The following is a 42792-nucleotide window of genomic DNA, read 5'->3' on the forward strand; positions in this document are numbered from 1 at the left end:
ACCCCCACCAACCGGCCCCCAACGAGCCCGCCGGGCCCTCCGGAGGCCGCGTTCCGCGCCCAGGAGGAGGCGAAGGCGACCGACGGGCACGCCCGGATGGCGGGCACGGTTTGCGGCATGTTGCGGTGTCCGACGTAAGGGACACCGCAACATGCCGAGCCTCGCGGTCGGACCATGGGGGACACGGCCGGACATGCCTCTGCACAGCGGGCGTCCGGACCGGGTAGGCTGTCGGCGCGTCCCCCGAAGGACGCACGCGGGCGTAGCTCAATGGCAGAGCTTCAGTCTTCCAAACTGACGGTGCGGGTTCGATTCCCGTCGCCCGCTCCACACCTTCCGGCCCAGGTCAGAGGCTATATCCCCCGATCCTGGGCCAGCCGGCCACTCCCCCGCTTTGATCTTGCGGGCCATCCGTGGGCCACTAGCTGCTCTGGCCGCCCTTGCGTCCGGACTTCCGGGCGATTCGCTGGTCCATTGCCGAGGCAATCTCGCGGTCCCGTTCGTTGGTCGCGTGCTGGTAGATCAATGCGGGGCGCATGCTCGCGTGCCCATCCGGTGCATCAGCTCCCGAGTGCTGGCACCGGAAGCGGCGGCGAGGGTGTTGCCCGTGTGGCGCAGGTCATGGAAGTGGAAGCCCGATAGGCCAAGCGCTGCAACCGTCTGCGTCCACTTAACCGCCCGCCCAAAGTTGCCGGAACGCAACAGCGCGCCCTTGTCCCCGGTGAAGACCAGGGCGTCAGCGTCGGCGGCGGTGAATTCGTCCAGGTGCACCCGGAGGACATCCACGGCGGCGGCCGGCAAGGCCGCGACCCGCACTCCGGCAGCCGACTTGGAAGGACCAAACTCCAAGTGACTGCGCAGGGCAGCAAGCTTGCGGGCAACACGGACGGTGGCGGCGTCGAGGTCGATGTCCTGACGGCGCAGCGCGGCCAGCTCGCCCCATCGCAGGCCAGAGAACGCCGCCAGCAGGATCAGCGCCGAGTACCGAGCCGGCACTGCGGCGGCCAGGGCGTACACCTGGGCGACGGTCGGGGTAGGCCGCTCCGGCGTGTGGTATTGGTCGTTGCCCTTGATCCGACACGGGTTCTGCCGAATGATCTCGTCCTCACGAACCGCCGTGTTGAGGATGGCCCGCAGCAGCGCGTACGCAAGGCGGCCCGCAAAGCGGGCCGCGCCGGCCCGGCCCCGGCCTGCTGGCGACCTCCGGCCGGCCAGGCTGACGGACGACAAGACCGTTTGAAGACCTCGGGGCTCCGCCCCGAACCCCGGCTCTCCTCAGAGATCAGCCGGGAGCGGATCACCTCGCCGGGCACTACAAGGGCTAGCAGCCTCCCCCGACGGTCGACGACTGCCCGACGAGGAGATCCGCCAGCCCGTTACCAGGGAACAGGCCAACGGCAAGGGTGGTAACAGACACCGCCACCGAAAAGATTCGCCGAAGTCAGCGAATCGACTGCCGCATGACCCAGGTAGGCAGGGGCTCCGTAAAGGCGTGCACCATCTCCCAGCCAGCGCGACGATACACCTCGACGTTGTCGGGGTTGCTGGTCTCCAGGATCGCCGGCAGGCCGTCTGCGGCGGCGCGGTCCAGTCCCACCTTCATGACAGCGTGGCCCCACCGACGGCCGGCGTTGTCAGGGTGCGTACCCAATACCCCGAGGTACCAGAAGGGGGCAGCCGGCAGTGCGGCGTGCACCGCCTCGTCGTAGGCGCGGACGCGGGCCAATGCATCGGCGGGAAGTTGGGCGGCGAGATTGTCGTCTGGCCACTCGTCCTCGGCTGCGGGCGGTTCCCAGATTGCGACCGACGCGCCGTGCTCGATCGTCCAGATCGTTCCTTTATGCACCCGCTTGTCAAAGAGGTGCCCGAAGAAGGCGGCTGAGTACTGCGGATAGGTTGCCTCCTCCGGGAACAAGTACCGCAGGACGGGGTCCTTGGTGAATGCGGCGACCAGCGAGGTGATGACGTGCTCACGGTCTTTCGGCGTGGCGACGGTGATCTCAGGTGCTGTCACAGCGTGAACCTATCTCAGGCCGTCATACAGCCAAGACCACCCGCAGTGCCGCCGCTGCCCGACAACACCGCACAGGTTGACAAATGCTCAGCCCACCCGGCCCGCCATCCGCGATCTTCTTTCAATCGCAAGGCCGTCATGGGCCATCCTTGGGCCAGTAACGGTGGTGCGCAGCGGTCACGAGCGGGCACGAGGGGCAACCAGCTCCACCGCTGGCGGCAGGCGTTTCGGGCATCACGGCCCGTTGAGCGCGCTCTTCCAAACTGATGCGGGTTCGATTCCCGTCGCCCGCTCCCCTGCCTGCCGGCCAGTGGTGTTCAGCGGCCGGTATCCGGGCAGCGTTTCCGGCCGTTCCGGCAGGGGTAGGGCTGTCGGCATGGAGACGAACACGATGGCGTACCTGGTCGGTGGCCCCTGCGACGGCAGCAGCCGGGAGGCAGACCACGCCCTCCTCGAGGTCGAACTGAACGGCATGATCCACCGTTACGTGCGCACCACGAAGCAGCACGGTGACGACGGCACGGTCTACAACTACGACGGCATGGTCGCCCCGGGCGGCGGTGAGCCCGGCGTCGAGAATCCGGCGGCCCGGGTGGCGTCGCCGAAGGCCGACGCGGAGGGGCAGAGCGGCCGGGCCTGACCGGAGGGCCGCGTCCAGCGGCGACGGTGCGGATGCCGGTGCCGACGGGCCGACCGCCGCTCCGGTCAGCTGCCGGTGAGGAAGTTCCAGGCGGAGACGACCCAGCTGGTCTGCTGGAGATAGGCGACCCCGACGCCGACCAGGTAGACCGCCGTCACCAGATGTGCCCCCCGCGCGCTGCGCCGGATGCGGCCCAACTGCCGCTCCCAGATCAGGTGACCGAGCAGCCGGGCGAGCAGGAAGAGGCCGACCGCGACCAGCAGGCTCAGCACGAAGGTGAGCAGCGGGGCGCCCAGGTCGCCGTGGCTGGAGATGGCCCAGATCCCCCAGCAGACGAACGCGAAGAGTGCGCCGGCGGCACTCCACTCCCGGCCCAGCCGCCACTGCGCCAGGTGCCAGCTCATCGGTCGGCGGGGGGTGTCGGGCCCGGCCCAGCCCTGCTCCTCGGAGCCCACCGTCGGGAACTGCTCTGTGCGGGGCGTACGCGGCTGCCCGACCGAGGCGACGCCCCGGCGGAACGCGTCCCGCTGCGGCGGCACCCCGACACCGGGCTGCGGCGGCACCTCGACGGTCCGCTCGGCCCACGGCCGTGTCTGGTCTGCCATCTTCGTCGTCCTCCCCCTGACCGGTTGCCGGCCTCCCACCTACGAGGGTAGCCAGCGGACAAAGCAGTCGCCGTCCCCGTGCCGGTGCCGCCCGCCCCCGCGCGGCGGTACGGTCGACTGATGGCGGAAGTGGAACGGCGGCGGCGCCGGCGGCGGCACCAGCCCGACGGTCAGGCCGGGGAGTCCGGCACCACGACGGCGGCCACGGACGAGGTCCACGACGGCCCGCCACCACCACGGACGCGACGCGGCGGGACGGGCGGGGACGAGGGCGAACGCGGGCTGCGGGGCCTGGTCGGCTCCGGCTCGTCGCAGGTGGGGATCCTCGCGGCGATGCGGGCCCGGGACGCCGCCCGGCCCACCGAGGAGGACCTGGCCGCCGCCGATGCAGGGCTGGTCGTCGTCCGGCGCAACTGGATGCCCCGCGAGGAGCTGCCCCGCTCCGGTCGGTGACCCGACCGGCCCCGTCCGGGGCCGGTCGGGATCGGGGAGTCAGGGCAGGTCGGGAAGCTTGCGGGAGCGCTCGTACTCGGCCACCTGGACGATCCGGCGGGCGTGCCGCTCGTTGCCGGAGAACGCCGTGGTGAGAAACGCCTCGACGAGCGCGGTGGCCTCGTCCAGGGTGTGCTGGCGGGCGCCGACGGCCACCACGTTGGCGTCGTTGTGCTCCCGGCCGAGCTGGGCGGTCTCGATGTTCCAGGCCAGCGCCGCGCGGACACCGGCGACCTTGTTCGCGGCGATCTGCTCGCCGTTGCCGGAGCCTCCGATGACCACCCCGAGGCTGCCTGGGTCGTCGACCACCCGCTGGCCGGTGTGTAGACAGAAGGCCGGGTAGTCGTCGTCCGGGTCGAAGACGTGCGGGCCGACGTCGACCACCTCGTAGCCCTGCTTGGCCAGATGGTTGGCCAGGTGCACCTTCAACTCGAAACCGGCGTGGTCGGATCCCAGGTAGACGCGCATACGCGCAGTCTGTCAGGGCCGTCCCCCGGCGCGCCGCGGGGGCGGCGTGCCGGGGCGGACACGTCACACGATCAGCGGGGCAGCTCGGCGACGACCAGGCCGCCGCGGGCCTTGGGGGTGAACCAGGTGCTCTTGCGGGGCATCTTCTCCCGGGCCAGGTTGACCGCGACGAAATCGTCCACGGTGACCGGGGCGATGAGGATGGCCAGCTCGGCGCGGCCGGCGTCGACCTCACCGGTTAGCCAGCTCGCCGGGTAGTCGCCGCCGACGTAGGTGATCCGTTTGTCGCCCGGGTCGAGGCCGAGCGCCTGCCGTAGCAGCAGCCGCTCGACCAGGGCGTGGTCGAGGTTCTCCAGCCGGCCGGCGTCCTGCTCGTGGGGGAACCGGACCGCGTACCCCCGGCCGGGGAGCCGGAGGTGGACGGTGCCGCCGGTGGCCGGGACCTCGACCGGATTGTCGATCGGGGTGATCTCCGCGCCGGCGGCGCGGAGCCGGTCGAGCAGCTCGTCGGGCGTGGCGGTCAGCTCGCTGACCAGCCGGTTGTAGGGCTGGATGGCGACCGAGGCCGGCGTGGTCACCACGGCGAGGAAGCGGGGCAGGCCACCGGTCTGGGCGGCCAGGCTGCGGTGGTTGCCGTCGGCGACCACCAGCTCCCCGCCGCCGGCCAACGCGGTCAGCTCGCCCTGCTCCGGGCCGGGGCCGAGCAGCCAGATGGCGTGGGTGCGCCCGGCCTGGTCGGTGTCGGTCGCGGCGGGCGCGCCGGCGGCCTCGGTCGCGGCGGCGAGGGCGGCGTGCAGCTCGTCGCCCCGCCCGGTCTGGAGCAGGAGTACGGGCGAGAGCAGGTGCCCGAGCGCCTCGGCGAGCGCCACCCGCTCCCGGACCTTGGCGATGAAGACGTCCTCGTTGCGGATGACCAGACCGGGCTCGTCGGCGCTGGTGGAAATCTGGTCGGTGTCGACCATTGCGAACAGCCCGTACGCGGGTTCGTCCCCCGGCGCGCTGATTCGGTAGAGGACGACGACCTGCTCGGCCGGGGTGTAGCTGCCGTCGGCCTTGGCCTCGGTGAGGCGGGCCACCGCGTCGGGGAGCGCGTCGAGGAAGGACTTCCCGAGGCTCTCCGGCGCCCGGTGGGGCATCTCGATGCCGAGGGCACTGTGCGGGTTCGTCCCGATGATCGCGGTGATCTCCGCGTCGTCGGCGAACTCGTCGTAGTTCTGCGCGCCGGTGCCGCCAGTGGTGATCCAGGCCCGGGCGATCGGATGCACGACCGTCATGGCACCTGACGCTACCGGCGTCAGCCGCCCGCGCGACGCGGACCCCGCGGCGGGTCCACCAGATGAACGGCGGTACCGCCCGCACCATGAGGTCTGCGGGGCGCTACAGCACTTGAGTACGGATGTGGTTGGCCTTCCCGGCCGGCGTGGGAGGCCGTAGCCGGCAGAGTCGCCGCGAGCCGGCACGCCGGCGACTCGCTTCTGTACTCAAGTGCTGCAGGCTCCGACCGCCCACCCCGGGTCCGTGGCGGATCCGGGCGGACCCAGGCCGCCCGGATCAGTCGAAGATCGGGCCCAGGTCGCGGGAGCGCTTCAGCTCGTAGAAGCCGGGCGTGCCGGCGACCAGCAGCGTGCCGTCCCACAGCCGGCCGGCGGCCTCGCCCTTCGGGGCCGGCGTGACCACCGGGCCGAAGAAGGCGACGGTGCCGCCGTCCGGGCCCGGGGCGTGGATCACCGGCGTACCGACGTCGGTGCCCACCGGCCGCATCCCGGCCTCGTGACTGGCCCGCAGCGCCTCGTCGTTGGCGGTGCTGTCGGCGACCTCGGCCAGCGCCGGGTCGAGGCCGGCGTCGGCGAGCGCGGCTCGGTACAGCTCCGGACCGAACTCCTCCTTGCCCAGGTGGATACGGGCGCCCATGGCGTTGTACAGCCGGGCCACCGCCTCCTGGCCGTGCTGCTGCTCGACGGCGACGCAGACCCGTACCGGCCCCCAGCCCCGCCGCATCAGGTCCTGGTACTCCTCGGGCAACTCGCGTCCCTCGTTGAGCACCGACAGGCTCATCACGTGGAAGCGGATCTCCACGTCGCGCACCTTCTCCACCTCCAGCAGCCAGCGAGAGGTGATCCACGCCCACGGACACATGGGGTCGAACCACATGTCTACGGCGACACGTTCACTCACGGTGAGGTCCTTTCGCGACGGGTACGCCGGCCCGTGCCGGCACACCCGATCCTCACCCCGAACGGCGTCGACCGCTCAGGAAATGAGAGCGTGACCTCTGCCACCGAAGGGTGTGGTGCATGGAAGACTCGGCTCGGGCCGACCGCCACGAGCGGCCGGCGGGCTGGCGCAGCCGCCAGGCGGCGAGAGTGGGATGGAGACGAAAGTGCCGGGAGTGCGCAACCTGACCCAGGTGGAGGCCACCGAGCGGGCCCGCCTGCTCGATGTGACCGGGTACGACATCAGCCTGGACCTGTCGACCGCGGTACAGGCCGAGGGCCGCACCTTCCGGTCCGTGACGGAGGTGCGGTTCCGCTGCGCCGAACCCGGCGCCGGCACCTTCGTCGAGGTCGCTGCCGACTCGGTACGCTCGGCCACGCTGAACGGCACGCCGGTGGACCTATCCGACTGGTCCGCCGAGAAGGGGTTGACCCTGACCGGGCTGGCCGCCGAGAACACCCTTGTCGTGGACGCCGAGTTCGCGTTCTCGAACAGCGGGCAGGGCCTGCACCGCACGGTGGACCCGGTCGACGGGGAGACCTACCTCTACAGCCAGTTCGAGACCGCGGACGCGCAGCGCGTCTTCGCCTGCTTCGACCAGCCCGACCTGAAGAGCGTCTACACCTGGCGCGCCACCGTCCCGGAGCACTGGCGGGTGGTGTCCAACATGCCGGTGGCGCGCGAGGAGCCCGCCGGGGAGGCGCTCAAGACCGTCCACTTCACCGAGTCCGCGCGGATGAGCACCTACATCACCGCGCTCTGCGCCGGGCCGTACCACGAGGTGCGCGACAGCCACGACGGCATCGACCTGGGGGTCTTCTGCCGGGCCTCGATGGCTCGGTACCTGGACGCCGGCGACCTGTTCCTCGTCACCAAGCAGGGCTTCGACTTCTTCCACCAGCAGTTCGGGGTGCGCTACCCGCTGCCCAAGTACGACCAGCTCTGGGTGCCGGACTTCAACGCCGGCGCGATGGAGAACTTCGGGTGCGTCACCCACGCCGAGTCGCACTACATCTTCCGCTCGCAGGTCACCGACTTCGAGTACGAGCAGCGGGCCAACACGATCCTGCACGAGCTGGCCCACATGTGGTTCGGTGACCTGGTCACCATGCGCTGGTGGAACGATCTGTGGCTGAACGAGTCGTTCGCCGAGTGGGCGAGCCACTGGTGCAACACCCACGCCACCCGCTTCGCCGAGGCCTGGACGACATTCCTGTCCATCCGGAAGAACTGGGGCTACCGGCAGGACCAGCTCTCCTCCACCCACCCGGTGTACTGCGAGATGCCGGACCTGGAGGCGGTCGAGGTCAACTTCGACGGCATCACGTACGCCAAGGGCGCCAGCGTGCTCAAGCAACTCGTCGCGTACGTGGGCGAGGAGCCGTTCCTCGCCGGGCTGCGGGCGTACTTCGGCAAGCACGCCTGGGGCAACGCCACCTTCGACGACCTGCTCGGCGAGCTGGAGGCGGCCTCCGGCCGGGAGTTGCGCAAGTTCGCCACGCAGTGGCTGGAGACCGCGCAGGTCAACACGCTGCGTCCGGAGGTGACGATCGGCGCCGACGGGACGTACGAGCAGGTGCTGGTACGTCAGGAGGCGCCGGCCGGGCACCCGACGCTGCGGACCCACCGCATCGGCGTGGGCCTCTACGACCTCGCCGACGGGCGGCTGATCCGCCGGGAGCGGGTCGAGGTCGACGTCACCGGCGAACTGACCGAACTGGACGTGCTGACCGGCCGGCCCGCCGCCGACGTGCTGCTGCTCAACGACGACGACCTGACGTACGCGAAGCTGCGGCTGGACGAGCGTTCGATGGCCACGGTGGTGCAGCACATCGCCGGTTTCGAGTCGTCGCTGGCCCGGGCGCTGTGCTGGACGGCCGCCTGGGACATGGTCCGCGACGCGGAGCTGTCGGCCCGCGACTACGTGGCGCTGGTGCTGGCGGGGTTGCCCGCCGAGACCGACATCAACCTGGTCACCGCCACCCTTCGGCAGGCGAGCAGCACGCTCACCTTCTACGCCGACCCGGCTTGGGCGCCGACGGGCTGGGCGGAGCTGGCCCGCACCGCCAGGGCGGCGCTGACCGCCGCCGAACCGGGCAGCGGGTTCCAACTCGCCTGGGCCCGCGCGTACGCCTCGGCGGCCCGCTCCGGCGAAGACCTGGCGACGCTGCGCGGCTGGCTGGCCGACGTCGACGTGCCGACCGGCCTGACCGTCGACACCGAGCTGCGCTGGACGGTGCTGCAGTCGCTGGTGGCCAACGGGGCGGCGGGCACCGTCGAGATCGAGGCGGAACTCGCCGGCGACCGGACCGCCAGCGGTGAACGGGAGGCCGCGTACGCGCACGCGCTGGTGCCCACCGCCGAGAACAAGGCGGCGGTGTGGGCGCAGCTCACCGGCGCGCAGCCGTTGCCGAACTGGCGCAACCGGGCGCTGTTGCAGGGCTTCACCCACCCGGCTCAGGTGGAGCTGACCGCGCCGTACCGCGAGAGGTTCTTCTCGGCCGTGGCGCAGGTCTGGGCGCAGCGGGACAGCGAGCCGGCGCAGGAGTTCGCGCAACTCGCGTACCCGGCGTACCTCGTTGAGGAGGAGACGGTGGCAGCCACCGACGCCTGGTTGGCGCAGGAGGGCCACCCGGCACCGCTACGCCGACTGGTCGCCGAGGGGCGCGACGGTGTGCTGCGCGCCCTGAAGGCCCGCGAGCGGGACGCCCGGACCGCCTGATCGATGGAGTACGCGGCCCGAGCCGGCGTGGGTGCGTGCGGATCGAGGAGCCGTGGACGGTGCGGATCGAGGAGCCGTGGTCGGTGCGGATCGAGGAGCCGTGGTCGGTGCGGATCGACCCGAGCGTCTGGCCCCGCTGACCCTGACGCACGCGAAAGCCCGGCCCGCGTCTCGCGGGCCGGGCTTTGCCGTGTCGGGGGCGGGCTCAGCCCCGGCCGGCGTGGCTGGCGAGCTGGTCGAGGCCCTGGATGATGCCGCCGGCCAGGTCGCCGCCGCCGAACGCCGCCGCCATGGACAGGGCGGCCAGCTTGGCGTACGTGTCGGGGATGCGCTTACGGGCGTGCCGCCCGGTGACGATCTCCAGCTGGCGCTGGTTGGGCGACACGGCGATCAGCACGGACCGGTCGGGATCGGCGAGCTGGTGGTGCAGCCGCTCGGCGTGTTCCCGGACCGGCTCGTCGAGGCCGCCCACGTAGACCGAGAAGACCAGGCCGGTGCCCTGGTCGGCCAGGCGCAGGGCCTCGTCGATGCGCAGCAGCTGGCGGGTCGAGAACGGCCCGTCGAGCACGTCGGGCGGGGCGGCCGCGCCGGCCTCGGCCCGCTTCTCACCAACGGTCACTTGCGCCTCCGGTTCCACCGGCCGGCGCCTCGACGCCGGCCTGCTCCTGCTTGCGGCTGGTCAGCGCCGGCGCCTGCGCCCCGGCGGCCAGGGCGAGGCCGGCGGAGTCGGCCAGCTGCTCCGGCCGGCTCAGGAACCAGACCGGAGTGAAGTCGAAGCGGCGGCCCGGCCGGTAACGCTTGGCGCCGCCGCCGCTGTCACGGTTGCCGGCGAACACCAGCCCGACGATCACCAGCATCACCGCCGCGGGGATGCCGACGAAGATCAGCGCAGTCTCAGTGACAGACAATCCCAACGCCCCCAGGCGGAAAAGAGAGACCAGAGCATCCGGTTCGGAAAGACGATCATGGCGTCGACCCCCCGACTCCGCTGCCATTCACGTTAGCGGAGGTCACGCCCCGCCAGACTGCGGGGTGCCGATCCCACTCGTCACTCGAGTGTTCCAGTTGCGCGGCCGTGGCGATCAGTCGGGCGTCGTCGCCGTACCGACCGGTCAGCAGCACCCCGACGGGCAGGTCCGTCGCGGTCCGCCCGATCGGCAGCGAGACGGACGGCTCGCCCGTGACGTTGAAGACGGCGCAGAACGGAGAGAACCGGCGCTGCCGGTCGAAGTCGGCGACCGGGTCGCCGTCGGCGGTGAACCAGCCGACGGGGGCCTGCGGCGCGGCGAGGGTCGGGCACAGCAGGAGGTCGTAGCCGGCGGTGCGTCGGGCGGCGAGACGCACCCGGGCCTGGAGCTCGCCGAGGGTGGCAATCAGCACGCCCGCGCCGACGGCCGCGCCCCGGGACCGGAGCAGCCGGGTCAGCGGCAGCAGCTGGGCCTCCCGCTCGGCGGGCACCGGGGCCAGCGCCAGCACATACCAGAGGGTCTCGAACAGCGGCCACACCGCCGGGCCGAACGGCGGGTCCACCGCGACCACCTGGTGGCCGGCGGCGGTGAGCAGCCCGGCGGCCCGGTCCACGGCGGCCAGGCAGTCCGGGTGGACCGGCTCCTCGGCGAGCATCGGCGCGGTGAACCGGCCGATCCGAAGCCGCCCGGGGTCGGCCCGGCGGGCGACGGCGAGGTAGCCGCCGTCGGGGCGGGGCGGCGGCAGGTACGGCTCGCCGGACACCGGCTCGGCCATCACGTCGAGCAGTGCGGCGACATCGGCGACGCTACGCCCGATCGGGCCGTTGGTGGGCAGGCCGAACGCGCCGAAGCCGACCGGGCCGCCGGAGACCAGGCCCCGGCTGGGCTTGTAGCCGACCAGCCCACAGAGTGCGGCGGGGATGCGCAGCGACCCGCCGCCGTCGGAGCCCTGCGCAACGGGGACCAGCCCGGCGGCGACGGCCGCCGCCGCGCCGCCGCTGGAACCGCCGGCCGTGCAGGCGAGGTCCCACGGGTTGCGGGCAGGCGGCGCGACCAGCCCTTCGGAGTAGAGCGAGCAGCCCAACTCCGAGGTGGTGGTCTTGCCGAGGCTGACCATCCCGGCGGCGGCCATCAGCCGGACCACGTCGGCGTCCAGCGGCGGGACGAAGTCGACGAAGGCAGCCGAGCCGAAGGTGGTCCGCACCCCGGCGGTGAGGGTGAGGTCCTTGATCGCGGTGGGCACGCCGTGGAGCGGCCCCCGCCGGCCGGCCGGCACGGCGTCGGCGGCCCGGGCGGCGGCGAACGCCCGCTCGGGGGTGACGGTGACGAACGCGCCGACGGCGTCACCGAGCGCGGCGACCCGGGTCAGGTGGTGGGTGACCAGCTCGACGCTGGAGAGTTCGCCACGGGCGACAGCGGCGGCCTGTTGCAGCGCGGTCAGGTCGTGCGGCTCGGCCATGCCGCCATCCTGCCGGTTCGAGGCCGGATCGGCGGGGCGACACGGCCGGCGGGCTCACCCCCCGGCGGCACCTCATATCGCACTGACATGACCCGGCCGGGATTGCCGGCGGCCGGGCGCCGGCGCGGACGATGGTGATCGATCAATGGCGATCGATGTCGATCGCGGACCACCCGCCGCCCGCCCCGTAGGGAGCAACGCCGTGCAACCCGTGCCCGCTCCGCACCCCCACGAGATCCGCTCCCGACCGGACCGCCCCCGGTTGCGGGCCGTTCTCGCTCCACCCCGTCAGTCGCGCCCTCCCCGGGCGAGCAGTGCGCCGACCCCGCCGGCCAGCAGCGCCGCCGCACCGGCCGCCGCCGCACCGACCGCGGCGTACTGGCGGCGGACCCGGCGGCGCACCTCCGCGTACGGGGTGGTGGAGAAGGACACCAGTTCGTACTGGGAGACGTACCGGGCGGGCAGGGCCCGTTCGAGAGCGTGTTCGATCCGCCTGCGGGCCCGAAACACCGGGGAAGCGACCCGGTCGCGCATCTCCACGAAGTTGGCCAGCGCCATCCGCGCGATCGCCTCGGCGTTCTCCTGCCGCCGCCGCTGGTAGCGCGGCAGCGCGGCGGTCCACTCGTCGCCCGTGGCGTCCAGGAAACGGTCCAGTTCCACCACGTCCTCGAAGGCGCAGTTCGCGCCCTGGCCGTAGAACGGGACGATGGCGTGCGCGGCGTCGCCGAGCAGGGCCACCCGGCCGCCCACCTGCCACGGGTGGCAACGAACCGTACCGAGCACCCCGACCGGGTTGTGCCGGTAGTCCTCCACCAGGTTCGGGGCGAGCGGCAGCAGGTCTGGGTAGTGGGTGGCGAAGTGCCGTTCGATGGCCGCCGGGCTGCCCAACGAGGCGAAGGCGGCGGTGCCGTGGGTGGGCCAGAACAGCGTGCAGGTGAAGGAGCGGTCCGGGTTCGGTAGAGCGATCATCATCGAGGTGCCGCGCGGCCAGATGTGCAGAGCCGCCGGGTCGAGGGCGAACTCGCCGCCGACCGGCGGGATGGACAGCTCCTTGTAGCCGTAGTCGAGGAAGTCGAGGCTCTCGTTCAGCACGCCGTACCCGAGCAGTTGCCCGCGCACGGCAGAGCCGGCGCCGTCGGCGCCGAGCACGACCGACGCGGTGGCCGTGACCTTGCCACGCGGGGTCTCGAAGGTCATCGCGCCGGTGGCCGGGTCGAGCCCGACCAACCGGTGGTCGAAGGCGATCCGCACCCCGGGCCACGCGGCGGCGGCGGTGAGCAGGGCGTTGTTAAGCGCGCCCCGGCTGATCGAGTTGATCGCCCGGTCGCCGTTGACGCTGTACGGCTGGAACCGCGGAGCGCCGGCCACCGGGTGGATCATCCGGCCGCGCATCGGCAGCGCGTCCGCCATCACCTGCTCGGCCAGGCCGATGCGGCGCAGCGCGTCGAGGCCGCGCGCGGAGAGCGCCAGGTTGATCGAGCGGCCCCGCTCCACCGTCGCGGTACGCGGGTCGGGTCGCCGCTCGTAAAGCGCGACCGGGTACCCGCGCCGGGCCAGGAAGCAGGCCAGCAGGCAGCCAGCCAGCCCGGCCCCGACGACGGCGATCTCTTCGCGTCCGGTGGTCATGAAAGTGCCTCCACGGTCGCGGCCAGCGCCTCGGCGGCCCGCCAGCAGTCGTGGTAGGTCGAGTAGAGCGGCACCGGGGCGAGCCGGACGATGTCCGGTTCCCGGGCGTCGGCGACCACGCCGTGCTCGTGGCGCAGCCGCTTGGTCAGCTCGGCGACGCTGCCCGCGCCGGCGCGCACCGAGAGTTGGCAGCCACGCCGGTCGGGGTCGCGCGGGGTGATGACGCTCAGCGGCCGGCCGGCGGTCACCTCGTCGAGCAGCCGCTGCAGATAGCCGGTGAGCCGGACGCTGCGCGCCCGTAGCGCGGGCATGCCGACGGAGTCGAACAGCTCCAGCGAGGTGCGCACCGGGCCCATCGCGAAGATGGGCGGGTTGGAGATCTGCCACGCCTCCGCAGTCGCCGGCGGCCGGGACACCGGGGTCATCTCGAACCGGGTGGCCGCCTCGGTACTCCACCAGCCCTCGAACCGGGGCAGGTTGGGGTCGCCGAGGTGGCGTTGGTGGACGAAGACGCCGGCGAGGGCTCCCGGCCCCGAGTTGAGGTACTTGTAGGAGCACCAGGCGGCGAAGTCGACCTCCCAGTCGTGCAACGCCAGCGGCACGTTGCCGACGGCGTGTGCCAGGTCCCAGCCGACGACCGCGCCGGCGGCCCGGCCGGCGGCGGTGACCGCCGGAATGTCCATGAGCTCGCCGGTGAGGTAGTTGACGCCGCCGAGCAGCACCAGCGCGACCGTGTCGCCCTCGGCGGCGAGGAAGTCGGTGACGTCCCGCGTCCGCAGGGTCTCCTCACCCGGGCGGGGCGTCAGCCGGACCACGGCGGTGTCCGGGTCGAGGCCGTGGAAGCGGGCCTGGCTGCGCACCGCGTAGCTGTCGGAGGGGAACGCGGCGTCCTCGACCACGATCCGGGTCCGCTGCCCGGCCGGGCGGTAGAAGCTGACCATCAGCAGGTGCAGGTTCACCGTGAGGGAGTTCATCACCACGGTCTCCGCGGGCGACGCGCCGACCAGTCGCGCGGCCGGTGCGGTCAACACCTCGTGGTACTGCAGCCACGGCCGCTCGGCCTCCAGGTGCCCCTCGACGCCCAGCCGGCGCCACGCGTCGAGGTCGGCGAGGAGTTCGCGGCGAGTGGCCCGGGGTTGCAGGCCGAGCGAGTTGCCGGCCAGGTAGGCGGCCTTTGGGTAGCGGCCACCGTCGGCCGGCGGCACGTGGAAGAGGTGGCGGTGGCCGGGGTCGGCCTTGTCGAGGCGGTGGGCCTCCTGCTCGTCGCCGCGCATGTCCTCGCTCCCGCTCACATCGCCGTCCGGGCCGACCAGAGCTCCGGGAAGACCACCCGGGCCATGCTGCGCTGCAGCCAGGCCAGGCCGGCGGAACCGCCGCTGCCGACCTTGGCGCCCATGGTGCGCTGGACGGCCTTGACGTGGTTCCATCGCCAGTCGCCGAACTGCTCGGCCACCTCGGTCAGCGCCTCCCCGAGCAGGCGGAGGTGGTTGTCGGGGCCACCGTCGTCGTAGACCGCGAGCCAGGCCGCCTCCACCGTGGGGTGTGGGCGGTGCTCGACGGAGACGTCCCGGTCGAGCAGGTCGGCCGGGAGATGGTGGCCGTGCCGGGCGAGCAGGGCGACCACGTCGTCCCAGATGCTCGGCGCGGCGAGGGTGGCGCGCAGTTCGTCGTACACCTGCTGCTGGCGGCGGAACGGGCGGATCAGGGCCGGGTCGCGCAGACCGAGCAGGAACTCCAGGCGCCGGTACATCGCCGACTGGAAGCCGGAGCCCTCGCCGAGGAGGTTGCGGAACCGGTTGAAGTCGGCCGGGGTCATCCAGCGCAGCCCACGCCAGGCGGCGTTGAGCCCCTCCAGGTGCAGCGCGGCCCGGCGCAGCGGGGCCAGGGCGTCCCAGACCCGGTCGGCGCGCAGGTCCCGCTGGGCCTGGCGCAGCTCGTGACAGGTCAGTCCGAAGTAGAGTTCCATGATCTGGCTGACCATCAGGAAGGACATCTCGCCCGGGTCGTCACTGAGCGGCTGCTGCAACCGGTGCAGCGTGCTGGCGTGCACGTACGCGTCGTACGGCACCCGGTCGGTGAACTCCAGGGTCGGCTCGCCGCCGTTGCGGGTTGCGCGTGCGGTCCGCTGCTGTGGGGTGGCCGGGCGCACCGCCGCGGTGAGAGTGGTCGCCCGCCGATCCGTCTGCTTCACCGTCTCGTCACCTCCGTGGTCGGTTAGAACATGTTCCCGCGGCACGGACGGTGCACGGAATGCCAATTCGACGGCGCTCCGGGCAGATCGCCTTCAGCTCCGAAGGCGTTGCTGCCTTCTTGCCTACGGAAGGTAAAGTCCGAGCGTGGACGATATGGACTGGGCGCTGCTCCGGGAGTTGCAGGCCGACGCGCGGCTGTCGTACAGCGAACTGTCCCGGCGGGTGCACCTGTCCCCGCCGGCGGTCGCCGAGCGGGTGCGCCGGTTGGAGGAGACCGGGGTGATCCTCGGGTATCACGCCCACGTCGACCTGACCCGGGCCGGCCGCAGCGTGCTCGCCCTGATCCGGATGTCCTGCTATGGGCCGCGCTGCATCCTGCACGACCCGGAGGTGGTCGGCTGGCCGGAGATCCGCGAGATCCATCGGATCACCGGCGACGCGTGCAGCGTGCTGAAGGTCGCCGCCGGCTCGATGGAGAACTTCGAGGCCGTCATCGACCGGCTCGCCCCGTACGGGCAACCGTCCAGCACCATGGTGCTGTCCACCCCGCTGGACTGGCACCCGGTCGCCCCGCTGCCGTCCAGCACCGCCACGGCCGCGCCGCGACGTCGCTGAGCACCCCGGGTGGGCTTCGCCCTCGGGCCGGCTGGTATCACCCTCAGTGAACGGCTCCGCGAAGTCCGGCATCCCCACCACGGCCCTTTGCTCTGCTGCCATGGACGCGTCGGTCACCCACCACTACTCGTGATGTCTGACCCGACGAGCCGATCCACGCGCGACATGCCTGCTCAGCCCGCTGGTGCGGATAAGGCAGCAGAGCAAAGGGCGCGAAGGGCAGCGCTGGACCCCAGACCGCTCCCCAACTCACGGTCACCCTCGCGCCCGCACCTACGGGCGGCGAATCCGCCGCGCGGCGTGACGGGTGATCGCGGTTTGCCACCCCGGCAACGGGAATGCAGCCCCGGACACCCGTCGCAGGATTCCGGCGCGCGTGCCGGGAGGGGAGAATCATGCGGGGGCTCATCGGGCACCATCGTGCCTTTTCCGCCGTACTGGCGATGGTCGTGGCGTTCGTGCTGATCGGGGCGACACCTGCCCGCGCGGGCGAGAACACGTTCGTCGAGGTCACGCCGAACACCGCGCAGGCCGGCACCCGGGTGAACATCCGGGCCAGCTGCGACAAGACCAACAACCAGCAGGCCACCGTGCAGTCCGACGCGTTCGGCCGGGTGGTGCTGCGGCCGGAGAACGGCTTCCTGGCCGGGGCGGTCACCATCCCGAACGGCAAGGAGGCGGGCGAATATCCGGTCGATCTGCGCTGCGCCAACGGCAACACCGCGTCGACCGTGCTCACCGTGCTGAACATGACCCAGCCGACCAAGGGTCCGGCGACCGGGGGCGGCGGCACCGCGGACGACCGCGGGGCCGGCTCACTGCTGCTGGTCGGCGGCCTGGTCGCGGTCGCCGTGGTGGCCGGACTCGGGATGTTCGGCGGGGGCCGTCGTCGGGCCGGGAACGGCTCCTGACACCACGCCGCCATGGCTCGTCCACGTTCGCGTCCGCCACGGCCGCACCGGGTCCGGGCCGCCGCCCGGCTGGTGGCGCGCGCCGCCGGCCGCCTGCGCCGGGTGGCCGGCCACGCCGTCACCGCCAGCGTGACCACCACTGATTCGGTCGCCAACGCGGCTGCGGTACGGCCGGCGACCCGCCGCCCGGCCCGGCCCCGGGGCACCGCCCCGGGGCCGGGGCTGCCGGTCATGGTGGTCGCTGGACTGATGGTGCTGATCGTCGCGTTGCTCGGCGCCGAACGGGTGACCGGCCTCAGCCTGCTGCCGGACCGGTTCATCGCCGGGCTGCGCCCTCCGCCGAGGGGGTTCCCGGTGCTGCCGGCGAGCCCACCGACGAGCATCGCGATCGACCGGATCGACGTACGGGCTCCGGTTCACCATGTCGGCATCGCCCCGGACGGCAGCATCGGGGTGCCGGATGCCGCCCGCGCCCAGGAGGCGGGCTGGTACGACCAGGGCCCGGCGCCCGGCCAGTACGGCCCGGCGGTGATCGTCGGGCACGTCGACACCAGTAGCGGGCCGGCCGTCTTCCACGGGCTGCGGAACCTGCGCGACGGCGACGAGGTCGAGGTGACCCGCGAGGACGGGAAGGTGGCCGTCTTCGAGGTCGACCAGGTGCAGCGGCACGGCAAGGAGAATCTGCCGGTGGACGAGGTCTACGGCGACTTCAGCCGCCCCAACCTCCGGTTGATCACCTGTGGCGGACGTTGGGTGGGCGGTGACACCGGGTACGCCGACAACGTGGTGGTGTACGCCTCCCTGGTCCGCGCCCACGACGGATGAGCGACCGGCTCAGGCGGCCTCGGTCTCGCGCAGCGACTCCCGCAGGTCGAGCCAGTCGGCCCAGCGGGGGTCGGGGGCGCGGTGGCCGAGCACTCGCCAGGCCGTCCCCTTGGGCGCGGCGGGCAAACTGTGCAACCGCCAGCCCAGTTCGGCGGGGGTCTTGTCGCCCTTCGTGTGGTTGCACCGGGCACAGGCGGCGACCACGTTCTCCCACGCGTGCCGGCCGCCCCGGCTGCGCGGGAAGACGTGGTCGATGGTTTCCGCCGGGCCCCGGCAGTACGCGCACCGCCCGCCGTCGCGGGCGAATATGGCCCGCCGGGAGAGCCCGACGTGGGTACGGTACGGCACCCGGACGAAGCGGGTGAGCCGGACCACCGAGGGGACCGGCAGGGCACTTCGGGCGCTGTGCAGGATGCCCTCGCCGTCGGCGACGCAGACCGCCTTGGCGGTGAGCACGAGGATCGCGGCGCGACGCACCGACACGACACACAGCGGCTCGTAGGTGGCGTTGAGTACCAACGCGCCGGAGCCCACCATGGGTCGTATGTCAGGCATCGTGCTCACCCTCCCGGTCCAGCCGCTCCCACCGCTGGCCACGCCGGCCGTGGCCCGGGCACAGGGGTGACCACGACCGACGCCGGCGGGATCACCGACGTCCGTTGCGCCAATCGTCCCTGATAAGACCCCGGATTGCACGCACTAATCCGGGGTCCCCCGTAGGCTTTCTCCCGGTCGTGCGAGGATGGCCGGTTCGACACCGATGATCATCAACTGCGGCGACCCGGGCGGCCGGCGGGTCGCCGGCGGGCCCTGCTCCGCCGTGGGGTACGAAAGCAGGGTGCACACCGCCGATCTGACGATCCTCGCCGAGCCGATCATCGACCCTTCCCCGTCACGGACCTGCCTCGACGACCCCCTGTGCGAGTTTGTGCTGAAGACGAGCGGGTCGACCTGGTTCGCCGAGGGCAGCTACTGGATCGTGCTCAAGCCGCTGCGGATCGTCCTGATCCTGCTGCTGGCGCTGGCCGCCCGGTGGGCGCTGCACCGGACCATCAACCGGCTGGTCCGCTCCACCAGTGAGAGCACCATGCCCACCCTGCTGCGGCCGTTGCGGGAGCGGATCCCGTCGGCGGCGGTGGACCCGGAGCAGTTCGTCCCGGAGCGACGCCGGCAACGGGCCGAGGCGATCGGCTCGGTGCTGCGCAGCATGGTCACCGCCTTCGTCTTCGGCATCGCGCTGCTGATGGTGCTCAAGGAGTTCAGCTTCGACCTCGCCCCGCTACTGGCCAGCGCCGGAATCGCCGGGGTGGCGCTGGGCTTCGGCGCACAGAGCCTGGTGAAGGATTTGATCGCCGGCCTGTTCATGCTCATCGAGGACCAGTACGGCGTGGGCGACACGGTCGACCTGGGTGAGGCCACCGGCGTGGTCGAGGCGGTGGGGCTGCGCGTGACCACGGTCCGTGACGGGCGCGGGGTGCTCTGGTACATCCGCAACGGCGAGATCGTCCGGGTCGGGAACAAGAGCCAGGGCTGGGCGCTGGTGGTGGTGGACCTGCCGATCGGGTTCGCCGGCACCGAGGAGGCCAGCGCCGTGCTGCGGACCGCCGCGGCTTCGGTGGCCATGGACCCGGAGCTGGCGCCGGAGATCGTCGAAGCGCCGGAGGTGCTGGGCGTGGAACAGATGACGGTCGACGGCGCGGTGATCCGGACGGTGGTCAAGACGACGGCCGACGGCCAGTTCGCCGTCGGCCGGGAGCTGCGCCGCCGGCTCGCCGAGGCGCTGGAGAACTCGGGCATCACCGCGAAGATCGCCGCCGCCCGGCTCTACCCGGGCCTGCCGATGCCCGCGCCGGGGGGCGGGGCCGCCCCGCACACCGGCCAGGGTGGTGCCACCTGACCTGGGAAGAACCCGGCAATGAGGCGGCGGTGGCGACTACCACGCGGCCGCTGCCGCACGCCGCTGGAGCCGTTGATCCGAATTCCGGGGGTTCCCGACCACAAGACCCTTCGGGTATCGTCCGTTCGTTCAGTCGGAGATGCGACGATCAATCCGTTCACCCTAGCCAGGGCTCAGACGATCGGGCAGAATCCGGAGCACGCGCTCCCGCCGGAGCGTACCCATTTCCTCGCTGATCCGTAGATCTGACGACGAGGTCCCGCCAGGCCGTCACGAGTGGCCGTCGGCGGGCCCGATGGAGGCGACGGTGTCCGACGAGCGAGCCTCTCCGGACCGCCCGGCAACATTCCGTGAAGTGTTCGGCCAGCCCGAGTACCGAGCGATCTTCGCCGCCAGCCTGCTGTCCTGGATCGGCGACTACCTCGCGAAGGCCGCGGTCACCGTCCTGGTCTATCAGGAGAGCAAGTCGATCGCCCTCTCCGCCGCCGCGTTCGCCGTCAGCTATCTCCCCTGGCTCGCCGGCGGGCCGCTGCTCGCGGCGCTGGCCGAGCGGTACCCGTACCGCCGGGTGATGGTGGTCTGCGACCTGGTCCGGATGACGCTGATGGCGCTGATCGCGGTGCCGCACACACCGGTCTGGGTGATCCTCGCCCTGCTCTTCGCCACCACCCTCGCCAATCCACCCAGCCAGGCCGCCAGGTCGGCTCTGCTGCCGACCATCCTCAACGGCGACCGGCTGGTCGTCGCGCTGTCACTGAACGCCAGCACCGGCCAGGCCGCGCAGGTCGTCGGTTACCTGCTCGGGGCCGCCGTGGCCGCGGTGAACCCGACCGTCGCGCTGCTGGTCAACGCGGCGACCTTCGCCGTCTCGGCCGTGCTGGTCCGGTGGGGCGTCCGTGACCGGGCCCCGGCGATGAGCGCCGCGCACCGCAGTCATCTGCTCCGGGAGACCGGCGAGGGATTCCGCATCGTCTTCGGCAACCCCGTCCTGCGGTCGATCGCCGTGCTGGTCTTCAGCGCCATGCTCTTCTCCATCGTCCCCGAGGGACTCGCCGCCGCCTGGGCCGGCGAGCGGGCCGACGCCCGGCTGGGCAGCGGCCCGGCGCAGGCCCTGATCATGGCGGCCGGCCCGGTCGGCTTCATCCTGGGTGGACTGCTGGTCGGGCGGGCGGTCGCGCCGGCCCGTCGGATCGCCCTGATGCGCCCCCTGGCGGTGGCCGCACCACTGGTGCTGGTGCCCGCGCTGCTCGACCCGCCGCCACTGGTGGTGGCCCTGCTCGCCGGCGCATGCGGATTCGCCGTGGCGGGGGTGCTGCCGACCGCCAACGGGCTCTTCGTCCGCGCCCTGCCCAACGGGTTCCGGGCCCGCGCCTTCGGCGTGATGGCCACCGGCATGCAGGTGATCCAGGGGGGTGCCGTACTGGTCACCGGTATGTTCGCCGACCGGTTCTCCATCCCCCTGGTGGTCGGCGTGTGGAGCGCCGCCGGCGTCCTGCTGATGCTCGTCGCGGCACTACGTTGGCCCGACGGGTCGACCGTCGAGGCGGCGGTGGCGGCGGCCAACCGGGCCAACGCCGGCGAGGTCACCGACCGGGACGGGCCGCCCGCTCCCGTGGGGGCCCATCCCGTGGCCGATCGGCCGGTCACGGACGGCCGGACCGACGAACGGACCGCCGCAGCCCCGCGGTGACGTGACCGTCGCCGCCCCGGGCCGTGGCCGGCGACCGCCGGACGGGGACGCCTGGCAGGATGGAACGGTGAACCCCGCAGGTGAGTCCGAGCGTACCGAGCCGTCGACGACCCTCTTCGAAGCGGTCGGCGGCGAGCCCACCTTCCGCAAGCTGGTCGACGAGTTCTACGCCGGCGTCGCCGCCGACCCGTTGCTGCGCCCGATGTACCCCGAGGAGGACCTCGGCCCGGCCGCCGACCGCCTGACCCTCTTCCTCATGCAGTACTGGGGCGGCCCGAACACCTACTCGTCACAGCGTGGGCACCCACGGTTGCGGATGCGGCACGCGCCGTACCGGATCGGCGCCGCGGAGCGGGACGCGTGGCTACGCCACATGCGACGCGCGGTCGACCGGCTGGACCTACCGCCGGAGATCGCCGGGGTGCTCTGGGACTACCTGGAGCGGGCGGCCTACTTCATGGTGAACGTCATGGAGGACCCGGCCGGCTAGCCCGGCCCCTTCCGCACCCGCCGCGTCCGCCGCCCGACGGTCTACAGCAGCGCGCCCTCGTCGTGCAGCCAGTCGACGAAGGTGGTCGCGACGGCCGCGCCACAGTCGAGCATCTCCACCAGGAGCGCGTCGTGGATGCCGGCGCCGAGCGGCACCTGGAGCTCGGCGTAGATGGGCAACTGCCCGCGCTCGGTCGGGTCGCCGATGTATGCCTTGCAGAACCGGCGGGTGTGGTTCCACTCGTTGACCACCCGGTAGGCCCGGTCCGCCCAGTCCGGGGGGACGGTGGCGTGTGGACGGGCCCGCATCACCAGGATCTCGTCTTCCGGGCCCTCCAGAGTGACCAGCACCGCGTGCCGTTCCCACATGGCCAGCAGGTTGCCGTCACCGTCGGCCAGGTAGCGCACGTCGAGCAGGTCGAGCGCGTCGCAGACCCGACGCAGGGTGACCGGCGCGACCGCGGGCGGCCTGTCGCCGATCCCCGGCCGGTCGGCGGCCGTGCAGTCGTCACCCGGCTGCCGGGGGGACGGCGGCCCGACCCGGACGGTGCTGTCCACTGTGATCCCGCTTCGAGTTTCCTGGTCGCCACCTGCGGCGGAACCAGGGCGCCATGACCACCACGGCATCGCCCGCGCACCTCACTCCCCAGCGGATCCGGACGCCTACGGTGCGTTGGATCCGAGCATGGACGGTACCCGGATAGCCGGCTTGAGGCACCCCCCCAACGACAGCACCAGCCCAGAAGGATGACCAATGGTCATACTTTCGGGTGATCCTTGCGGGGTTGGATGGCGAGTTCGGAAACCTTCCGCGACCATGCCGCTCCGTACGGTCCGATCAGTCCGACCCAGCGGCCGGCCACCCGGACCTGGACCGCCCCTGCCGCGTCAGCCGGCCCGAGGAAGCCCATCCGGACCACCCCCTGCACCAACCGCTGGCTCACCTCGACCGGCTCACCCGACGCCTCGTCGGGGGTCACCACCATCGCGACGTGGTCCAGCAGCGCGTCGCGCAGCATCCGCTGCCCCACCGCACGCCCACCGACCCCGTGCGCCGCCGCGCTGCGCAGGGCACCCGCCGCCGCCTCGGCGATCCGGCGCAACTCACCGACCGGCACCTCCTCCACCGGCCGGCTCGCCACCGGCGGCAGCGGCCAGCGCCACCGGTCGTCCCGCCGGGCCGGTAACGCGGCGTCGGCCGACTCCAGCCGGGCCAGCAGGTCGGCGGCGGTGACGGTCACATCGCCCGGGGCGTGGCCGGCGACCGTACGGACCACCAGCACCTCCCACGGCAGCCGGGCCCACAGCGCCGTCCGTCCGGCCCCGTCGACCGGCCGGAGCCGGACCACGGTGGACGGGTCGAAGCGGACCAGCCGGGCCAGGAAGGCGCCCGCGTCGGCGACCCCGGCCAGCCCGTGCCCCGGCGCCCCGCTCACACCGACCCGCCGGCCGGCGCGTACGACAGCAGAAAGGTCCGCTCGTCGGCGCTGATCCGCCGGGGTCGCTTCGCCACCAGGTCGAACGGCACCAGCACCGAACGGGCGGTGCTGGCCAGCACGTCGCCGTCGTGCAACTCGTAGGCGACGGTGAACGAGCCCGCCCGAACCTGCTCCACCCACAGCTCGATGCGGACAGTCGGGGCCGCCTCCGCGGTGGCCCGGCCGAGCGCGTAGTCGATCGGGCGCAGGTAGTCGACCTCGTGCCGGCGGATGACCACTCCGTCGGCGAACGAGTCGACGCCCCACGCCCGGCCGCCGGCGAACATCATCGCCACCCGGGCCTCCTCGTAGAGAGTGAGGACGCGGGCGTTGTTGACGTGGCCGTACGCGTCCAGGTCGGACCAGCGCAGCGCACAGTGGTAGACGAAGCGGTCCGCCATGCTCAGTCGCGGGTGAGCTTGCGGTAGGTCACCCGGTGCGGACGGGCCGCCTCCGCGCCGAGCCGGTCGACCTTGTTCTTCTCGTACGCCTCGAAGTTGCCCTCGAACCAGAACCACCTGGCCGGGTTCTCCTCGTCGCCCTCCCAGGCCAGGATGTGCGTGGCGACCCGGTCCAGGAACATCCGGTCGTGGGAGATGACCACGGCGCAGCCGGGGAACTCCAGCAGCGCGTTCTCCAGGCTGGAGAGGGTCTCCACGTCCAGGTCGTTCGTCGGCTCGTCGAGCAGGATGACGTTGCCGCCGATCTTCAGGGTCAGCGCCAGGTTGAGCCGGTTACGCTCGCCACCGGAGAGCACCTTGGTCGGCTTCTGCTGGTCCGGCCCCTTGAAGCCGAACGCGGCGATGTACGCCCGCGACGGCATCTCGACCTTGCCGACCATGAGGTGGTCCAGCCCGTCGGAGACGACCTCCCAGACCGTCTTGTCGCCGGCCAGGCCCTGCCGGTTCTGGTCGACGTACGACAGCGAGACGGTGGGACCGACCTTGACCTCGCCACCGGTCGGCTGCTCCAGCCCGACGATGGTCTTGAACAGCGTGGTCTTGCCGACACCGTTCGGACCGATGATGCCGACGATGCCGTTGCGCGGCAGCGAGAACGACAGGTTGTCGATCAACACCCGGTCGCCGAAGCCCTTGGTCAGGTCGTGCGCCTCGATCACCGTGCTACCCAGACGCGGGCCCGGCGGGATCTGGATCTCCTCGAAGTCCAGCTTCCGGGTCTTCTCCGCCTCCGTGGCCATCTCCTCGTAGCGGTCGAGGCGGGCCTTGGACTTGGTCTGGCGCGCCTTGGCGTTGGAGCGGACCCACTCCAACTCCTCGGTGAGGCGCTTCTTCATCTTGGCGTCGCGACGGCCCTCGACGGCCAGCCGGGCGGCCTTCTTCTCCAGGTAGGTGGAGTAGTTGCCCTCGTAGCCGACGGCCCGGCCACGGTCGAGCTCGAGGATCCAGCCGGCCACGTTGTCGAGGAAGTACCGGTCGTGGGTGATCGCCATGACGGTGCCGGCGTACTTGGCCAGGTGCTGCTCCAGCCAGGAGACGCTCTCCGCGTCCAGGTGGTTGGTGGGCTCGTCGAGCAGCAGCAGGTCGGGCGCCTCCAGCAGCAGCTTGCAGAGCGCCACCCGGCGGCGCTCACCACCGGAGAGCTGGGTGACGTCGGCGTCCGGCGGCGGGCAGCGCAGCGCGTCCATCGCCAGTTCGAGCTTGGAGTCGATGTCCCACGCGTCGGCGTGGTCCAGCTCCTCCTGGAGCTTGCCCATCTCCTCCATCAGCTGGTCGGAGTAGTCGGTGGCCATCTGCTCGGCGATCTTGTTGAACCGCTCCAGCTTGGCCTTGGTCTCGGCGACCGCCTCCTCGACGTTGCCGAGCACGGTCTTGGCGTCGTTGAGCGGCGGCTCCTGGGCGAGCAGGCCGACGGTGTAGCCGGGCATGAGCCGGGCCTCGCCGTTGCTGGGCCGGTCCAGTCCTGCCATGATCTTGAGGAGGCTGGACTTACCGGCGCCGTTCGGACCGACCACACCGATCTTGGCCCCCGGCAGGAAGCTCAGCGTCACGTTGTCGAGCACGACCTTGTCGCCGTGCGCCTTGCGCGCCTTTTCCAGGACGTAGATGTACTGGGCCACGGTGCGGGCTACCTCCGTCGGTTGCGGTCGCGAGCTTGCGGGCGCGGGCACGGGCGGCCACTTCCGCCCGCCGCCGGCCGGGCCGGCCGCGCACACGCCGTCGTCAATCCTGACAGGTACGCGCGGTCGCGCCCACATCACCCCGCCTGGGTAGGTACGCGCGCGCCGTGCCGCTGCCCTGGCGGCGGCGTGCGGCACCCCGGGCAGGAGTGTCAACAAGATCACGTTGGGGGTTCGGTGGTTCTGGGACGGGTAGGTGACTGCGGCACGGGGGCCCAGACGCCGCAGCTACGCTCAGTACGCTCATCGCGGTGGACCCGTCAGCACCCGGAGGTGGCCGATCGTGACCGTCCGTAGCTCCTTTGTCGTAGTGGCGAACCGACTGCCGGTCGACGAGGTGAGCACACCCGAAGGGCGGCAGTGGCGACGCAGCCCTGGTGGGTTGGTCACCGCCCTGCATCCCGTCCTCGCCGAGCACCAGGGCACCTGGGTCGGCTGGGCCGGTGGCACCGGCGCCGCACCAGAGCCGTTCGACCTGGAGGGCATCCGGCTGCACCCGGTGCCGCTGAGCGCCGAGGAACTGGAGCGTTACTACGAGGGCCAGTCCAATGCCACCATCTGGCCGCTCTACCACGACGCGGTCGAGACGCCGGCCTACAAGCGCCGCTGGCGCGAGGCGTACCGGCTGGTCAACGCCCGCTTCGCGGAGGCCGCGGCGGACGTGGCGGCCGAGGGCGCGACGGTCTGGGTGCAGGACTACCAACTCCAGCTGGTCCCGGCGATGCTGCGCGAGCTGCGGCCCGACCTGAAGATCGGTTTCTTCCTGCACATCCCGTTCCCGCCGATCGAGCTGTTCATGCAGATGCCCTTCCGCACCGAGATCCTGCGTGGTCTGCTCGGTGCCGACCTGGTCGGATTCCAGCAGCGGCTGGCCGCGCAGAACTTCGTCCGGCTGGCCCGGCACCTGCTCGGCCTGCGTTACGAGGGCCAGATGATTCAGGTGGACGGCCGCCAGGTGAAGGCGGGCGCCTTCCCCATCTCGATCGACACGAGGGAGATGGAGCGGCTGGCCGAGGACCCGGCGATCCAGGCCCGGGCCAAGCAGATCCGCGAGGAGCTCGGCAACCCGAAGACGATCATCCTGGGCGTCGACCGGCTGGACTACACCAAGGGCATCGAGCTTCGACTCAAGGCCTTCCGCGAACTTCTCGCTGACGGAAAGTTGACAGTCCCCGACGCGGTTATGGTGCAGGTTGCCACGCCCAGCCGAGAACGTGTGGAGCACTACCAGGCACTTCGCGTCAAGGTGGAGCGCGAGGTTGGTCGGATTAACGGCGAATTCGGTCGAGTCGGCGTGCCTGCGGTGCATTATCTGCATCAGTCGTACAGTCGCTCCGAACTGGCCGCGCTGTACGTCGCGGCCGACGTGATGATGGTGACCCCGCTGCGAGACGGAATGAATCTGGTGGCCAAGGAGTACGTGGCATCGCGCGCCGACCAGGGCGGCGCGCTCGTGCTCAGTGAGTTCGCCGGCGCCGCCACCGAGCTGCGCCAGGCGTTCCTGTGCAACCCCCACGACCCCGACGCCGTCAAGGACGCTCTCCTGCGGGCCGTACACGTGGAGAAGACGGAGGCCCGCCGACGCATGCGGATCATGCAACGTCACCTGCGCGCCCACGACGTGGGGCACTGGGCGAAATCGTTCCTGACCGAACTCGGCACGTCCGGGGTGGAGGCCGAGTGAGCGTGAGGAGCGAGCCGATCCTGCGAGCCCCGCAGTCGCGAACCGAGGTGACCCTGTGAGCGTGAGGAGCGAGCCGATCCTGCGAGCCCCGCAGTCGCGAACCGAGGTGACCCTGTGAACGCCCCAACCGATATCGTGACCCCGCCCGCGGGGACGATGGATCCCGAGCTGCGGGCGGCCATCGGGCGGATCGCCCGGGTGCCGCAGCTCCTGGTCGCCTGCGACTACGACGGCACGCTCGCGCCGATCGTCGCAGACCCGAGCAAGGCCGTGCCGCTGCCGGAGTCGGTGGCCGCGGTCCGCGCTCTGGCCGCGCTGCCGCAGACCACCGTCGCGGTGGTCTCCGGTCGCGCGCTGCGGGACCTGGCCGCGCTGTCCCGGCTGCCCAGCGAGGTGCACCTGGTCGGCAGCCACGGCTCCGAGTTCGACATCGGCTTCGTCGAGCGGCTCTCCCCCGAGCTGGTCGCCGTCCGCACCCGGCTGCGCGACGCGCTGCGCGAGATCGCCATCGCCCACCCCGGCGTACGACTGGAGCGCAAACCGGCCAGCGTCGCCGTGCACACCCGCGGGGTGGACCCGCAGGTCGCCGCGGCTGCCGTCGAGGCGGTCCGCAACGGCCCCGCCAAATGGCCGGACGTCACCGTCACCCAGGGCAAGGAGGTCGTCGAACTGTCGGTGGTCGCCACCCACAAGGGCACCGCGGTCGACCAACTCCGTACCCAACTGTCGGCCAGCGCGGTGCTGTTCATCGGCGACGACGTCACCGATGAGAACGCCTTCGGCAACCTGCACGGCCCCGACATCGGCATCAAGATCGGCCCCGGCGACACCCAGGCGCACTTCCGGGTCGCCGAGCCGCTCGACGCCGCCCGGGCGCTCGGCCTGCTCCTGGAGACCCGCCGGCACTGGCTCTTCGGCGAGCGGGCCGTGCCGATCGAACGGCACTCGATGCTGGCCAACGGCCGCACCGTCGCCCTGCTCACCCCCGAGGCCAAGGTCACCTGGCTCTGCCACCCCAAGCCCGACTCGGCGGCGATCTTCGCCGACCTGGTCGGCGGTGCTCCGGCCGGCCACTTCACGGTCGGGCCGGAGAAGGGCGGCATCCCGCTCGGGCAGCGCTACCGCAACGGCACCATGACCGTGGAGACCCGCTGGTCCGGCCTCACCGTCACCGACTGGCTGGACCTGCCGGCCGCCGAGACCACCCCGGACGGCGCCGCCGTGGTCAGCGGCGACTCCACCCTGGTCCGGGTGCTCACCGGCACCGGACGGGCCCGGATCGAGTTCGCTCCGCGCCCCGAGTTCGGGCAGGTCCAGGTCCAGCTCCAGCCGATGGACGACGGCCTGCTGGTGCTCGGCTCCAACGAGCCGGTGTCGTTGTACGCCCCCGGCGTGGAGTGGGAGGTCGGCAACGACGGCGGCTACGAGAGCGCCCGTGCCGTGGTCGACCTGCGGGCCGCCGGTGGGCAGGTCGTGCTGGAGCTCCGCTTCGGCACGCACAGCCTGGAGCACCACCTGGTGCCGATCCACGAGCGGCAGGCCGCCGCCGAGCGGCCGTGGAAGGATTGGGTGGCCTCGCTGCGGCTGCCGCACACCGAACGCGAACTGGTCGCCCGCAGCGCGCTCACCCTGCGCGGGCTCTGCCACCAGCCCACCGGTTCGATCCTCGCCGCCGCCACCACCTCACTGCCGGAGGAGTTGGGCGGCGTCCGGAACTGGGACTACCGGTACTGCTGGCTGCGCGACGCGGCGATGACCGCCCGCGCGCTGGTCGACCTCGGCTCCACCGAGGAGGCCGAGGGGCTGCTGCGGTGGATCGACGGTGTCGTCGAACGCACCGGCGGGCACCCGGAGCGGCTGCACCCGCTCTACACCGTCGACGGCTTCGAGCTGGGCGCCGAGGCGGTCATCGACACCCTGCCCGGGTACGCCGGCTCCCGGCCGGTCCGGGTCGGCAACCTGGCCAACCACCAGCTCCAGCTCGACGTGTTCGGCCCGGTCGCCGACCTGATCGCCGCCGTGGCCGACGCCCGCGGCTCGGTCCGCGAGGACGAGTGGCGGGTGCTGGAGAACATGGTCGAGGCGGTCCGCCGCCGCTGGCACGAGCCCGACCACGGCATCTGGGAGGCCCGCCTCCCGCCCCGGCACCACGTCTTCTCCAAGGTGATGCTGTGGATGACCGTGGACCGGGCGCTGCACGTGGTGCGCCAGCACGGCGGCGAGGACCGGCCCGAGTGGGTGGAGCTGCGGGACCGGATCGGCGCCAACGTGCTGGAGAACGGCTGGCACGAGGAGGTCGAGGCGTACAGCGTCGCGTACGGCGACGAGGACATGGACGCCTCCTCGCTCTGGATCGGCCTGTCCGGGCTGCTCCCCGGTGACGACCCACGCTTCCTCTCCACCGTGCTGCGGATCGAGGCGGACCTGCGCAGCGGCCCGGTCGTCTACCGGTACCACTGGGACGACGGCCTGCCCGGCCGGGAGGGCGGCTTCCACATCTGCACGGCGTGGCTGGTCGAGGCGTACCTGCGCACCGGTCGCCGCACCGACGCGGAGGAGTTGTTCACGCAGATGGTCGACACCGCCGGCCCCACGGGCCTGCTGCCCGAGCAGTACGACCCGCTCGCCGAGCGCGGCCTGGGCAACCATCCGCAGGCGTACAGCCACCTCGGCCTGATCCGTTGCGCGCTGCTGCTCGACAACATGCTCAAGCAGTGACCTGACCCGCCGCGGCGGCCGGGGACCAGGTCCCCGGCCGCCGTCGCACGTCCGGAACCTACTCAGGCCGGAGCGTCCAGCGCCCCCACCACGGCCCCGATGACCACGATGGCCGGCGGGCGCAGGCCCGCCTCGCTGACGTCCGCCGCCACCGCGCCGAGGGTCGACCGCAGGCTGCGCTGGGCGCCGGTGGTGCCCTCCTGGACCACCGCGACGGGAGTGGCCGGGTCCTTGCCGTGGCCGGTGAGGGTGGCGGTGATCGCCGCCAGGTTCTTCAACCCCATCAGCACCACCAGGGTGCCGCGAAGACCGGCCAGGGCCTCCCAACGCACCAGCGAATCCGGCGAGTCCGGGGCGACGTGCCCGGAGACGACGGTGAACTCGTGGGCCACCGCCCGGTGAGTGACCGGGACACCGGCCGCCGCCGGCACGGCGATCGCGCTGGTCACCCCGGGGACCACGGTCACCGGTACGCCGGCGGCGGCGCAGGCCAGCAACTCCTCGCCGCCGCGGCCGAAGACGTACGGGTCGCCGCCCTTGAGCCGGACCACGACCTTCCCGGCCAGGGCCCGGTCCACCAGGATCCGGTTGATCTCCTCCTGGGCACGGGACGGCCCGTACGGGATCTTCGAGGCGTCGACCAGTTCGACGTCGGGGCGCAACTCGTCCAGCAGCAGCCCGGGCACCAGCCGGTCGGCCACCACCACGTCCGCCTCGGTGAGTAGCCGCCAACCCTTGACGGTGATCAGCTCGGGGTCACCGGGGCCGGCCCCGACCAGCGCCACCCGCCCGGGTTCGGCCCCGGTGGGCGCCGGCGTGGCCAGGCCGGTGCGGACGGTCAGCAGGTCGCGTACCGCGTCGCGGACGGTCATCGCCCGGCGCGGGTCCCCGCCGCCGAACACGGCCACGGTGACCGGGCCGTGCCGGGTCACCGCCGGGGTCCAGGCGGTGGCCGCGGCGCGGTCGTCGGCGCGTACGCAGAAGACCCGCCGCTCGGCGGCGGCGGCGCTGGCCGCCGCGGCGGCGAGCCGGTCGTCGACGGCGACCTGGACCAGCCAGGCCCCGTCGAGGTCGTCCGGGGCGAAGCGGCGGGGAGCCCAGTGCAGCCGGCCGGCGTCGACGTGCGCCTGCAGGGCCGGGGTCAACTCCGGCGCGACGAGGAACACGTCGGCGCCCGCGTCGAGCAACGCCGGCACCCGCCGGGTGGCGACGGCTCCCCCGCCCACCACGACCACCCGCCGGCCGGTGAGGCGTAACCCCAGGGGATAGGGACTGGCGCTCACTTCTCCGAGACCCCCGCCGCGTCGAAGGTGGCGACCTCGTGCAGCACCCGCACCGCGCCGGTGACCACCGGCAGCGCCAACAGCGCCCCGGTGCCCTCACCCAGCCGCAGACCCAGGTCGATCAGCGGGTCCAGCCCGAGGTGGCGCAACGCGACGCTCGCGCCCGGCTCCGCCGACCGGTGCCCGGCCACCATCGCGCCGACCGCGTGCGGGGCCAGGGCCGCCGCGGCGAGCGCGGCGCTGGCCGCGATCACCCCGTCCAGCAGCACCGGGACGCGGCGCGCGGCGCCGCCCAGGATCAGGCCGACCAGCGCGGCGTGCTCCAGGCCGCCGACGGCCGCCAGTACGCCCAGTGGGTCGCCCGGGTCGGGACGGTGCCGGCGCAGCGCGGCCCGCACCACGTCGACCTTGCGCTGGTACGTCTCGTCGTCGACCCCGGTGCCGCGCCCGGTGACCCCCGCCGGGTCGGCGCCGGTGAAGGCGGCGACCAGCGCGGCGGACGGGGTGGTGTTGGCGATGCCCATGTCGCCGGTGAGCAGAATGCCGGCACCGGAGTCGACCATCTCGTCGGCGACCCGCACGCCGGTCTCCACCGCCGCTCGGACCTCGTCACGGGTGAGGGCGGCGGTGACGGTCATGTCCCGGGTTCCCCGACGGACGTTCGCGGCCACCAGCCGGGGCCCGGCCGGCGACCCGGCGGGGTCGACCGGCAGGGCGGTGGCGACGCCGACATCGACCACGGTGACCGAGGCGCCGGCCTGCCGGGCGAAGGCGTTGACCACCGCCCCGCCGGCCAGGAAGTTGCCGATCATCTGGGCGGTGACCTCCTGCGGCCAGGGGGTCACTCGCTGGGCGTGCACGCCGTGGTCGCCGGCGAAGATCGCGACCGCGGCCGGCTCGGGCAGCGGTGGCGGGCAGACCCCGGCCAGCCCGGCGAGGCGTACGGACAGGTCTTCCAGGGCGCCGAGGGACCCGGCCGGCTTGGTCAGCCGCCCCTGGAGGTCCCGGGCGGCGGCCATCGCCGGCTCGTCGAGCGGCCGGATCGCCGCGATGGTGGTCTCCAACTTCATGCCTCCAGGATCTCGCCCAGTACCTGGGTGAACGCGTCCGAGGTGGCCGGGTCGCGGACGGCCACCCGCAGCCAGTCGGGGCCCAGCCCGGGAAAGGTGTCGCCGCGCCGGACCGCCCAGCCGCGCTCGCGCAGCGTCTCGCGTACCCGGTCCGCGCCGGGCAGGTGGATCAGGACGAAGGCGCTGGCCGGGCGGCCCGCGACGCGTACCGCGGGCAGGGCCGCCAGGCGGGCGACCAGGTGGTCGCGGTCGGCGGCGAGTCGGGCGGCGATGGCGCGCTCGGCCGCGACGGCGGTCGGCGCGGCGATCGCGGTGGCGGCGGCGAGCGCCGGGGTGGAGACGGCCCAGAGCGGCTGCCCGGCCACGAAGCGCGCCAGCAGCGTGGCCTCGCCGAGCAGGTAGCCGATCCGCAGGCCGGCCAGTCCCCAGGTCTTGGTGAGGCTGCGGACCACGACCAGGCCGGGCAGGTCACGCCGGGCGGCGAGGGACTCCGGCTCGCCGTCGACGCCCGGGGCGAGGGTCGTGTCGGCGAACGCCTCGTCGACCACCAGGACCCGACCGGGCCGGGCCAGCGCGGCCAGGTCGGCGGCGGGGTGCAGCACCGAGGTGGGGTTGGTCGGGTTGCCGATCATCACCAGGTCGGCGTCGGCGGGCACCCGCGCCGGGTCGAGGCGGAAGTCCTCGGCCGGGTCGAGCAACACCCGCTCGACGGTGTGCCCGGCGGCCCGCAGCGCCGCCTCCGGCTCGGTGAACTGCGGGTGCACCACCACCGGTCGGCGTACCCCGGTCAGGGCGCGGGCGACCAGCACGAAGCCCTCGGCGGCGCCGGCGGTGAGCAGGACCTCCTCCGGGGGACGGCCGTGCCGGGCGGCGACGGCCGCGCGCGCCGGCCGGGGATCGGGGTACGCGGCCAGGTCGGCCAGGGCCGCCGTGAGCGGGTCGGCCAGCCAGTCCGGCATCTCGTCCCGCCGGACGTTGACCGCCAGGTCCACCAGACCGGGGGTGGCCTCGACGTCGCCGTGGTGTGCGAGGTCGGGTTCGACCGTGGCCGGGCCGGGGTCGGCGGCCGGCCCGTCCCGGGTGGTCGGCTCCGCGCCGATCAGTTGCCCACGCATGTCCGGAATCCTGCCGGGAAGCCGCCCGACTGCACAGCCGATCCCACCGTGGGCCGCGTCACCCGTCCAGCCGCGTTCATGAGTTCTTCTCATACGCGAATCGGAAATGTCATAACTTGACCCCGTGAGCAACCGACCCCTCGCCGCCGCTGGTCGTTCCCTTCCGCTCCTGCGCGCCGGTCTGATCACCGGCCTCGTCGTCGCCGCGCTGGCCTATCCACTGGCCGCCGCCACCGGCCTGGGCGCCAAGGCCACCGCGCACGCCATGGAGCACAAGACCAACATCCTGCGCACCGCCATGCCGGCCGAGACGTCGTACCTCTACGCCCCCGACGGCAAGACGGTCCTGACCATGTTCTACGAGGAGTACCGGCAGTACACGAAGCTGTCGGACATGTCGCCGAACATCCAGCAGGCGATCATCGCCGCCGAGGACAACCGCTTCCACCAGCACCGCGGCGTCGACCCGAAGGGCGTCGCCCGCGCCTTCGTGGCCAACGCCCGCTCCAACGGCGTCTCCCAGGGCGCCTCCACCATCACCATGCAGTACGTCCGGATGGCGCTGCGGGACAGCGCCACCACCCCCAAGGAGGTCCAGGAGGCCACCCAGCAGACCAGCCTGCGCAAGATCAAGGAAATGCGCATGGCGCTGGACATCGAGAAGGAACTGACCAAGGACGAGATCCTTGAGCGCTACCTCAACTCGGCGTACTTCGGGCACCGGGCGTACGGCATCTACGCCGCCGCGCAGATCTTCTTCTCCAAGACCCCGGCCACCCTCACCCCCGTCGAGGCGGCCACTCTCGCCGGGCTGGTGAAGTCCCCGTCCGAGTACGACCCGATCACCTCCGACAAGAAGGCGGCGACCGAACGGCGCAACTACGTGCTCGACCGGATGGCGCAGCTCGGCTACCTCTCCCCCGACGCCGCCGCGGCGGCCAGGGCCGAACCCATCCGGACCAGGGTCACCGTTCCGGCCAACGACTGCGCCGCCATCGCCCCCAAGTACACCACCTGGGGCTTCTACTGCGACTACGTGAAGAACTGGTGGAGCGCCCAGCCCGCCTTCGGCGCGAACCGGCTGGAACGAATGGACAAGCTGCGCCGTGGCGGCTACCGGATCGTCCTGGCCCTCGACCCGAAGGTCCAGGCGGCGGCCGAGGAGAACGTCGGCGCCGAGGAGAACGTCGGCAGCCCGTTCGCCAACGGCATCGTTGTCGCCGAACCGGGCACCGGCCGGATCAAGGCGATGGCGGTCAACCGGACCTACTCTCTCGACCTGAGCGAGAACGGGCCCAGCTCCAATCCCGAGGCCGGCCCGAACGTCAAGGCCAACTACCCGAACACCGTCGCGCCCCTGCTCGGCGGCGGCAGCCTCCCCGGCTACCAGGCCGGCTCCACGTTCAAGATGTTCCCGATGCTCGCCGCCCTGGACGCCGGGCTGCCACTGTCCACCGCGTTCGACTCGCCGCACCGCTACCACTCCCAGGTGTACGACGGCTGGTCGCCCTCCAACGCCAGCGGCGCGATGACCGGACGGCAGACCATGTGGTCCGGCTTCGGCAAGTCGGTGAACACGTACTTCGTCTGGCTGGAGGAGCAGGTCGGCGCGGACCGGGCGGTACGCATGGCCGAACAACTCGGGCTGCGCTGGCGCACCGACGTGGACCGCGAGCACGCCTCACCGGCCAGGGCCAAGAAGTGGGGCGCGTTCACCCTGGGCGTCTCCGACGCCACCCCCCTGGAGATGGCCAACGCGTACGCCGCGGTCGCCGCCGACGGGCGGTACTGTGAGGCGATTCCGGTGAACTCGATCACCAGGCGGGACGGCACGCCCGCCACCTACCGGACCGCCAGCGGAATCGAACGCGAGGTGGCCAAGCCCCGGTGCCGGCAGGTGGTGAGCGCCGACGCGGCCCGGGCCGCCACCGACGCCGCCCGCTGCCCGACCGGCGACACCCCGGCCAGAGGCAGTTGCGGCGGCTGGTCGACCGCGGACAGCGTCCGGGGCACGGTGGGCCGCCCGGTCGCCGGCAAGACCGGCACCACGGACAGCACCCGGACGGCCTGGTTCGTCGGCTACACCCCGGAACTCGCGGCGGCCAGCTTCATCGCCGACCCGGACAACCCGTTCAACGCGGTGGGTGACGGGCAGTCCCAGATCCCCATCCACGCCGTGGCCAACACGCTCAAGTCGGCCCTGAAGCGCACACCGGTCCGCCAGTTCACCCCGCCGTCGGACCAGATCGTGGGGTGACCGGCGGTGGTTGCGGGCTCCGCCTCGGGAATGGTGCGGTTTCCGGCGCGGAGCCCGCCGCGCCCCGGCGCGCCGAACCGGCCAGGCCGAGTGCCGACCGCGACGCTCAGTGCAGGTCCGCGGCGACCAGGGACCACGACTCCAGATCGACCCGGGCGCCGCGGACGAACCCCGCGTTACGCAGCAGGCCCTCATAGCTGAACCCGGCCTTCTCGGCCACCCGGCGCGACGCCGTGTTGCCCGGCGCCACCCGCAGCTCCACCCGTTGGAAGCCGTGCTCCAGGATCAGCGCGATGGCCAGCGCGTCGACCGCCTCGGCGGCCAGGCCGAAGCCCCGGGCGTGCGGCGCGAGGGCGTACGACACCTCGGTGAGCCGGGCGCCCCAGTCGGTCCGCCGGGTCCACAGGCAGCCGACCACCCTGCCGTCCTCCCGGCGCAGCACCGCGTAGTGGTCGCCGTCGCCGCTGTCCCGGCGCTGCCGGGCCAGGTCGGTGCACCAGGCCAGCCCGTCGATCCGCCCGGCCGAGTCGGCCAACGGCAGCCACCGTTGGGTCTGCCGGTCGGCGAAGACCTCGTCGACCGCCTCCGCGTCCGCCGCGACGAGCTGGCGCACCTCCGAGCGCGGGGTGGAGACCGTCAGCTCCGGGAAGCGGCGCACCGCGACCTGCCCGATCACGCCAGGGCTCCGACGCCCTCGGCCTGCCGGGCCGCCGTGACCAGCCGGGCCGCCACCGCCGGATCCGCCGCCCAGTGCAGCCCGAGCTGCGAGGCGTGTACGCCCCGCCAGACGAAACCCTCCGGTGCGCCGCCGCCCCAGGACCACGCCGGGTGCTCACCGGCGCGGGGGGTGAGCACCGCCGCGTGCTGCTTGTAGCCCCGCACGGTCGCGCCCGCCTCGGCGACCACGCTGGCCGTCCGGGCGGTCGCCTCGCGGTAGCCGACCACCAGGCCGTCGCGGGTCACGCCGGTGGCGTCCAGCACCCCGCACATCGGCAGGCCGTCCAGCTCCCGGGACAGCCAGAGCAGACCGGTGCCCTCGGCCACCACCGGACGGCCGGTGCGGGCCAGCTCCGCGACCGCGATGCAGAGTCGGCGGTTGGCGGCAAGGTCCCGGGCGCACGCCTCGGGCAGGCCGGCGCCGACCACCAACGCCCGGGTGCCGGCGGGCAGCGCCTCGTCGCGCAGCGGGTCGACGGTGACCACCTCGGCGCCGGCGGCACGCAGCAACTCGGCCGTCTCCGCGTAGCTGTAGCCGCCACCCGGTCCACCCGCCAGCGCGACGACCGGGGCGGGCCCGGTCGCTGCCTCACCGGTGGCGGACCCGGCCGGAGCACCGGTACCGGTGGCGAGCGCCTGCGTCGCGGGCGACCACGGCGGGATCGACAGGGGCGGCGCGGACCGGCCCAGGGCGAGCAGCCGGTCCAGCTCGACGGTGGCGGCGACCGCCTCACCGAGCCGACGCACCGCCCGGGAGGCCTCGGCGTCGCGCCGGACCACCGGCAGCACCCCGTGCCGGCGGGCGGGCAGCACCGACGGCAGCTCGTGGCGGCGCAGCGCGCCGTAGACCGGCACGTCGATGTCGTCGAGCGCCTCGCGGAGCATCGTCTCGTGCCGTGGGGAGGCGACCTGGGTGAGGATCACGCCACCCAGCCAGAGCTGCTCGTCGTACGACCGGAATCCGTGCACGAGGGCGGCCACCGACTGGCCCATCGCGGCGACGTCCACCACCAGCACGACCGGGCTGCGCAGCACGGTGGCGACCGCCGCCGTCGACTCCTCGTCGGGGCGGCCGGAGACCGAGTCGTAGAGGCCCATCGTGCCCTGGACCACCGCCAGGCCGGCGCCGGCGGCGCCGTGCGCGAATAGCGGCCCGAGGCGGTCGGCCCCGACCAGCCGGGGGTCCAGGTTCCGTCCGGGCCGCCCGGCCGCCATCCCCAGGTAGGCGGCGTCGACGTGGTCCGGCCCGACCTTGAAGCCGGCGACCTCGACGCCGCGCTCGGCGAGCGCGGCGAGCAGGCCGACGGCGAGGGCGTTCGTGCCGTGTCCGGAGGACGGCGCGCTGAGCACGAGGCGCGGCACCGGGGTCATCATCGACTCCTCGCAGGCGACAGGAAGTGGCGCACGGACAACCGGGAGGAACCCACCCGGCGATCCGCTCGCGTGACCATACCCGCCCGGACCAGCCGGTGGCGGCCTCCTGGCCACCGGACCAGCTGGTGGCGGCCTCCGGGCAAGACCCACCCGGGCCGTCGCGACCGGTGGCGGTGGCCGAACGGGTAGCCTCGTGCTGTGTACCGGTTCCTGCTGACCCCCCGCTGGCTGGGCATTCTCGCGCTGACCCTGGTCGCCGCCGCGGTGATGGCGCTGCTCGGCGACTGGCAGCTGGACCGCTACCGGGAGCGCACCGCGGTCAACGAGCGCATCGACGCCGGCAGCCGGGGGGCCGCCGCGCCGCTGCGCGACCGGGTGCCGGCCCCCACCGGCGGCGCGGGCACGGCCGGTCCGGCCCCCGCCGAGGAGGACCAGTGGAGCCGGGTCACCGTCACCGGCCGGTACGACCCGACGAACGTGGTCCTGGTCCGCGGCCGGACCGTGGACCGCACCGTCGGCTTCGAGGTGATCGTCCCGCTGCTCCTAGCCGACGGCAGCGCCGTGCTGGTCGACCAGGGCTGGATCCCGCCCGCGCCGGGGGGCGGGGCGATGACCGCCCCGCGGGTGCCCGCCGTGCCCGCCGGCGAGGTGACCGTGATCGGCCGGGTGCATCCCACGGAGACCGGCGGCAGTGGGGTGGAGCGGCGCGACGGCCGGTTGGAGACCCGTCGGGTCACCGTCGGCAAGCTCGCCGCGCAGCTGCCCTACCCGGTGCACGGGGCGTACCTGCTGTCAGACGAGCAGAATCCGGCACCCGACCCGACCTTCAAGGCGGTGCCGATCGGGCACGCCAACAACTGGCAGAACCTCGGCTACGTCGTCCAGTGGTGGATCTTCGCGGGGATGACGCTGGTCGGCTACGCCTGGGTGGCCCGCCGGGAGGCCCAGCACGTGGCCGGGCCGGATCGGCCGAAGGGCCCGGTCGACCGGGCCGCCGAACCGGCCACGCCGGCCTGACCCGTCGGCCCGTCAGCCGCCGGCCCTTCCGGCGTGGATGGCCCGGACCATGTCGATGGTGTCCGCCTCGGCGGCGGTCTTGTCCTCCCGGTAGCGCACCACGCGGGCGAACCGCAGCGCCACCCCGCCCGGGTAACGGGAGCTGGTCTGCACCCCGTCGAAGGCGATCTCGACCACCTGCTCGGGCCGGACCCGCACCACCCGGTCGCCGCGCTCGACGGCGAGGGTGAGGAACCGCTCGGTCTGCCAGCGCAGCAGCTCGTCGGTGAGGCCCTTGAACGTCTTGCCGAGCATCACGAAGCCTGCGGTGCGCGGGTCGCGCGCGCCGAGGTGGAGATTCGACAGCCAGCCCTGCCGGCGGCCGCTGCCCCACTCCACCGCGAGAACCACCAGGTCGAGGGTGTGCCGGGGCTTGACCTTGACCCAGGCCGCGCCGCGCCGCCCCGCGTCGTACGGCGCGTCCGGCGCCTTCACCACGACACCTTCCTGCCCGGCGTCGAGCGCCGCCGCGAAGGCCGCGCCGGCCTGCTCGCCGTCGGTGACCTCCACCCGCCCCACCAGCAGCGACTCGTCGACCGTGCTGGCCAGCGCCGCCCACCGCTCCCGGCCCGGCCGGTCGATGAGATCCGCCCCGTCGAGGTGCAGCAGGTCGAAGAAGTACGGCGTGAGCACCGCGTTGCCGGTGGTCCGGGCGGCGGCGAGCACCGCCGGCGCCACGGGCGTGCCGCCGGTGGTGCTCGGCGTGGCGCGACGGGCGGCGCGGCTGGCGGTCTGCTGGAACGGCAGCGGGCGGCCGGTCGCGTCCAGCCCGATCGCCTCGCCGTCGAGCACAAGCTCCCGGGCCGGGAGCGCGCGCACGGCGGCCACCACCTCCGGTACCCGGGTGGTGATCTCGTCGAGGCTGCGGGTGAAGACCGCGATGTCGTCGCCCGAACGGTGCACCTGGATGCGGATGCCGTCCAGTTTGACGTCGACCACCGCCGGGGCACCGGTGGCCTCCAGCGCCGCGTCGACGGTCGGCGCGCTCTGCGCCAGCATCGGGGCCAGCGGTCGACCCACCCGCAACCCGAACCCGGCCAGCGCGGCGGTGCCCCCGGTGAGCGCGGCCACCGCGACGGCGCGCAGGTCACCGGCGAGTAGCAGGGCGCGGCGGACGGCGACGACCGGCACCTCCGCCGCCCGGGCGACGGCATCCACGAGCAGCCCCGCCTGCGCGCCCTGGCGCAGTTCGCCCCGGAACAGCCCGACCAGCAGCCGCTGCTCCTCGGCCGTGGCGGCGGCGAAGAGCGCGCGGAGCAGCTCCCGCCGGCGGACCTGAGAGCCGGGCCCGTGCACGGCGGCGATCTGCTCCACCGTGGCGTCGACGACCGCGACGGTCAGCGTCGGCTCGGTCGCCGGCGCCGGCAGGTCCCGCAGGCTGGCCCAGCCCACGCCGGTCTGCCGCTGGCGCAGCTCTCCGGCGAGGTAGCCGGCGCCGGCCGGCGCCTCGGCCGGGTCCAGTGACCGGAGGGCGACGGCGAGCAGCTCGACCTTGGCTCGCCGGCCGCTGGTTGCGGCGACGGCTGCGGAGGTGGCTGCCAGGTCGAGAAACCGCACGGCCTCATCCTGCCAGCCACCCCCGACTCCACCCGGGTATTGCCGTACCCGGGGGCCGGTTGCCGGGCAGTCAGGCGGACACGGGCTCCTCGACACGCAGGCCACGAGCGCGCACCCCGTCGGCGACCCGGGAGAGCACCGCGTCGAGGGCGACCAGCGCGGCGGAGAGCTCACCGAGCTGGTCCTTGAGCGTGTCCTCGGGCCACGCGGAGACGTCGATGTCCCCCAGAGCACTGACGGCGGCTTCGAGCCGCGACATCACCTCGTTCGTACGCATGTTCGAAAGGCTATAGCAGCCGCGCGCCCGACACACCGCAAACTCCGACATCCGCCTCAAAGTTACGGTTCCGCGACCTGGCGCGGCGGCACACGCTCCCGCCCGGGAGACGCTCCCACCGCCCCGGCGGCACCGGGGCCCGTCGACTCAGCCGGCGCGCCGGGCGGCTTCGGCGACCTTCGCCAGCAGCAGCGCCTCGGCGAGGCACACCCGGGCGAACTCGCCGAGGTGCAGGCTCTCGTTCGGGCCGTGCGCCTGGGCGTGCGGGTCCTCCACGCCGGTGACCAGGATCGCCGCCTCCGGGAACATCTCCTGGAAGGTGGCGATGAACGGAATCGAGCCGCCGAGACCGATGTCGACCGGGTCGGTGCCGTCCCAGGCGATGCGGAACGCCGACCGGGCGGCGTCGAACATCGGGCCGGTGGCGTCAATGACGCACGGGGCGCCATCGTGCTCGAAGCTCACCGTGACCTGGGCACCCCACGGGGCGTGCCGCTCCAGGTGGGCGCGGAGCGCCTCGTACGCCCGCTTCGGGTCGTCGCCCGGCGCCAGCCGTACGCTGAGCTTGGCCTTGGCTGCCGGGACCAGCGCGTTCGGCGCCTCGGCGGTGGCCGGGGCGTCGATGCCGAGGATCGCCAGCGCCGGCTTGGTCCAGAGCCGGTCGGTGATCCGCCCGGTGCCGAAGAACGACGCTCCCGCCACCAGCCCGGCCTCGGCACGGAACCGGTCCTCGGGGTAGTCGACGCTGGCGCCCTCCCGGCCGACCAAGCCCTCGACGGCCACGCTCCCGGCGTCGTCGTGCAGCGTCGACAGCAGTCGGACCAGCGCGGTCAGCGCGTCCGGCACCGCGCCGCCGAACATACCGCTGTGCACGGCGTGGTCGAGGGTACGCACCTCGACGAAGCAGTTGACGATGCCGCGCAGCGAGGTGGTCAGCGCCGGCACACCGATGTCCCAGTTGACGGAGTCGGCGATGACGATCACGTCGGAGGCGATCTCGTCGCGGTGCGCGGCGAGCAGCGACTCCAGCGAGTCGGAACCGTACTCCTCCTCGCCCTCGACGAACAGGACCACACCGACCGGGAGCTGGTCGCCGAAGGCGCGCAACGCGGCGACGTGCGCCAGGATGCCGGCCTTGTCGTCGGCGGCGCCCCGGCCGTAGAGGCGGCCGCCCCGCTCGACCGGCTCGAACGGGTCGGAGTCCCACAGCGAGAGGTCGCCGACCGGCTGCACGTCGTGGTGGGCGTACAGCAAGACGGTGGGCGCACCGGGCGGGGCCGGCTTCGTCCCGATCACCGCCGGCTGGCCGCCCGAACGCACGATCTTCGTGTCGAGGCCGCAGCCGCGCAGCAGCTCGGCGACGGCCTCGGCGGAGCGCTCCACGTGCGAGTGGTCGAAACCCTCGAAGGCGATGCCGGGGATACGGACGAGGCGTTCCAGGTCGGCCCGCACCCCGGGCAGCGCACGCGCGACCGCGGCCCGGACGTCGGACTCGGACATGATCGGAGTGGTCATGACCGGCATCGTATGCCGCCCTTACCGGTGCGTACCCGCCCTGTCCGCCTGCCGGCCAGGCGCAGGTAGTAGCGGTCGGCGTCGTGCGGCAGCCGCGGGGCGCCGTCGACCAGCAGCTCCGCGTGCACGGCGGTGGCGTCCGTGGCGAAGTGAACGCGCTCCCCGGCGTGCCAGCGGCGCAACTCGGGCAGGATGCCGGGTCCGTCGCGCGCCACCGCCCGGGTCAGGCGCAGGTCGGCGGGCGCGGTGACGAAGACCGCCAGGCTCAGCTCCGGGCGGATGACCGCCCGCGCCGCGCTCACCCCCTCCAGCAGCAGCACCGGCGCGACCGGCACCGGCACCGGTCGGGGCAGGAAGGCCCGCCGCGACCAGTTGTAGCGGTGGTACGCCCCCGGCTGGGCGGCCCGCAGCGGAGCCAGCACGCCCTCCTCCAACCGGGGCCAGAAGGTGAGCTGGTCGTACCAGCCGTCGAGCAGGTCGTCGGTGTGCACCACCGGTGGCCGCCTGCCGCCGGCAAGCGCGGTGAGGGCGTCCGCGAGGCGCGCGGTGAAGTGGCTCTTGCCCGCGCCGCTGGGCCCGTCGACCGACACGAGTCGGGTACGCCCCAGCCGCGCCGGCCGGGCCAGCACCCGCCGGGCCAGCGTCGCGTACGCCTCGACCACCGCCACCGTCACGGATGTGACGCTAGTGGGTGTCCCCCGTGAGCCTGGTTCGACCGTCGGGG

The 42792-nt window shown here is 73.0% G+C and carries 38 protein-coding genes, 1 tRNA gene and 1 pseudogene; 14 read left to right on the plus strand and 26 right to left on the minus strand.

The window, feature by feature from the left end; all coding sequences use genetic code 11:
- The first annotated feature begins 256 nt into the window (after positions 1-256).
- Positions 257-330 (plus strand) — tRNA-Gly (locus tag E1193_RS09345).
- A gap of 192 nt (positions 331-522) precedes the next feature.
- Here E1193_RS09345 and E1193_RS09350 read toward each other — a convergent pair.
- Complete coding sequence (locus tag E1193_RS09350) at positions 523-1017, minus strand: tyrosine-type recombinase/integrase (protein ID WP_165945691.1); 495 nt, start codon at positions 1015-1017, stop codon at positions 523-525.
- Between the two features lie 424 nt (positions 1018-1441).
- Complete coding sequence (locus E1193_RS09355) at positions 1442-2014, minus strand: N-acetyltransferase (RefSeq protein ID WP_132182206.1); 573 nt, start codon at positions 2012-2014, stop codon at positions 1442-1444.
- Between the two features lie 376 nt (positions 2015-2390).
- Between E1193_RS09355 and E1193_RS09360 the strand changes: the two genes are divergently transcribed.
- Positions 2391-2654, plus strand: a complete 264-nt coding sequence (locus tag E1193_RS09360) for a hypothetical protein (RefSeq protein WP_132182208.1) — start codon at positions 2391-2393, stop codon at positions 2652-2654.
- A 65-nt stretch (positions 2655-2719) separates the two neighbouring features.
- On the opposite strand, the gene E1193_RS09365 is transcribed toward E1193_RS09360, so the two are convergent.
- A complete protein-coding gene (locus tag E1193_RS09365) occupies positions 2720-3259 on the minus strand; it encodes a hypothetical protein (protein WP_132182210.1) in 540 nt (179 codons plus the stop codon).
- Positions 3260-3379: 120 nt separating this feature from the next.
- Here E1193_RS09365 and E1193_RS09370 point away from each other — a divergent pair, with 120 nt between their 5' ends.
- Positions 3380-3712 (plus strand): hypothetical protein, encoded by a 333-nt coding sequence (locus E1193_RS09370; RefSeq protein WP_132182212.1) that lies wholly within the window; start codon positions 3380-3382, stop codon positions 3710-3712.
- A 39-nt stretch (positions 3713-3751) separates the two neighbouring features.
- On the opposite strand, the gene E1193_RS09375 is transcribed toward E1193_RS09370, so the two are convergent.
- From E1193_RS09375 to E1193_RS09385, 3 genes are all read right to left on the minus strand, one after another.
- A complete protein-coding gene (locus E1193_RS09375; RefSeq protein ID WP_132182214.1) occupies positions 3752-4219 on the minus strand; it encodes a ribose-5-phosphate isomerase in 468 nt (155 codons plus the stop codon).
- Between the two features lie 71 nt (positions 4220-4290).
- The gene (locus E1193_RS09380; RefSeq protein WP_132182216.1) at positions 4291-5493 is read right to left on the minus strand and encodes a DUF1015 family protein; all 1203 of its coding nucleotides are present in this window, start codon (positions 5491-5493) and stop codon (positions 4291-4293) included.
- Positions 5494-5770: 277 nt separating this feature from the next.
- Positions 5771-6394 carry a DsbA family protein gene (locus E1193_RS09385; RefSeq protein WP_132182218.1) on the minus strand — a complete coding sequence of 208 codons (624 nt, stop codon included), beginning with the start codon at positions 6392-6394 and terminating at the stop codon, positions 5771-5773.
- 214 nt (positions 6395-6608) lie between these two features.
- Between E1193_RS09385 and pepN the strand changes: the two genes are divergently transcribed.
- Positions 6609-9155 carry an aminopeptidase N gene (pepN, locus tag E1193_RS09390; RefSeq protein WP_132182275.1) on the plus strand — a complete coding sequence of 849 codons (2547 nt, stop codon included), beginning with the start codon at positions 6609-6611 and terminating at the stop codon, positions 9153-9155.
- 205 nt (positions 9156-9360) lie between these two features.
- Here the strand turns inward: pepN and E1193_RS09395 are convergent, their stop codons facing one another.
- From E1193_RS09395 to E1193_RS09420, 6 genes are all read right to left on the minus strand, one after another.
- Entirely contained in the window at positions 9361-9774 is a 414-nt protein-coding gene (locus E1193_RS09395; protein WP_132182220.1) for a DUF5130 family protein, read from the minus strand.
- Positions 9761-10012, minus strand: coding sequence for a hypothetical protein (locus E1193_RS09400; RefSeq protein WP_132182277.1), 252 nt, complete (start codon positions 10010-10012; stop codon positions 9761-9763). Before E1193_RS09400 ends, E1193_RS09395 begins: the two co-directional genes overlap by 14 nt.
- Before the next feature lie 106 nt (positions 10013-10118).
- Positions 10119-11582 (minus strand): amidase, encoded by a 1464-nt coding sequence (locus tag E1193_RS09405; RefSeq protein WP_132182222.1) that lies wholly within the window; start codon positions 11580-11582, stop codon positions 10119-10121.
- A gap of 288 nt (positions 11583-11870) precedes the next feature.
- On the minus strand, positions 11871-13208 hold the full coding sequence (locus E1193_RS09410) for an NAD(P)/FAD-dependent oxidoreductase (RefSeq protein ID WP_132182224.1): 1338 nt from the start codon (positions 13206-13208) through the stop codon (positions 11871-11873).
- Positions 13205-14482, minus strand: coding sequence for a kynureninase (gene kynU / locus E1193_RS09415; protein ID WP_132182226.1), 1278 nt, complete (start codon positions 14480-14482; stop codon positions 13205-13207). The genes E1193_RS09410 and kynU overlap by 4 nt, the downstream gene beginning before the upstream one ends.
- 14 nt (positions 14483-14496) lie before the next feature.
- Positions 14497-15399, minus strand: a complete 903-nt coding sequence (locus tag E1193_RS09420) for a tryptophan 2,3-dioxygenase family protein (RefSeq protein WP_132182228.1) — start codon at positions 15397-15399, stop codon at positions 14497-14499.
- A 145-nt stretch (positions 15400-15544) separates the two neighbouring features.
- Between E1193_RS09420 and E1193_RS09425 the strand changes: the two genes are divergently transcribed.
- The 3 genes from E1193_RS09425 to E1193_RS09435 all read left to right on the plus strand — a co-directional run bounded on the left by E1193_RS09425 (position 15545) and on the right by E1193_RS09435 (position 17751).
- Positions 15545-16015 carry an Lrp/AsnC family transcriptional regulator gene (locus tag E1193_RS09425; RefSeq protein WP_132182230.1) on the plus strand — a complete coding sequence of 157 codons (471 nt, stop codon included), beginning with the start codon at positions 15545-15547 and terminating at the stop codon, positions 16013-16015.
- A 395-nt stretch (positions 16016-16410) separates the two neighbouring features.
- Positions 16411-16926 (plus strand): hypothetical protein, encoded by a 516-nt coding sequence (locus E1193_RS09430; RefSeq protein ID WP_132182232.1) that lies wholly within the window; start codon positions 16411-16413, stop codon positions 16924-16926.
- A gap of 12 nt (positions 16927-16938) precedes the next feature.
- Positions 16939-17751, plus strand: a complete 813-nt coding sequence (locus E1193_RS09435; RefSeq protein ID WP_132182234.1) for a class F sortase — start codon at positions 16939-16941, stop codon at positions 17749-17751.
- Between the two features lie 9 nt (positions 17752-17760).
- On the opposite strand, the gene E1193_RS09440 is transcribed toward E1193_RS09435, so the two are convergent.
- Positions 17761-18306 (minus strand): HNH endonuclease, encoded by a 546-nt coding sequence (locus tag E1193_RS09440; protein ID WP_132182236.1) that lies wholly within the window; start codon positions 18304-18306, stop codon positions 17761-17763.
- Between the two features lie 187 nt (positions 18307-18493).
- Between E1193_RS09440 and E1193_RS09445 the strand changes: the two genes are divergently transcribed.
- The 3 genes from E1193_RS09445 (at position 18494) to E1193_RS09455 (ending at position 21828) form a co-directional block, all read left to right on the plus strand.
- Positions 18494-19648: a mechanosensitive ion channel family protein gene (locus E1193_RS09445; protein ID WP_243707459.1), complete on the plus strand. Its 1155-nt coding sequence runs from the start codon at positions 18494-18496 to the stop codon at positions 19646-19648.
- Positions 19649-19943: 295 nt separating this feature from the next.
- Positions 19944-21338: an MFS transporter gene (locus tag E1193_RS09450; protein WP_132182238.1), complete on the plus strand. Its 1395-nt coding sequence runs from the start codon at positions 19944-19946 to the stop codon at positions 21336-21338.
- Between the two features lie 67 nt (positions 21339-21405).
- Positions 21406-21828, plus strand: a complete 423-nt coding sequence (locus E1193_RS09455) for a globin (protein ID WP_132182240.1) — start codon at positions 21406-21408, stop codon at positions 21826-21828.
- Between the two features lie 41 nt (positions 21829-21869).
- Here E1193_RS09455 and E1193_RS09460 read toward each other — a convergent pair whose 3' ends face one another.
- The 4 genes from E1193_RS09460 to ettA all read right to left on the minus strand — a co-directional run bounded on the left by E1193_RS09460 (position 21870) and on the right by ettA (position 25385).
- Positions 21870-22454 carry a YbjN domain-containing protein gene (locus E1193_RS09460; protein WP_132182242.1) on the minus strand — a complete coding sequence of 195 codons (585 nt, stop codon included), beginning with the start codon at positions 22452-22454 and terminating at the stop codon, positions 21870-21872.
- Between the two features lie 131 nt (positions 22455-22585).
- Entirely contained in the window at positions 22586-23263 is a 678-nt protein-coding gene (locus E1193_RS09465; RefSeq protein ID WP_132182244.1) for a hypothetical protein, read from the minus strand.
- Positions 23260-23706: a thioesterase family protein gene (locus E1193_RS09470; protein ID WP_132182246.1), complete on the minus strand. Its 447-nt coding sequence runs from the start codon at positions 23704-23706 to the stop codon at positions 23260-23262. Before E1193_RS09470 ends, E1193_RS09465 begins: the two co-directional genes overlap by 4 nt.
- Positions 23707-23708: 2 nt before the next feature.
- Positions 23709-25385: an energy-dependent translational throttle protein EttA gene (ettA, locus tag E1193_RS09475; protein WP_132182248.1), complete on the minus strand. Its 1677-nt coding sequence runs from the start codon at positions 25383-25385 to the stop codon at positions 23709-23711.
- A gap of 343 nt (positions 25386-25728) precedes the next feature.
- On the opposite strand from ettA, the gene E1193_RS09480 reads away from it, so the two are divergent.
- Positions 25729-27129, plus strand: a complete 1401-nt coding sequence (locus E1193_RS09480) for a trehalose-6-phosphate synthase (protein ID WP_132182250.1) — start codon at positions 25729-25731, stop codon at positions 27127-27129.
- Between the two features lie 114 nt (positions 27130-27243).
- Entirely contained in the window at positions 27244-29847 is a 2604-nt protein-coding gene (gene otsB, locus E1193_RS09485) for a trehalose-phosphatase (RefSeq protein ID WP_132182252.1), read from the plus strand.
- A 62-nt stretch (positions 29848-29909) separates the two neighbouring features.
- Here the strand turns inward: otsB and cobA are convergent, their stop codons facing one another.
- Genes cobA through cobC form a run of 3 tightly spaced genes read right to left on the minus strand, consistent with a single transcriptional unit; the run spans position 29910 to position 33315 of the window.
- Complete coding sequence (cobA, locus tag E1193_RS09490; protein WP_132182254.1) at positions 29910-31130, minus strand: uroporphyrinogen-III C-methyltransferase; 1221 nt, start codon at positions 31128-31130, stop codon at positions 29910-29912.
- A complete protein-coding gene (cobT, locus tag E1193_RS09495) occupies positions 31127-32200 on the minus strand; it encodes a nicotinate-nucleotide--dimethylbenzimidazole phosphoribosyltransferase (protein WP_132182256.1) in 1074 nt (357 codons plus the stop codon). The genes cobA and cobT overlap by 4 nt, the downstream gene beginning before the upstream one ends.
- On the minus strand, positions 32197-33315 hold the full coding sequence (gene cobC / locus E1193_RS09500; protein ID WP_132182258.1) for an Rv2231c family pyridoxal phosphate-dependent protein CobC: 1119 nt from the start codon (positions 33313-33315) through the stop codon (positions 32197-32199). The genes cobT and cobC overlap by 4 nt, the downstream gene beginning before the upstream one ends.
- 124 nt (positions 33316-33439) lie before the next feature.
- On the opposite strand from cobC, the gene E1193_RS09505 reads away from it, so the two are divergent.
- Entirely contained in the window at positions 33440-35572 is a 2133-nt protein-coding gene (locus E1193_RS09505; RefSeq protein ID WP_132182260.1) for a transglycosylase domain-containing protein, read from the plus strand.
- A gap of 106 nt (positions 35573-35678) precedes the next feature.
- Here the strand turns inward: E1193_RS09505 and E1193_RS09510 are convergent, their stop codons facing one another.
- Positions 35679-36248 (minus strand): GNAT family protein, encoded by a 570-nt coding sequence (locus E1193_RS09510; RefSeq protein ID WP_132182262.1) that lies wholly within the window; start codon positions 36246-36248, stop codon positions 35679-35681.
- Entirely contained in the window at positions 36245-37660 is a 1416-nt protein-coding gene (locus tag E1193_RS09515) for a cobyrinate a,c-diamide synthase (RefSeq protein WP_132182264.1), read from the minus strand. The genes E1193_RS09510 and E1193_RS09515 overlap by 4 nt, the downstream gene beginning before the upstream one ends.
- A gap of 201 nt (positions 37661-37861) precedes the next feature.
- On the opposite strand from E1193_RS09515, the gene E1193_RS09520 reads away from it, so the two are divergent.
- Positions 37862-38680, plus strand: a complete 819-nt coding sequence (locus E1193_RS09520) for an SURF1 family protein (protein WP_243707460.1) — start codon at positions 37862-37864, stop codon at positions 38678-38680.
- A 12-nt stretch (positions 38681-38692) separates the two neighbouring features.
- On the opposite strand, the gene E1193_RS09525 is transcribed toward E1193_RS09520, so the two are convergent.
- The 4 genes and pseudogenes from E1193_RS09525 to E1193_RS09540 all read right to left on the minus strand — a co-directional run.
- Entirely contained in the window at positions 38693-40276 is a 1584-nt protein-coding gene (locus tag E1193_RS09525; RefSeq protein ID WP_132182267.1) for an ATP-dependent DNA ligase, read from the minus strand.
- A gap of 70 nt (positions 40277-40346) precedes the next feature.
- On the minus strand, positions 40347-40553 hold the full coding sequence (locus tag E1193_RS09530) for a hypothetical protein (protein ID WP_132182269.1): 207 nt from the start codon (positions 40551-40553) through the stop codon (positions 40347-40349).
- A gap of 147 nt (positions 40554-40700) precedes the next feature.
- Complete coding sequence (locus E1193_RS09535; protein WP_207922644.1) at positions 40701-42053, minus strand: dipeptidase; 1353 nt, start codon at positions 42051-42053, stop codon at positions 40701-40703.
- A pseudogene (locus tag E1193_RS09540) lies at positions 42046-42792 on the minus strand (hypothetical protein); the annotation flags it as partial. The pseudogene E1193_RS09540 and the gene E1193_RS09535, both read right to left, overlap by 8 nt.

It is taken from the genome of Micromonospora sp. KC606, from assembly GCF_004348675.1.
Lineage (GTDB): Bacteria > Actinomycetota > Actinomycetes > Mycobacteriales > Micromonosporaceae > Micromonospora.

What these genes read in the sequence shown, in the direction of transcription:
- E1193_RS09405 (WP_132182222.1), bottom strand. Translation starts at nt 11,582, where the DNA reads ATGGCCGAGCCGCACGACCTGACCGCGCTGCAACAGGCCGCCGCTGTC.
- E1193_RS09370 (WP_132182212.1), top strand. Translation starts at nt 3,380, where the DNA reads ATGGCGGAAGTGGAACGGCGGCGGCGCCGGCGGCGGCACCAGCCCGAC.
- E1193_RS09375 (WP_132182214.1), bottom strand. Translation starts at nt 4,219, where the DNA reads ATGCGCGTCTACCTGGGATCCGACCACGCCGGTTTCGAGTTGAAGGTG.
- E1193_RS09535 (WP_207922644.1), bottom strand. Translation starts at nt 42,053, where the DNA reads ATGTCCGAGTCCGACGTCCGGGCCGCGGTCGCGCGTGCGCTGCCCGGG.
- E1193_RS09380 (WP_132182216.1), bottom strand. Translation starts at nt 5,493, where the DNA reads ATGACGGTCGTGCATCCGATCGCCCGGGCCTGGATCACCACTGGCGGC.
- E1193_RS09400 (WP_132182277.1), bottom strand. Translation starts at nt 10,012, where the DNA reads ATGCTGGTGATCGTCGGGCTGGTGTTCGCCGGCAACCGTGACAGCGGC.
- E1193_RS09460 (WP_132182242.1), bottom strand. Translation starts at nt 22,454, where the DNA reads ATGCCGTGGTGGTCATGGCGCCCTGGTTCCGCCGCAGGTGGCGACCAG.
- cobC (WP_132182258.1), bottom strand. Translation starts at nt 33,315, where the DNA reads ATGCGTGGGCAACTGATCGGCGCGGAGCCGACCACCCGGGACGGGCCG.
- kynU (WP_132182226.1), bottom strand. Translation starts at nt 14,482, where the DNA reads ATGCGCGGCGACGAGCAGGAGGCCCACCGCCTCGACAAGGCCGACCCC.
- E1193_RS09440 (WP_132182236.1), bottom strand. Translation starts at nt 18,306, where the DNA reads ATGCCTGACATACGACCCATGGTGGGCTCCGGCGCGTTGGTACTCAAC.
- E1193_RS09365 (WP_132182210.1), bottom strand. Translation starts at nt 3,259, where the DNA reads ATGGCAGACCAGACACGGCCGTGGGCCGAGCGGACCGTCGAGGTGCCG.
- cobT (WP_132182256.1), bottom strand. Translation starts at nt 32,200, where the DNA reads ATGAAGTTGGAGACCACCATCGCGGCGATCCGGCCGCTCGACGAGCCG.
- E1193_RS09445 (WP_243707459.1), top strand. Translation starts at nt 18,494, where the DNA reads ATGGCCGGTTCGACACCGATGATCATCAACTGCGGCGACCCGGGCGGC.
- E1193_RS09470 (WP_132182246.1), bottom strand. Translation starts at nt 23,706, where the DNA reads ATGGCGGACCGCTTCGTCTACCACTGTGCGCTGCGCTGGTCCGACCTG.
- E1193_RS09435 (WP_132182234.1), top strand. Translation starts at nt 16,939, where the DNA reads ATGGCTCGTCCACGTTCGCGTCCGCCACGGCCGCACCGGGTCCGGGCC.
- E1193_RS09450 (WP_132182238.1), top strand. Translation starts at nt 19,944, where the DNA reads ATGGAGGCGACGGTGTCCGACGAGCGAGCCTCTCCGGACCGCCCGGCA.
- E1193_RS09530 (WP_132182269.1), bottom strand. Translation starts at nt 40,553, where the DNA reads ATGCGTACGAACGAGGTGATGTCGCGGCTCGAAGCCGCCGTCAGTGCT.
- E1193_RS09410 (WP_132182224.1), bottom strand. Translation starts at nt 13,208, where the DNA reads ATGACCACCGGACGCGAAGAGATCGCCGTCGTCGGGGCCGGGCTGGCT.
- E1193_RS09515 (WP_132182264.1), bottom strand. Translation starts at nt 37,660, where the DNA reads ATGACCCCGGTGCCGCGCCTCGTGCTCAGCGCGCCGTCCTCCGGACAC.
- E1193_RS09360 (WP_132182208.1), top strand. Translation starts at nt 2,391, where the DNA reads ATGGAGACGAACACGATGGCGTACCTGGTCGGTGGCCCCTGCGACGGC.
- E1193_RS09430 (WP_132182232.1), top strand. Translation starts at nt 16,411, where the DNA reads ATGCGGGGGCTCATCGGGCACCATCGTGCCTTTTCCGCCGTACTGGCG.